At 68.7% G+C, this 55811-nt stretch carries 53 protein-coding genes; 27 read left to right on the forward strand and 26 right to left on the reverse strand.

Annotation, left to right across the window (positions count from 1 at the left end; genetic code table 11):
* Window positions 1–104 precede the first annotated feature (104 nt).
* The 6 genes from rpsD to cimA form a co-directional block, all read right to left on the reverse strand.
* The gene (gene rpsD / locus H0B54_RS14630; RefSeq protein ID WP_149468641.1) at window positions 105–719 is read right to left on the reverse strand and encodes a 30S ribosomal protein S4; all 615 of its coding nucleotides are present in this window, start codon (window positions 717–719) and stop codon (window positions 105–107) included.
* 184 nt (window positions 720–903) lie between these two features.
* Window positions 904–1200 (reverse strand): N(2)-fixation sustaining protein CowN, encoded by a 297-nt coding sequence (gene cowN, locus H0B54_RS14635; RefSeq protein ID WP_094303160.1) that lies wholly within the window; start codon window positions 1198–1200, stop codon window positions 904–906.
* 167 nt (window positions 1201–1367) lie between these two features.
* On the reverse strand, window positions 1368–1580 hold the full coding sequence (locus H0B54_RS14640; RefSeq protein WP_145625007.1) for a hypothetical protein: 213 nt from the start codon (window positions 1578–1580) through the stop codon (window positions 1368–1370).
* A 156-nt stretch (window positions 1581–1736) separates the two neighbouring features.
* Window positions 1737–2429, reverse strand: coding sequence for a PAS domain-containing transcriptional regulator (locus H0B54_RS14645; RefSeq protein WP_246472540.1), 693 nt, complete (start codon window positions 2427–2429; stop codon window positions 1737–1739).
* A gap of 73 nt (window positions 2430–2502) precedes the next feature.
* Window positions 2503–3273 (reverse strand): RNA methyltransferase, encoded by a 771-nt coding sequence (locus H0B54_RS14650; RefSeq protein WP_188260941.1) that lies wholly within the window; start codon window positions 3271–3273, stop codon window positions 2503–2505.
* A 16-nt stretch (window positions 3274–3289) separates the two neighbouring features.
* Window positions 3290–4894: a citramalate synthase gene (cimA, locus tag H0B54_RS14655; RefSeq protein WP_188260942.1), complete on the reverse strand. Its 1605-nt coding sequence runs from the start codon at window positions 4892–4894 to the stop codon at window positions 3290–3292.
* Between the two features lie 327 nt (window positions 4895–5221).
* Here cimA and H0B54_RS14660 point away from each other — a divergent pair, with 327 nt between their 5' ends.
* Both H0B54_RS14660 and H0B54_RS14665 read left to right on the forward strand, forming a co-directional pair.
* Window positions 5222–5635 (forward strand): response regulator, encoded by a 414-nt coding sequence (locus tag H0B54_RS14660; RefSeq protein ID WP_188260943.1) that lies wholly within the window; start codon window positions 5222–5224, stop codon window positions 5633–5635.
* Between the two features lie 14 nt (window positions 5636–5649).
* Window positions 5650–7506 (forward strand): CHASE domain-containing protein, encoded by a 1857-nt coding sequence (locus tag H0B54_RS14665; protein WP_188260944.1) that lies wholly within the window; start codon window positions 5650–5652, stop codon window positions 7504–7506.
* 114 nt (window positions 7507–7620) lie between these two features.
* Here H0B54_RS14665 and H0B54_RS14670 read toward each other — a convergent pair whose 3' ends face one another.
* A complete protein-coding gene (locus H0B54_RS14670; RefSeq protein WP_188260945.1) occupies window positions 7621–8085 on the reverse strand; it encodes a preQ0 transporter in 465 nt (154 codons plus the stop codon).
* A 300-nt stretch (window positions 8086–8385) separates the two neighbouring features.
* Here H0B54_RS14670 and H0B54_RS14675 point away from each other — a divergent pair, with 300 nt between their 5' ends.
* The 3 genes from H0B54_RS14675 to H0B54_RS29790 all read left to right on the forward strand — a co-directional run bounded on the left by H0B54_RS14675 (window position 8386) and on the right by H0B54_RS29790 (window position 13762).
* Window positions 8386–9594, forward strand: a complete 1209-nt coding sequence (locus H0B54_RS14675) for an acyltransferase family protein (RefSeq protein ID WP_188260946.1) — start codon at window positions 8386–8388, stop codon at window positions 9592–9594.
* 257 nt (window positions 9595–9851) lie between these two features.
* Window positions 9852–11021 (forward strand): nitric oxide-sensing protein NosP, encoded by a 1170-nt coding sequence (gene nosP / locus H0B54_RS14680; protein WP_343068945.1) that lies wholly within the window; start codon window positions 9852–9854, stop codon window positions 11019–11021.
* Entirely contained in the window at window positions 11018–13762 is a 2745-nt protein-coding gene (locus tag H0B54_RS29790) for a NahK/ErcS family hybrid sensor histidine kinase/response regulator (protein WP_188260948.1), read from the forward strand. The genes nosP and H0B54_RS29790 overlap by 4 nt, the downstream gene beginning before the upstream one ends.
* Before the next feature lie 78 nt (window positions 13763–13840).
* Here the strand turns inward: H0B54_RS29790 and H0B54_RS14690 are convergent, their stop codons facing one another.
* The 4 genes from H0B54_RS14690 to ipdC form a co-directional block, all read right to left on the reverse strand.
* A complete protein-coding gene (locus tag H0B54_RS14690; protein WP_146205863.1) occupies window positions 13841–14077 on the reverse strand; it encodes a hypothetical protein in 237 nt (78 codons plus the stop codon).
* A gap of 157 nt (window positions 14078–14234) precedes the next feature.
* Complete coding sequence (locus H0B54_RS14695; protein WP_094303149.1) at window positions 14235–14804, reverse strand: hypothetical protein; 570 nt, start codon at window positions 14802–14804, stop codon at window positions 14235–14237.
* A gap of 142 nt (window positions 14805–14946) precedes the next feature.
* Window positions 14947–15615, reverse strand: a complete 669-nt coding sequence (elbB, locus tag H0B54_RS14700) for an isoprenoid biosynthesis glyoxalase ElbB (RefSeq protein ID WP_188260949.1) — start codon at window positions 15613–15615, stop codon at window positions 14947–14949.
* A 95-nt stretch (window positions 15616–15710) separates the two neighbouring features.
* Entirely contained in the window at window positions 15711–17348 is a 1638-nt protein-coding gene (gene ipdC, locus H0B54_RS14705) for an indolepyruvate/phenylpyruvate decarboxylase (RefSeq protein ID WP_188260950.1), read from the reverse strand.
* A 261-nt stretch (window positions 17349–17609) separates the two neighbouring features.
* Between ipdC and gltX the strand changes: the two genes are divergently transcribed.
* Window positions 17610–18968, forward strand: coding sequence for a glutamate--tRNA ligase (gene gltX / locus H0B54_RS14710; RefSeq protein WP_188260951.1), 1359 nt, complete (start codon window positions 17610–17612; stop codon window positions 18966–18968).
* A gap of 184 nt (window positions 18969–19152) precedes the next feature.
* Window positions 19153–20526: a cysteine--tRNA ligase gene (gene cysS, locus H0B54_RS14715; RefSeq protein ID WP_188260952.1), complete on the forward strand. Its 1374-nt coding sequence runs from the start codon at window positions 19153–19155 to the stop codon at window positions 20524–20526.
* Between the two features lie 286 nt (window positions 20527–20812).
* Here the strand turns inward: cysS and H0B54_RS14720 are convergent, their stop codons facing one another.
* Together H0B54_RS14720 and adh are read right to left on the reverse strand one after the other, a co-directional pair.
* Window positions 20813–21190: a DUF779 domain-containing protein gene (locus tag H0B54_RS14720; RefSeq protein WP_188260953.1), complete on the reverse strand. Its 378-nt coding sequence runs from the start codon at window positions 21188–21190 to the stop codon at window positions 20813–20815.
* A 96-nt stretch (window positions 21191–21286) separates the two neighbouring features.
* Window positions 21287–22807 (reverse strand): aldehyde dehydrogenase, encoded by a 1521-nt coding sequence (adh, locus tag H0B54_RS14725; protein WP_094303143.1) that lies wholly within the window; start codon window positions 22805–22807, stop codon window positions 21287–21289.
* A 253-nt stretch (window positions 22808–23060) separates the two neighbouring features.
* Here adh and H0B54_RS14730 point away from each other — a divergent pair, with 253 nt between their 5' ends.
* From H0B54_RS14730 to H0B54_RS14755, 6 genes are all read left to right on the forward strand, one after another.
* Entirely contained in the window at window positions 23061–23468 is a 408-nt protein-coding gene (locus H0B54_RS14730; protein ID WP_188260954.1) for a winged helix-turn-helix domain-containing protein, read from the forward strand.
* A 57-nt stretch (window positions 23469–23525) separates the two neighbouring features.
* Window positions 23526–23909 (forward strand): c-type cytochrome, encoded by a 384-nt coding sequence (locus H0B54_RS14735; protein ID WP_094303141.1) that lies wholly within the window; start codon window positions 23526–23528, stop codon window positions 23907–23909.
* A 73-nt stretch (window positions 23910–23982) separates the two neighbouring features.
* Window positions 23983–24228 (forward strand): hypothetical protein, encoded by a 246-nt coding sequence (locus H0B54_RS14740; RefSeq protein WP_188260955.1) that lies wholly within the window; start codon window positions 23983–23985, stop codon window positions 24226–24228.
* Window positions 24229–24336: 108 nt separating this feature from the next.
* Window positions 24337–24915, forward strand: coding sequence for a YqaA family protein (locus tag H0B54_RS14745; RefSeq protein WP_094303139.1), 579 nt, complete (start codon window positions 24337–24339; stop codon window positions 24913–24915).
* A gap of 85 nt (window positions 24916–25000) precedes the next feature.
* Complete coding sequence (locus tag H0B54_RS14750; protein ID WP_188260956.1) at window positions 25001–25984, forward strand: SDR family oxidoreductase; 984 nt, start codon at window positions 25001–25003, stop codon at window positions 25982–25984.
* A gap of 66 nt (window positions 25985–26050) precedes the next feature.
* Complete coding sequence (locus H0B54_RS14755; RefSeq protein ID WP_246472532.1) at window positions 26051–26920, forward strand: TrmH family RNA methyltransferase; 870 nt, start codon at window positions 26051–26053, stop codon at window positions 26918–26920.
* 12 nt (window positions 26921–26932) lie between these two features.
* Here H0B54_RS14755 and H0B54_RS14760 read toward each other — a convergent pair whose 3' ends face one another.
* Window positions 26933–27382 (reverse strand): RNA polymerase sigma factor region1.1 domain-containing protein, encoded by a 450-nt coding sequence (locus H0B54_RS14760; RefSeq protein ID WP_188260957.1) that lies wholly within the window; start codon window positions 27380–27382, stop codon window positions 26933–26935.
* Between the two features lie 151 nt (window positions 27383–27533).
* On the opposite strand from H0B54_RS14760, the gene msrA reads away from it, so the two are divergent.
* A complete protein-coding gene (gene msrA / locus H0B54_RS14765; protein ID WP_172428392.1) occupies window positions 27534–28175 on the forward strand; it encodes a peptide-methionine (S)-S-oxide reductase MsrA in 642 nt (213 codons plus the stop codon).
* Between the two features lie 52 nt (window positions 28176–28227).
* On the opposite strand, the gene H0B54_RS14770 is transcribed toward msrA, so the two are convergent.
* Complete coding sequence (locus H0B54_RS14770) at window positions 28228–29448, reverse strand: hypothetical protein (RefSeq protein ID WP_188260958.1); 1221 nt, start codon at window positions 29446–29448, stop codon at window positions 28228–28230.
* 33 nt (window positions 29449–29481) lie between these two features.
* The gene (locus H0B54_RS14775) at window positions 29482–30672 is read right to left on the reverse strand and encodes a hypothetical protein (protein WP_143271887.1); all 1191 of its coding nucleotides are present in this window, start codon (window positions 30670–30672) and stop codon (window positions 29482–29484) included.
* A 442-nt stretch (window positions 30673–31114) separates the two neighbouring features.
* On the opposite strand from H0B54_RS14775, the gene H0B54_RS14780 reads away from it, so the two are divergent.
* Genes H0B54_RS14780 through H0B54_RS14790 form a run of 3 tightly spaced genes read left to right on the forward strand, consistent with a single transcriptional unit; the run spans window position 31115 to window position 34400 of the window.
* Complete coding sequence (locus H0B54_RS14780) at window positions 31115–31858, forward strand: PAS domain-containing protein (RefSeq protein ID WP_188260959.1); 744 nt, start codon at window positions 31115–31117, stop codon at window positions 31856–31858.
* The gene (locus H0B54_RS14785) at window positions 31855–33891 is read left to right on the forward strand and encodes a DNA translocase FtsK (protein WP_188260960.1); all 2037 of its coding nucleotides are present in this window, start codon (window positions 31855–31857) and stop codon (window positions 33889–33891) included. The genes H0B54_RS14780 and H0B54_RS14785 overlap by 4 nt, the downstream gene beginning before the upstream one ends.
* Window positions 33892–33908: 17 nt before the next feature.
* On the forward strand, window positions 33909–34400 hold the full coding sequence (locus H0B54_RS14790) for a DinB family protein (RefSeq protein ID WP_188260961.1): 492 nt from the start codon (window positions 33909–33911) through the stop codon (window positions 34398–34400).
* Window positions 34401–34414: 14 nt separating this feature from the next.
* Here the strand turns inward: H0B54_RS14790 and H0B54_RS14795 are convergent, their stop codons facing one another.
* The 3 genes from H0B54_RS14795 to H0B54_RS14805 form a co-directional block, all read right to left on the reverse strand.
* The gene (locus tag H0B54_RS14795; protein ID WP_188260962.1) at window positions 34415–35143 is read right to left on the reverse strand and encodes an MgtC/SapB family protein; all 729 of its coding nucleotides are present in this window, start codon (window positions 35141–35143) and stop codon (window positions 34415–34417) included.
* Window positions 35144–35214: 71 nt separating this feature from the next.
* Complete coding sequence (locus H0B54_RS14800; protein WP_188260963.1) at window positions 35215–35565, reverse strand: hypothetical protein; 351 nt, start codon at window positions 35563–35565, stop codon at window positions 35215–35217.
* Between the two features lie 59 nt (window positions 35566–35624).
* Window positions 35625–36443 (reverse strand): PAS domain-containing protein, encoded by an 819-nt coding sequence (locus H0B54_RS14805; protein WP_188260964.1) that lies wholly within the window; start codon window positions 36441–36443, stop codon window positions 35625–35627.
* 321 nt (window positions 36444–36764) lie between these two features.
* Here H0B54_RS14805 and carB point away from each other — a divergent pair, with 321 nt between their 5' ends.
* Together carB and greA are read left to right on the forward strand one after the other, a co-directional pair.
* On the forward strand, window positions 36765–40016 hold the full coding sequence (gene carB, locus H0B54_RS14810) for a carbamoyl-phosphate synthase large subunit (RefSeq protein WP_188260965.1): 3252 nt from the start codon (window positions 36765–36767) through the stop codon (window positions 40014–40016).
* A gap of 82 nt (window positions 40017–40098) precedes the next feature.
* Complete coding sequence (greA, locus tag H0B54_RS14815; protein WP_094303127.1) at window positions 40099–40572, forward strand: transcription elongation factor GreA; 474 nt, start codon at window positions 40099–40101, stop codon at window positions 40570–40572.
* Between the two features lie 143 nt (window positions 40573–40715).
* On the opposite strand, the gene H0B54_RS14820 is transcribed toward greA, so the two are convergent.
* Window positions 40716–41708: a dienelactone hydrolase family protein gene (locus H0B54_RS14820; protein WP_246472533.1), complete on the reverse strand. Its 993-nt coding sequence runs from the start codon at window positions 41706–41708 to the stop codon at window positions 40716–40718.
* A 171-nt stretch (window positions 41709–41879) separates the two neighbouring features.
* Window positions 41880–42434 (reverse strand): Lrp/AsnC family transcriptional regulator, encoded by a 555-nt coding sequence (locus tag H0B54_RS14825; RefSeq protein ID WP_137139969.1) that lies wholly within the window; start codon window positions 42432–42434, stop codon window positions 41880–41882.
* 235 nt (window positions 42435–42669) lie between these two features.
* Between H0B54_RS14825 and H0B54_RS14830 the strand changes: the two genes are divergently transcribed.
* The 4 genes from H0B54_RS14830 (at window position 42670) to trxB (ending at window position 46266) form a co-directional block, all read left to right on the forward strand.
* The gene (locus H0B54_RS14830; RefSeq protein ID WP_246472534.1) at window positions 42670–43599 is read left to right on the forward strand and encodes a mitochondrial fission ELM1 family protein; all 930 of its coding nucleotides are present in this window, start codon (window positions 42670–42672) and stop codon (window positions 43597–43599) included.
* Window positions 43600–43763: 164 nt separating this feature from the next.
* On the forward strand, window positions 43764–44420 hold the full coding sequence (locus tag H0B54_RS14835) for a 2OG-Fe(II) oxygenase (RefSeq protein ID WP_188260967.1): 657 nt from the start codon (window positions 43764–43766) through the stop codon (window positions 44418–44420).
* Window positions 44421–44487: 67 nt separating this feature from the next.
* Window positions 44488–45132 carry a 2OG-Fe(II) oxygenase gene (locus H0B54_RS14840; RefSeq protein WP_188260968.1) on the forward strand — a complete coding sequence of 215 codons (645 nt, stop codon included), beginning with the start codon at window positions 44488–44490 and terminating at the stop codon, window positions 45130–45132.
* A gap of 147 nt (window positions 45133–45279) precedes the next feature.
* Window positions 45280–46266: a thioredoxin-disulfide reductase gene (trxB, locus tag H0B54_RS14845; protein ID WP_035675595.1), complete on the forward strand. Its 987-nt coding sequence runs from the start codon at window positions 45280–45282 to the stop codon at window positions 46264–46266.
* 48 nt (window positions 46267–46314) lie between these two features.
* Here the strand turns inward: trxB and H0B54_RS14850 are convergent, their stop codons facing one another.
* The 3 genes from H0B54_RS14850 to H0B54_RS14860 all read right to left on the reverse strand — a co-directional run bounded on the left by H0B54_RS14850 (window position 46315) and on the right by H0B54_RS14860 (window position 48120).
* A complete protein-coding gene (locus H0B54_RS14850; RefSeq protein ID WP_246472535.1) occupies window positions 46315–46791 on the reverse strand; it encodes a DoxX family protein in 477 nt (158 codons plus the stop codon).
* Window positions 46792–46921: 130 nt separating this feature from the next.
* Window positions 46922–47389 (reverse strand): Dps family protein, encoded by a 468-nt coding sequence (locus tag H0B54_RS14855; RefSeq protein WP_035675596.1) that lies wholly within the window; start codon window positions 47387–47389, stop codon window positions 46922–46924.
* A 239-nt stretch (window positions 47390–47628) separates the two neighbouring features.
* Window positions 47629–48120 carry a cache domain-containing protein gene (locus tag H0B54_RS14860; RefSeq protein WP_188260969.1) on the reverse strand — a complete coding sequence of 164 codons (492 nt, stop codon included), beginning with the start codon at window positions 48118–48120 and terminating at the stop codon, window positions 47629–47631.
* 246 nt (window positions 48121–48366) lie between these two features.
* Here H0B54_RS14860 and H0B54_RS14865 point away from each other — a divergent pair, with 246 nt between their 5' ends.
* The 3 genes from H0B54_RS14865 to nhaA all read left to right on the forward strand — a co-directional run bounded on the left by H0B54_RS14865 (window position 48367) and on the right by nhaA (window position 52957).
* Window positions 48367–49290 (forward strand): ketopantoate reductase family protein, encoded by a 924-nt coding sequence (locus H0B54_RS14865; protein ID WP_188260970.1) that lies wholly within the window; start codon window positions 48367–48369, stop codon window positions 49288–49290.
* A 246-nt stretch (window positions 49291–49536) separates the two neighbouring features.
* Entirely contained in the window at window positions 49537–51576 is a 2040-nt protein-coding gene (locus H0B54_RS14870) for an elongation factor G (protein ID WP_188260971.1), read from the forward strand.
* A gap of 154 nt (window positions 51577–51730) precedes the next feature.
* The gene (nhaA, locus tag H0B54_RS14875; RefSeq protein WP_188260972.1) at window positions 51731–52957 is read left to right on the forward strand and encodes a Na+/H+ antiporter NhaA; all 1227 of its coding nucleotides are present in this window, start codon (window positions 51731–51733) and stop codon (window positions 52955–52957) included.
* A 75-nt stretch (window positions 52958–53032) separates the two neighbouring features.
* Here the strand turns inward: nhaA and H0B54_RS14880 are convergent, their stop codons facing one another.
* A complete protein-coding gene (locus tag H0B54_RS14880; RefSeq protein WP_094303117.1) occupies window positions 53033–54238 on the reverse strand; it encodes a pyridoxal phosphate-dependent aminotransferase in 1206 nt (401 codons plus the stop codon).
* Window positions 54239–54501: 263 nt separating this feature from the next.
* On the opposite strand from H0B54_RS14880, the gene H0B54_RS14885 reads away from it, so the two are divergent.
* Window positions 54502–54930 (forward strand): c-type cytochrome, encoded by a 429-nt coding sequence (locus H0B54_RS14885; RefSeq protein WP_137115668.1) that lies wholly within the window; start codon window positions 54502–54504, stop codon window positions 54928–54930.
* Window positions 54931–54992: 62 nt separating this feature from the next.
* Here the strand turns inward: H0B54_RS14885 and H0B54_RS14890 are convergent, their stop codons facing one another.
* Complete coding sequence (locus tag H0B54_RS14890) at window positions 54993–55700, reverse strand: cytochrome b/b6 domain-containing protein (RefSeq protein WP_188260973.1); 708 nt, start codon at window positions 55698–55700, stop codon at window positions 54993–54995.
* Window positions 55701–55811: the final 111 nt, after the last annotated feature.

The following is a 55811-nucleotide window of genomic DNA, read 5'->3' on the forward strand; positions in this document are numbered from 1 at the left end:
GGCCCCCCCCCGACCCCGCCCCCGCCGCCCCCCCCCCCCCACCCCAAAAAGAAAAAGGCCGCCCCGGGGGGCGCTCCCTTTCGCGTGTCGGCTGGGCCGCACGGTCAGCGCGAGTAGAACTCGACGACCAGGTTCGGTTCCATCTGGACCGGGTACGGAATGTCGGCCAGCAGCGGGACGCGGACGAAGCGGCCCTTCAGGGCGCCCGTGTCGACTTCCAGGTAGTCCGGGGTGTCGCGCTCACCCGAGGCGGCGGCCTCGAGGATGAGGGCCATCTGCTTGGACTTGGCGCGCACCTCGATGGTGTCGCCTTCCTTGATCTGGGCCGACGGGATGTTCAGGCGGCGGCCATTGACCAGGATGTGGCCATGGTTGATGATCTGGCGCGCGGCGAACGGGGTCGGCGCGAACTTCATGCGGTAGACCACCGCGTCCAGGCGGCGCTCCAGCAGGCCCACCAGGTTCTCGCCGGTGTCGCCCTTGCGGCGCACGGCCTCGGCGTAGATGCGGCGGAACTGCTTCTCGCCGATGTTGCCGTAATAGCCCTTCAGCTTCTGCTTCGCCATGAGCTGCAGGCCGTAGTCGGACGGCTTCTTGCGGCGCTGGCCGTGCTGGCCCGGGCCATACTCACGCTTGTTGATCGGCGACTTGCCGCGGCCCCAGAGGTTTACGCCGAGGCGGCGGTCGATCTTGTACTTGGACTGTTGACGCTTGGCCATTTTGGTCCTCGATGGAACACGAGTTGGTTTTGTCCCGGTAGTTCCGCGGAACAGGCCGCGGACGGGGCGCAAACAAGAGGCACGCCCGCTTTCCCAGGAGTGAAGGCGCGCACTATACGGATTCGGCGCGCCTTGTCAAACCATGAGTCGGGTCAAACCAAGAGTCGTGTCGGACCACGAAGCGTCAGCAGCACTCATCCTCCAACTGCCGCAGCATGGCCAGCCCTTCCTCGTCCTCGTGTTCCTCGAACAGATCGGAGATGTAATAGACGTTGGCGCAGAGCAGGCACAGCCCGTCCGCCTGACGCTTCAACGGGTCGTCGGCCACGGCCAGCTTCGCCCGGAAGCGCTCCCAGAAAGCGTTGGTCTTGGCCGGGTCGTCGATGTGCATGTACAGGCGCTCGATGATGCGGCGGGAGTTGCCCTCGCAGTCGATGCCCTTGAAGGAGACGTAGCGGTCGGGAGTGTCGGTTGCGTCCACGGTCGTGCTTCCCACGAAAGAGGCTTGTGTTGACCTCTCTCATCGCGGAAGGCGGGTCCAGGAACAAGACCCGCTGCACGAACGGCGGGCGGACGGCGTGAACGGCGGGAGTCCTGCGCGAACGGTTCGCGCTCTTACCATTCGGGCGGCCCATTCAGGCGCCCCATTCAGGCGGCGTGTGACAGCTCTTCCTCGGTGAAGTCCAGCAGCGTGTTCAGCCGCTGCGGGGTCAGCGCCTCAATCCCCTCATGCCACATCACCTCGCCGAACAGGGCGTGCAGAGCGGCGAGACGTTCCGGCGCCAGCCCGGTCAGGCGGTCGCCGTAATACTCCACCACGAGTTGGTCCACATAGGCGTGGTCGTCGTCCAGGAAAGCCATGGCCGTATCTCCTCGTCATCGTGGCGCCCACCCGATGCGGGCGCCGGCCATGGCTTTGTTCTACGCCTGCGGCGGCACCGGACGATTGAGGCGGATCAACCGCCGCCGGAAGTCACAGGGCGGCGAGAACAACCCTGATGCGCGTATGGGGAAAGGCTAGAGAGCCAGCAGCTTCTTCAACTGCTCGATCCGGCCGCGGCTGACCGGTACGCGGGGGGCGCCGGGGGCGGCCATGACGAAGGCGGCCCGCCCGTCGCTGCGGTCGATGGCCTGGGCGTGGCGCAGGTTGACCAGATAGCGGCGGTGCGCCCGCACGAACTGCCGCCCGTCAAGCCGCGCCTCCAACTCCGACAGGGAGAGCGAGCAGAAGAAAGCACCGTCCGCCGTGTGGACCCGCGTGTAATGGCCGTCGGCCTGCACATAGACCGCGTCGGCGGGATCGATCAGAACCACGCCCTGCCGCGTCGTGATCGGCAGCTTCACCAGCGGCGTGACCGGTTCGGCCACCGCGTCCGCGGGCGGCGGCGGAACCGGCTCGGGAAGCGCCTTCCCGTTGACCTCGAACAGCATCAGGGCCAGCGCGGCCCCGCCGCCCGCCGGTAGGGCGGTCGCCTTCACCACGATGGTCCGCCCCGGCAGGGCCACCATCATGGAACTGGCCGCCGCCGGGGAGTCCGGGTCGTGCGCCGCGGCCAGCAGCAGTTCCACCTTGGCCCGGCTGCCCGGCGGGTGCAGGTCGTGCAGGCTTGCCCCCAGCAGCGGACGGTCACGGCCCAGCATCCGCGCCACGGCGGCGTTGACCGACACCACGCGCCGGTCGCCGTCGAGCAGGACGAGGCCAACGTCCATATGCTGCAAGGTGTATTCCATGGGGCAGTATAGGCCGCGATTCGCCCCGGAAGGGAAGAGCTAAGGGAAGAGGTTACGCTTCGCCCTTGCGCCGTCCGGTCAGCGCAGCGACGACGCCGTGGAAGGTGCGGACCTCCTGCTCGGTCATCTGCATCCGCTCCAGGGCGTTGCGCAGGGTGCGGACCATGGAGGGGCGCTTCTCCGGCGTCGTGAAGAAGCCGGTGCGGTCGAGGTCGCCCTCCAGATGCTCGAAGAAGTTCAGAAGCTCCGCCTTGGTCGCCGGGCGGGTCTGGCCGGTGTGCAGCACGCGGTCGGGCGGGATCTCGCCGGTCTGGAACCACTCGTAGCCGATCAGCAGCACCGCCTGCGCCAGATTGAGCGAGGAGAAGGACGGGTTCAGCGGCACGGTGATCAGCGTTGAAGCCAGCGTCAGGTCGTCGTTGACCAGACCGGTGCGCTCCGGCCCGAACAGCACGCCGGTCTTGTGCCCGGCGTCGACATGGGCGCGCAGCTCCGTCGCGGCGACACGCGGGGTGACGAACTCCTGGATCATCCCGCGGGTGCGGACGGTGGTGGCGAAGACCACGTTCAGGTCGGCCACGGCCTCCGCGGTCGTGTCGTAGAGCTTCGCCCCGTCCAGCACCAGATCGGCGCCCGACGCCGCAGCCACCGCCTTCTCGTTCGGCCAGCCGTCGCGCGGCTTCACCAGACGCAGCTCGGTCAGGCCGCAGTTGAGCATGGCCCGCGCGCAGGCGCCGATGTTCTCGCCGAGCTGGGGCTGCACGAGGATGATGGTCGGGCCGCCCAGGACGGAGGGCCGGTTGGGGTCTTTGCCGGAGGTCATGATCTGAACTTTGGTCTCAGCTTCGCGGTGTTGCGCCGCCTTTAAACAGCTTGAATGTGTAACTGTCCACCAGCGCCTCCATCGACGCCTCGATGATGTTGGTGGAAACGCCCAGCGTCGACCATTCCTGCCCGTCGCCGTTGCGCGAGCGGATCAGCACGCGCGGCATGGCGCCGGTGCCGTCCTTGGCCGCCAGGATGCGCACGCGGTAGTCGGACAGCTTCACCCCGTCGAGCAGCGGGTACAGCGGCTCCAGCGCCTTGCGCATCGCCGTGTCCAGCGCGTTCACCGGGCCGTTGCCCGACGCCACCTCGTGATACTCCGTGCCGCCGATCTTCACCCGCACCACCGCCTCGGACTCGACCACCAGCTCGCCCTTGGCGTTGTAGCGGCGCTCGTCGGTCACGTGGAAGCGCTTCAGGGTGAAATAGTCGGGCACCTCGCCCAGCTCGCGGCGGACCAGAAGCTCGAAGCTGGCCTCGGCGGTGTCGTAGGCGTAGCCCTCGGTGTCGCGCTGCTTCACGAGGTCGAGCAGGCGGTTCAGCCGCTCGTCCTTCGAATCCACGGCCATGCCCATCTCCCGCAGCCGCGCGATGACGTTGGAGCGGCCCGCCTGGTCCGACATGACGATCTGGCGGCGGTTGCCGACCGCCTCCGGCTCGACATGCTCGTAGGAGGACGGGTCCTTCTCCACGGCGGAGACGTGCAGCCCGCCCTTGTGGGCGAAGGCGCTGGCGCCGACGTAGGGGGCGTGGCGGTTCGGCGCGCGGTTCAGCCGCTCGTCGAACTTGCGGCTGATCTCGGTCAGCAGCGGCAGGTCGGCGGGCCTGATGCCGACGTCGTAGCCCATCTTCAGCATCAGCGACGGGATCAGCGACACGAGGTTGGCGTTGCCGCAGCGCTCGCCCAGCCCGTTGATCGTCCCCTGCACCATCCGCACCCCGGCCCGCACCGCGGCCAGCGAGTTGGCGACGGCGTTCTCGGTGTCGTTGTGGCAGTGGATGCCCAGCCGCTCGCCGGGGATGCCATGCTCCTCGATCACTTGCCGGACGATCGCGTCGATCTCGTGGGGCAGCGTGCCGCCGTTGGTGTCGCACAGCACGACCCAGCGCGCCCCCGCCTCATAGGCGGCCTTGATGCAGGCGGCGGCGTAGGCGGGGTTGCGCTTGTAGCCGTCGAAGAAATGCTCGGCATCGAACAGCGCCTCGCCCTTGGCGGCCTTCAACGCGGCGATGCTGTCGGCGATCAGCTCGATGTTCTCGTCACGCGGGATCGCCAGCGCCACGTCGACATGGAAGTCCCAGGTTTTGCCGACGATGCAGACGGCGCGCGCCTTGGACTGGATCAGGGCGGCGAGCTGCGGGTCGTTCGCGGTGCTGCGGCCCGGACGGCGGGTCATGCCGAAGGCGGTGAAGGTCGAACGGGCGAGGTCCGGCGCCTCGGCAAAGAATTGGTCGTCGGTCGGGTTGGCGCCGGGCCAGCCGCCTTCCACATAGTCAATCCCCAGCCGGTCGAGGTCGCGGGCGATGGCGATCTTGTCGGCGACGGAGAAATCCACGTCCTGGGTCTGCGCCCCGTCGCGCAACGTGGTGTCGTACAGATGGATGCGTTCGCCCGTCATTGCCGCCGCCCGAAGATATTGGTCGCCCGAAGGAAGGTCATAGGACTGCCCGGAGGGCCGGAAGAATGGACGATGCGCTCCGCCATCTCAATGCTTTTGATCGCATCCGCCAGGAATGCGGGGCTTTGCCGCGCCGGACATAGGCACGCAATGGAGGTAATAGGACAAATGTACTGACCGAACAAACCATCGTCTGTGCTACACAGCCGCCCCTCTGCATGGCGCCTATCTCACGGGTGCGGTACTCTTTTCTGGCCGGACGCCTGTTGGTCTGGCCTGTTGGTCTGTATAATCACCGGCCCTTCTGAACGGATTGGATTGGACACAGTGACTTCCGCGGGTGACGACGACCAGGACAAGCTCGTCATGGTGATCGACGACGAGCGGACGGTTCTGCAGGCCCTCAATCTCCTTCTGGAGATGTGGGGGTACCGGGTCGTCACCGCCGAAAGCGAGGGCGAGGCCGTCGACCGCTTGTCCATCGCCGGGGAAACGCCGCACGCCATCCTGGCCGACTACCGCCTGCGCGAAGGGCGCACCGGCGTCCAGGCCATCGACCGCATCCGGGCGGAATCAGGGGCCGAGGTGCCGGGCGTCATCATCACCGGTGACACTTCCACCGAAGGGCTGCGCGACGCCCGCGCCCGTGGGCTGACCGTTCTGCAAAAGCCGGTGCTGCCACCCCATCTCCAGGCGGTGCTGACCAAGGTCCTGCGGGAACAGCCCGCCGGCACGGCGTGACGGGCCGGACCGGCATGGACGTTCCCTTACCGCCGGCGCCCGCCACGCCACCCAAGCCGAAGCGCAAGCGCACCGCCGCTCCCGACGGGCGGCTGTTCCGCTCATGGGAAAGCTGGGTGGTCTTCGGGCTGGGGCTGTTGTTGACCGGCCTCGGCTGGTGGCTGCTGACCGAGCAGAACCACCGGCTCGCCGAGGCGCGCTTCCGCGCGCTGGCCAGCGATCTGGCCGGTGACGTCACGGCGCGGCTCGACACCTATGAACAGATGCTCCAGGGCGCCGTGGCGATGGTGGACGCCGGCGGCGGGCAGGTCAGCCGCACGGAATGGCGGGCCTACGTCACCGGCCTCCATGTCGAGGACCGCTATCCCGGCATCCAGGGCATCGGCTACGCCAAGCGCGTGAAGGCCCACGACCGGGAGCAGCACGAGGCGTCGCTGCACGCCGCCGGCTTCTACAGCTACCGCGTGACGCCGGAGGGGGAACGGCCCGAGTATTTTCCGATCGTCTACATCGAGCCCTTCGCCAGCCGCAACCTGCGGGCCTTCGGCTTCGACATGCACGCCGAGCCGACCCGCCAAGCCGCCATGGAGCGCGCCCGCAGCACCGGCACCGCCGCAGCCACCGCCCGGCTGCGGCTGGTTCAGGAAACCGACCAAGACGTGCAGCCCGGCTTCCTCATCTATGTGCCCGTCTACGACCAGACCCTGCCCCTGACCACCGACGCCGACCGGCGCGAGTCGCTGCTGGGCTTCGTCTACAGCCCCTTCCGTGCGCACGATCTGATGCGCAGCATCATGGGCGGGGGCGCGTCGGAACTGCTGGACATCCGTGTCCATGACGGGACGGACGCCACGCCGGACTCGCTGATGTTCGACTCCGCGACCACCCGGGAGGCCGCCTTTCAGGAGGTTCTCCATGTGAAGGTGTTCGGCCGGCCGTGGACGCTGGTTCTGTCCGGCACCCACGCCTTCGAGGGGAGCGTGGCCAGCGCCACGCCGCGGGCGGTGCTGTTCGCCGGCCTGATCATCACGCTGCTTCTGGTCGCCACCGTCAATTCCGTGCTTCAGGACCGCGACCGCATGGCCGAGCTGCGCCGCAGCTACGACGCGCTGGCGCTGGCGCGCGCGGAGGCGGAGCAGGCCAACGCCGCCAAGTCGCGCTTCCTCGCCGCCGCCAGCCACGACCTGCGCCAGCCGCTCCAGACGCTGGGCATCTATCTGCACATGATCGGCGAACAGGCGGACAGCCCCCGGCTGCGCAAGCTGGTGGACGCCGCCCGCGATGGGTTCGAAGCGACCCAGCGCCTGCTGAATTCGTTGATGGACATCGCCACGCTGGAAACCGGCGTGATCAGCCCGCAGCTTGCCGAGCTGGATCTGCCCGTCTTCCTGGAGCGCATCTGCGAGGAGGGCCGGCTGGAGGCCGCGGGCAAGGGACTGGGCTTCCGAGTCACCTGCGGCGGCGCCCGCGTGACGACCGACCCGGCGATGCTGGAGCGGATCGTCCGCAACCTGCTGAGCAACGCGCTGAAATACACCCACAGCGGCACCATCCGGGTGACCTGCCGGCAGGCGCGCGGTTTCACCTCCATCAAGGTGCAGGACACCGGCCCCGGTATCCCGCAGGACCGGCTGCACCTGATCTTCGAGGACTTCTACCAGATCGGCAATCCGGAGCGCGACCGGCGCAAGGGCCTCGGCCTCGGCCTCGCCACCGTGGCGCGGCTCAGCCGGCTGCTCGGCTACCGGGTGCGGGTGCTGTCGCGTCCCGGCCGCGGCGCCATCTTTCTGGTCGAGATCCCCGACGAGGCGCCAAGCCCCCATCAGACCAGCGAGACCCGGACCACCAAGACGGCGACCTCGGCGGCGTGACGCCCTCGGGTGCTTTTGGCAATCGCCGACGCCGCAGACCTCCGGCAATGCTGGAAAAACCCGCGGCGGGATCGGTGGGTCACCGAGTCGGCGATTGCCAAATCCGGGGCCGGATCAGGCCGTCGCCGGCCGGGCCGACCGGGCGCGCATCAGCACCCACACCGCCGACACGCCGGCCAGCTTGGACGCGAGGCTGGCCGCCCAGACCGCCGGGTCCCAGATGCCGAGCATGCCGAAGAACAGCGCGGTGTCCACCGGCACCGACAGGGCGGCGCTGATCCACAGCCGGTCGCGCAGCGGGCGGCGGGTGACGGTGAAGACACCCCAGTCGATCAGCTCCGACACCGCGAAGGCGGTGACGCTGGCCGTCGCGACGAAGGGGTCGGCCAGCAGGAAGGACAGCAGCGTGGCGGTCAGCATGGCGGCCAGCGACCAGTGGCCGTAGCGGACCTGGACCATGTCGCGCAGGATGAAGATCAACCCGGCCCAGCAGGACCACACCAGATCCAGATGCGGCGCCAGGCTGAAGGCGTAGTTGATGGCGAGTACGCTGCCGATGTAGGCGGCGAGCCAGAGCATGATGGAATCCTCCAAAAGCCACCCGCGGAAATACGGGCGCGAACGACGGCGCCACCCGCGTGAATGCGAGCGCTCCGCAGCGGTCTTGTAACAGGTTCGAACCCCTGACGTGAACCCTCGGCGCGCGCCGGTGCGGCCGGGGCGCAACCGGTGGGGCAACCGGCGGGAACGACTTACCCCCATATCGGTTCCCCGAATGCGCCGCCGCGTCTAGCGCATCCGGACGATGCCCTGGCGCGTTCGTTCGGGGAGGCGAGACGAAAAAAAACCCGAAAGGTGTGGGCGATGGCGGCGGCGGGCGTGGCAAACGGATTGGGCGGCACACGGGATCACTCCCTGGATGCAGCGCGCAGCCTGCTGATGATCCTCGGCGTGCCCTACCACGCGGCGCTGATCTACACGCCGGGCTACGACTGGGTGATGAACTCTCCAGACGGGATCGCCTGGATCGGGCTGTTCGCGGATTTCATCCACAGCTTCCGCATGCCCGCCTTCTTCCTGATCTCCGGCCTGCTGATCACCCACAGCCTGCGCCGCCACGGGCCGCGGGCGACGCTCACCTCGCGCGCCTCGCGGCTGCTGGTGCCGCTCGTCGCCATGGCGGCGACGCTGAACGTCGCGCAGTTATGGATGGAAAGCCGCGCCATCGACCCCGGCCTGACCGCCGGCGAGTTCGTCACCCAGACCATCCCGGCTGCCTTCTGGAGCGGCGGGCTCGTCTATCACCTGTGGTTCCTGGTCGAGCTGTTCATCAGCGTGCTGGCGCTCTGCCTCGCCTACCCGCCGCTCGTCGCGCTGCACCGGAGGATGGCGGAGCGCGCGCCGGGGCTGGCCCGCTGGCTGGCCGACCCGCCGGACTGGCTGCCGCCGCTCCTGCTCAGCCTCGTCATGATGGGGGTGCTGGGGTTCGACAACATCTCCGACCTGCTGGTGACGCCGCTGGTGCCGACCAATTCCACCGCGGTCAGCATCGTCACCTCGGCGGGCTTCTTCACGGTCGGGGTGCTGATCGCCCATTGGCCGGGCGGGGCCAGGCGCTACGCCAAGGCGAGCTGGGGCGTGGCGCTGACCTATCTGGCCTGCTTCGCCATCCACATCGGCATGGTCGGCGTGGAGAAGCCCATGCCCGTGCGCTTCCTCGACGAGGCGTTGCGCGCCGTCGCCGCCTGGTCGGCCTTCCGCTTCGTCCTCGGCCTGACGCAGTCCTTCTTCTCGGCGGAGAGCCGCCGGGTGCGGGCGCTGTCGCAGGCCTCCTACACGATCTACCTGCTGCACCATCTGGTGGTCATGGCCCTGGGCTTCGCCCTGTTGGCCGTCACCGCGCCGCCGCTGCTGGAGTTCGCCGCGATCACCGCGGTGGGGCTGTTCATGCCGCTGGCGCTCCATCACGGGCTGGTGCGCCGTTCGCCGACGCTGCGCCTCCTGATGAATGGCGTCCCGCCGGGCGAAGCGAAGAAGCGAAGCAGCCCGGCGCGCGGCCGCGAGGCGATGGCGCGCCGGACCGGCTGAGCGCAGGCAAAGCCAAACGTTCTTAGACCATGGTCGCATGCCCACACCCCCGCGCCGGCTTTGCCCGGCGGGCGGCGCTGAAGTAACCTATAGGTCATCCGCCCACGTTCCCTGACCGCCCTTCCGGCATCGGGTGGCTGTTTGGGGTGTTGGATGCCATGCCGATGCTTTTCGGGACCCGCACTGTGACCAGTCATCCGGCCTCGGACGCTCTCCCCTCCGAGGCTCCGCCCGGCGCCTCTTTGCCAAGCCCATCCGTGCCCGGCCCGTCCCTGCCGCGGGCCGCCTCGATGGCGGAGGACGCCTGCGCCGCCGCGCGGGAGCTTTTCGAGGGCTTGTGCGGGCGGGACCCCGCCGCCGCCGCGGAGTTGGAGATGGTGCTGGTCTTCTGCTCCGCCCATTACGACCGGGTGGAGCTGGCGGCGGCCCTGGCCGAGCTGTTCGGGCCGGTGCCGGTGGTCGGCTGCACCACGGCGGGCGAGATCACGCCCTTCGGCTACGCCGCCGGGTCGCTGGTCGGGATCGGTTTCCCGCGCGCCGACTTCACCATCGCCACCCAGCGCATCGATGATCTCGACCGCTTCTCCATCGCCGAGGCGCCGCGCGTCCTGCGCAGCCTGATGGAGCAGCGCGACATCGCCCTGGCCGCCCGGACCGATGCCTTCCCCGACCATGGCAGCTTCGCCTTCCTGATGATCGACGGCATGTCGCGGGTGGAGGAGATGGTGGTCAGCGCGCTGCACAGCGTGCTGATGGACATTCCGCTGTTCGGCGGCTCCGCCGGGGACGAGCTGCGCTTCGAGCGCACCTTCGTCCTGCACGAGGGGCGGTTCCACACCAACGCCGCCGTGCTGATGCTGGTCACCACCGCACGCCGCTTCGTGGTCTTCCGGACCGAGCATTTCGTGGCGTCCGACGCCAAGATGGTGGTGACCGGGGCCGACCCGCAGCGCCGCATCGTCACCGAGATCAACGCCGAACCGGCGGGCCGCGAGTACGCCCGCATGGTCGGGCTGGAGGGGGAGCCGCTGACTCCCCTGATCTTCGCCGCCTATCCCGTCGTCGTGCGGGTGGGGGGCGAGTACCATGTCCGCTCCATCCAGAAGGTCAACGACGACGAGAGCCTGACCTTCTACTGCGCCATCGACGAGGGAATCGTGCTGACCGTCGCCCGCGGCGTCGACCCGGTGGAGAACCTGGAGGAGATGATGCGCAAGCTGGCGGCGGAAGTCGGCGGGCCGCCGGACCTCGTGCTCGGCTGCGACTGCATCCTGCGCCGGCTGGAGCTGGAGCAGCGGCAGCTCAAGCACGTCATGTCGGCGGCGCTGGCGCGGCACAACGTCATCGGCTTCTGCGCCTACGGCGAGCAGTACAACGCCATGCATGTCAACCAGACCTTCACCGGTGTCGCGATAGGTGCGCGATGACGCTCATCTTCGACTGGCGGGAACCATCCCGCCCCCCCGCCAACCAGCCGTCCGCCAACCCGCCGCCCGCCGCCCGCCCGTCCTCGACCGACGAGCAAAGCCGGCTGGAGGCGCTGGAGCGCGAGAACGCCAAGCTCCGCCGCATCAACCAGGTGCTGATGGACCGGGTGGAGCGGTCGATGGACGTGCAGGGGGGCGCCTTCTCCCTGTTCCAGACCGCCATCGTCCTGGAGCAGAAGGTGCGCGAGCGCACTCTGGAGCTGGAGCGCGCCCTGCGCGAGCTGGAGGACAGCCACCGCGCGCTGGCCCGCGCCAAGGAGTTGGCCGACACCATGCGCGGCCGCCTGTCGGAGGCCATCGAGTCGGTCAACGAGGGCTTCGCCATCTTCGACAGCGACGACCGGCTGGTGCTGTGCAACAGCAAGTACTTGGCCCTGTGGCCGGAAATCCGCGACCGCATCGTTCCGGGCATCCGCTTCCAGGAGATCGCCGAGCTGGCGGCCTCCTCGCGCACCATCGCCGACGCCTACCCGCGGCCCGACCGCTGGCTGTCGGAGCGGCTGGCCCAGCACCGGGCGCTGAAGGGCCCCTACGTCTACCGGCTGGCGGACGGGCGCTGGGTCCAGGTCAACGAGCGGCGGACCCGCGACGGCGGGGTGGTCGGCGTCTACACCGACATCACCGACATCAAGGAGCATGAGACCCGCCGCCGCGAACGCGAGCTGGCCGAGAAGTCGGCGCTCCTCCAGGCGACGCTGGACAACATCGCCCAGGGGGTCGGGGTGTACGACCGCGACCAGCGGCTGGTCGCCTGGAACGAGCGCTTCACCGGTCTGCTGCGCCTGCCCGCCAACGTGGCGGAGCGCGGGGCGGGCTTCGCCGACTTCGTGCTGCACCACGCCGCACTCGGCGACCGCGGCTTGTCGCTGAGTGCCCTGATGATGCCGAGCTGCCTCGTCGAGCAGCCCTGGCTGGACGACACGGTGCTGGAGATCAGCCGCAACCCCATGCCGGGCGGCGGCTTCGTCCTGACCTTCACCGACATCACCGAGCGCAAGCGGGCCGAGCAGGCGCTGCGCGACAGCGAGGAGCGCATCCGGCTGGTCACCGACGCGGTGCCGGCGCTGATCGCCTATGTCGACGCCGAGCAGCGCTTCCGCTTCGTCAACAAGGCCTACGAGGGCTGGTTCAACCGCAAGCGCGAGGAGATCGAGGGCCAGCCCATGTGGGCGGCGCTGGGCGACCTCTATTACGAGGTGCGGCGCTCCTACGTGCTGCGGGCGCTGGCCGGCGAGGAGGTCACCTTCGACCTGGAGCTGCCCGGCGAGAACGGCGCCCCGCGCTACGCCGTCGCCACCTACATCCCGCATTTCGGCGAGCGGCGGGGCAGCGGCAAGCCGGAAGTGCTGGGCTATTTCGGCCTGATCCACGACATCACCGAGCGGCGCATGGCGGCGGAGGCCCTGGCCGACGCCAAGGACAGCCTGGAGCGCCGCGTCGTCGAGCGCACCGCCGAGCTGACCCGGCTCAACGGCCAGCTCCAGCAGGAGATTGCCGAGCGCATCGCCGCGGAGGAGGCGCTGCGGCTGGCCAAGGCGGAGGCGGAGCAGGCCAACCTATCCAAGACGCGCTTCCTGGCGGCGGCCAGCCACGACCTGCTGCAACCGCTGAACGCGGCGCGGCTGTTCGTCTCGGCGCTGGGCGACCTGGAGCAGCCGGAGCCGAACCGCGGGCTGGTCGACAACATCGACGTCGCCCTGGCCTCGGTCGAGGACCTGCTGTCGGCGCTGCTGGACATCTCCAAGCTGGACGCCGGGGCGGTGCGGCCGGAGATCGCCGATTTCCCGATCAAGAGCCTGTTCGGCGCGCTGGCCACCGAATACGCGGCGGTGGCGAAGGAGCGCGGGCTGGACCTCTGCGTCGTTCCCAGCCACGCCGTGGTGCGCAGCGACATCCGGCTGCTGCGCCGGATCCTGCAGAACTTCCTGTCCAACGCCCTGCGCTACACCCAGGCAAAGAGGGCGGCGAAACGAGGGGCCGAGGGCGGAGCCGGGCGCGTGCTGGTCGGCTGCCGGCGGACGCCCGAGGGCTTGCGGATCGAGGTGTGGGACACCGGCCCCGGCGTGCCCGCCGACAAGCTGAGCGAGATCTTCCAGGAATTCCGCCGCCTCGACACGCCCTGCGCCAACGAGCGGGTGCGCGGCATGGGCCTCGGCCTCGCCATCGTGGAGCGGGTGGCGCGGATGCTCGACCATCCGATCACCGTGCGGTCGCAGCCGGGGCGGGGCTCGGTCTTCGCGGTGACGGTGCCCTTCGGGCGCTACGCCCGCCCGGTGCGCGCGCTGGAGGCGCCGGTGCAGACCGCCTCGAACCGGCTGGCCGGCACGCGGGTGCTGGTGATCGACAACGAGCCGGCGGTGCTGGCCGGGATGCGCGCGTTGCTCGAAGGCTGGGGGTGCAGCGTCGCCACCGCGGCGTCGGGCGACGAGGCGCTGGCCGGGCTGGGGGCGGTGGCGCCGGACGTTCTGTTCGCGGACTATCACCTGGACGACGGGGTGATCGGCTTCACCGAGATCGCGCGGGTGCGCGAGCGCTGCGGGGCGGACCTGCCGTCGGTCCTCATCACCGCCAACCGCACCGCCGAAGTGGTGGAGGAGGCGCAGGCCAGGGGCTGCCATGTGCTGAACAAGCCGGTGCGGCCGGCCCAGCTCCGCGCGGTGATGACGGGCCTGCTGGCGTAAGGGACGCGATGGGCTTCCACCCCGGCCGCTCCCTGGGAAGCGGGAGCGAAGGGCCGGGGTGGGGGAAGAGCCAGGGACTCAGCGCGTCAGGCGGATGATCGTCACCATCATGCCGACCGCGTACAGCTCGGCCAGCGGAACGATCCAGGACGGGTGGAAAATGATCGACAGCGGCATGATCAGCAGAAGGATCAGCGCCGGAAACACGAAGTAAGGCGAATTGCAGTAAGCCGGCAGGCCATGCACCCGGCCCGAAACATCGCGCGACTCTTCGCCAATCAAACGATCCGCGTCGCCAACAGTTTGGTCCACCATTCTCTAGCACCCACTGTATTTATGGTCTTTTTCTTCTCCATCTCTGGCGGACGGAGCGCCGTCCCTATAGCACAGTTTGCCGCGGTGCGGGCACGACTTCGCGCCGTCTTGCCGGATGGCGAAAACGGCGCGGGAAGTCCTGATTTTTATTGTGGCTTTACGCCGCTTCGGTCAGCGCCAGATGCGGGCGGCGGACCATCGACTGGATGGTGAAGGGCGCGCGCACGCCGCCGCTGAACAGCTCGGCGCATTCCAGCGCCTTCAGTACCCGCTCCTCCGCCGGCAGACCGGCCGTCGAGGCGAGCGAGCCCAGCGCGTAGTCGGACCCGCAGCCGATGGCGTGATAGCCGCGCACCGCCTCGCCCACCTGATAGTCGGACTGGACGGAGAAGAGGCGCCCCTCATAGCCCACCATGAAGGTGCCGCCGGTCTCCACGTCGTTGGAGCGGTGGGCGTAGCCGCCGTCCTTCAGGCAGCCGCGCACAGCGTCCACGAAATCGACGACCATATAGCGGAAGACGTCGGCCTCGGGGTCGCGGTGCGGCGGCTCCAGCCGGTAATGCAGAAGCTGGCCCATGCGGAAGCTGCTGGTGAAGCCGATCAGCATGTCGGCGTTGCGAAACACCTTGGTGTCCGCGCGCACGGTGATGTCCAGGCCGTTCACGCCCGCGCTGTCACCGCCCATCCACACACGATCGCCGTCCACCAAGCCAACAATGCAGGTCATCGCCGTCCTCGTCCCTGAATCAATTTCGCCCGAAAGCAGGGACAGGGTGGGCTTTTATGGTTAACGAATTGTTGCATCGCGGCGGTGCCGAAGGAGGTATCCCGCTTCGGCACCTTGGCCTTAGCGCAAGCGCAACAAGAGCTTAGCGGGCCAGCCCGATCAGGGCGCGGACGGTGTTCTCGGCACCCTCGGCGATCTGCGCGAGGCTGGCGTCCAGCATGTAGCAGGGCGAGGTCACGACCTTCAGACGCCGGTCGGTCACGATCTCGCCGTGTCCGGTGACGCTGTGCCTGGCCCCCAGGCTTTCCAGCGCCGCAGCGGTGCCGGCGTCGGAGCCGATGGTGAGTTCCACCCCCTCCGCGCCGAACAGCTTCGCCAGGATGGCCGGGGCGATGCACAGGGCGCCGATGGGCTTGCCGGCGTCGCGCATGGCGCGCACGGCCGTCTCGACGTCCGGGTTGACCGTGCAGTCCGGCCCCTTGGAGGCGAAATCGCACAGGTTCTTCGCCGCCCCGAAGCCGCCGGGGAAGATCAGCGCGTCCACCGCGGCGGCGTCGAAAGTCGCGAGGTCGGCGACCTTGCCGCGGGCGATGCGGGCGGACTCGGCCAGCACGTTGCGGGTCTCCGCCGCCTCCTCGCCGGTGAGGTGGTTGACGACATGGGCCTGCGGGACGTTGGGGGCGAAGCACACGGCCTCCGCCCCGGCGCGGCTGATCGCCAGCAGGGTGCACACCGCCTCGTGAATCTCCGCCCCGTCATAGACGCCGCAGCCCGAGAGCACGACCGCGATCCGCAACGGCGTGTCCGCCATGGGTGAGTCCTCCTTGGTTCCGATGTCCCGCCCCGCGGGGGAAGGGTTGCCGGGAACCCTACCCCACGGCCGCGCTCACGCCTACTCCCCCGTCCTTACTCCCGGGGCGCGGCGTGCAGGCGCTTCTGCCCCTGGACGAAGCGGGCCAGCGTGTCGGACAGCACGCCGCGGGGGATCATCGCCTCGATCAGCTGGAAACGCCCGCGCGTGGCGAAGGCCTTGTCCAGCGCCGCCTTCAGCTCCGCCCGCGTGCGCACGCGGACGCCATCGCCGCCCATGCCCGCCGCCATGTCGGCGAAGCGCCAGTCGTCCAGGTCGTTGAAGGCCGATTCGGGCTGGAAGGTGCGCAGCATCTCCCAACTGGCGTTGTTGAACAGGATCACGATGGGGTCGATGCCCAGCCGTCGGCAGTTGCCAAGCTCCCACCCGGTCATCTGGAAGGCGCCGTCGCCGACCACCGTCAGAATGCGCTTGCCGCCCGACACGCACTGCGCCCCGATGCCCGCCGGCACGCCGAAGCCCATGCCCGCGTAATAGCCCGGCGCCATCAGCCCGGCGTCGATCATGTCCATGGCGGTGAACAGGCAGTCGCCCATGTCCGCCGCGATCAGCAGCGGTTCCTGCCCGGCGCGGACACGGTCGTTGACGGCGCGGGCGATGTCCATCGGGGCGATCGGCTCGCCGTCCGCCTGAAGGCCGGTGGGGTAGGCGTGGGGCTCCTTGCCGCGGGTCGTCCGGTCGGACGGCGGCAGCCGCTCCAGCAGGGCGTCCACCAGCCCGTCCAGCGGGATGTCGGCGTAGGTGTGATAGCCCAGCGTCACCGCCCGGTCGAAGGCGTGGATGGTCTTGCGCAGGTCGATCTTGCGCTGGGACACCGCGAAGTTGGTGTCGCTGAGGATCGCGCCGAGCAGGAACAGCCCGTCCGAGTCCTCGACCAGCCGGGTGATCTCCGCGTCGCCGGCGACGCCGATGTAGGTGCCGAGCGGCGGGGTCGGCGCGTCGGCCAGCAGGCCGCGCCCCATGAAGGTGGTCACCACCGGCACGCCCAGCCGCTGCGCCAGTTCCGCCACCTTGGCCTCCAGCCCGTAGCGCCGAACCTCGACGCAGACCATCAGCACCGGCGACTTGGCCGAGCGCATCGCCGCCAGCACCTCGTCCGCGCAGGCGGCGAGCGCGTCGCGGTCCACCGGCCAGGCCGGGTCGTTGCCCACCGGCTCGACCTCGGCGTTGACCATGTTGCGGGGGATTTCCAGATAGACCGGGCGCGACAGGGCGCGGGCGGCCCCCAGCACGCGGGCGATCTCCGCCGGGGCCTTGGCCGGGTCGTCCAGCCGCGCCTGGGCGACGGTGATCTCCTTGAACACCTGGAACTGCGTGTCCAGCGTGCGGCCCTGGTGGTGCAGCAGCAGGCCGGCGTTGCCCTCCGTCGTGCCCGGCGCGCCGGAGATGACGACGACCGGCGACTTCTCGGCGTAGGCGCCGGCCACCGCGTTCACCATGTTGAAGGCGCCCGCGCCGTAGGTGACCGCCGCCACCCCCAGCGTCGAACTGTAGCGCGCCGCCGCGTCCGCCGCGAAGCCCACCGCCGGCTCGTGGCTCAGTGTGTGGAGCGGCAGGATTTGCGTCTCCTCCGCCACCTTGAAGAAGGGCAAGGCGAAATCGCCCGGAATCCCGAACATGGCCTGTGCGCCGCGATCCTTCAGCGCGCGCAGCAGGGCTTCGGCCAGCTTCATGGCCGCTCTCCCGTTCCAATTGGTTTCGCGGGCCGAAAACCCGCACAGGGGGACAGCATCGCCTCCGGCACCGCTCCGCGCAAGAATTGTTTCATTCGAAACAATCCATTCGCGCCGGAAATTGTGGAGGGGTGGGAGAAGGATCGGGCGCCGAAGGCGATAGGCCCCGCGGTGTCCCCTTGGCGCCCGATGGGCGTCTTTCGGAGCGGCGCGCGGCGTGCTACGACTGCCGACCTGTCCCGACTTTCGAATGATGCCCGCATGTCCGTCGCCGTCCGCTTCGCCCCCAGCCCGACCGGTCTCCTCCACGTCGGCAATGTGCGCCTCGCGCTCGTCAACTGGCTGTTCGCGCGCAAGGCGGGCGGCAATTTCCTGCTGCGCCTCGACGACACGGACGAGGAGCGCTCCAAGCCGGAATACGCGGAGGGGATCGAGCGGGACCTGACCTGGCTCGGCCTGACCTGGGACCGCTTCGCGCGGGAGAGCGACCGCTATGGCCGCTATGACGAGGTGGCGGCGGCACTGAAGGCGGCCGGGCGGCTCTACCCCTGCTACGAAACGCCGGAGGAGCTGAACCTCAAGCGCGCCAGCCTCGTCTCGCAGGGCCGTCCGCCGATCTACGATCGCGCGGCGCTGCGCCTGACCGACGCCGACCGCACCCGCCTCGAAGCGGAGGGGCGCAAGCCGCACTGGCGCTTCAAGCTGGAGCACACGCCGGTCGAATGGACCGACCTCGTGCGCGGGCCGGTGCATTTCGAAGGCTCCGCGCTCAGCGATCCCGTGCTGATCCGCGAGGACGGGCGACCGCTCTACACCCTGACCAGCGTGGTGGACGACGTCGACCTCGCCATCACCCACGTCATCCGGGGCGAGGACCACGTCGCCAACACGGCGGTGCAGATCCAGATCTTCGAGGCGCTCACGCATATCGAGGGTGGCGGGGCCGTCCCGGTCTTCGCCCACCTGCCGCTGCTGACCGACGCGACGGGACAGGGCCTGTCCAAGCGGCTGGGCAGCCTGTCGGTGGCGTCCTTGCGTGAGGAGGAGGGGATCGAGCCGATGGCGCTGGCCAGCCTGCTCGCCAAGCTCGGCACCTCCGACGCCATCGAGCCGCGGCTGACGCTGGACGAACTGGTGGCCGAGTTCGACATCGCCAAGGTGTCCCGCGCCACCCCGAAGTTCGACCCGGAGGAGCTGCTGCGGCTGAATGCCCGCATCCTCCACCTGCTGCCCTTCGAGCGGGTCGCCGGGGAGTTGGCCGCGCTGGGTCTGGATGATGCCGACGCCGCCTTCTGGGAGGCGGTGCGCCCCAACCTGTCGCGCGTCGCCGAGGCCCGCGACTGGTGGGCGGTGACCCACGCCCCGGTCGCCCCGGCGGCGGACGACCCCGCCTTCCTGGCCGAGGCGGCGGCCCTGCTGCCGGAGGAGCCGTGGGACCTCTCCACCTGGGGCACCTGGACGGGTGCGGTGAAGGCGAAGACGGGTCGGAAGGGCAAGGATTTGTTCCTCCCCCTGCGCCGCGCCCTCACCGGGCGGGACCATGGACCGGAATTGAAGAACCTGCTACCCCTGATCGGCCGAACCCGCGCGCAAAAGCGCCTCGCGGGAGAGACGGCCTAGAATCAATTCTCCCAAGTCCCTTCTCCCCCCTGGGGAGAAGGTTAGGATGAGGGGGCGGCCGAAAGGCCGGAGTGAACTCCGCGCCGGAAAAGCCCTGCAAGGGGCCGGCGTTTCCCCTCACCCCGACCCTCTCCCCGGAGGGGAGAGGGGGATTTGGAAGACCCCATACAGGAGATAGGGCGCCGTGCCGCTGGACCTCTACAACACGCTGACCCGCCGCAAGGAACGCTTCGAGCCGATGACTCCGGACCGGGTGGGCATGTATGTGTGTGGACCCACGGTCTACGACACCGCGCACATCGGCAATGCCCGCCCGGTGGTGGTGTTCGACCTTCTGTTCCGGCTGCTGCGGCGGCTGTACCCGGCGGTCACCTACGTCCGCAACATCACCGATGTGGACGACAAGATCATCGACCGCTCGCGCGACAGCGGGGAGCCGATCGAGGCGCTGACCAAGCGCACCGCGGACCTCTACCACGCCGACATGGACGCGCTGAACGCGCTGCGCCCGACCATCGAGCCGCGCGCCACGCACCACATCTCGCACATGGTCGCGCTGATCGGGCTGCTGATCGAGCGCGGCCACGCCTATGCCGCGGAAGGGCACGTGTTGTTCTCCGTGCCGTCGATGGCGGAGTACGGGCAGCTCTCCCGCCGCTCGCTGGATGAACTGATCGCCGGCGCCCGTGTGGAGGTCGCCCCCTACAAGCGCGACTCCTCCGACTTCGTGCTGTGGAAGCCGAGCGCCGACGACCAGCCGGGTTGGGACAGCCCGTGGGGCCGGGGGCGGCCGGGCTGGCACATCGAATGCTCGGCCATGGCCAAGGAGCATCTGGGCGTCACCTTCGACATCCATGGCGGCGGGCTGGACCTGATCTTCCCACACCATGAGAACGAGATCGCCCAGAGCCGCTGCGCCCACGACGGCGAGCCGCTGGCCCGCTACTGGGTCCACAACGGCTTCGTGACCGTCGAGGGCGAGAAGATGTCCAAGTCGCTGGGCAACTTCTTCACCGTGCACGAGCTGTTGGACGAGTTCCCCGGCGAGGCTATCCGCCTGACGCTGATGAGCGCCCATTACCGCCAGCCGCTGGACTTCACCCGCGAGGGGCTGAAGCAGTCCAAGGCGACGCTCGACCGCTGGTACCAAGCGCTGCGCGGCGACCCGGCTCCGGCGGACGCCGAGCTGCCCTTCGACGTGTTGGCCGCGCTGGAGGACGACCTCAACAGCCCGCTCGCCATCTCCCACCTGCACGAGCTGGCCTCGGCGGTGAACAAAGCGACGGGAGACGCCGGAAAGGCCGCCGCCAAGGGCGCGCTGCGCGCCGCCGGCGAGGCGCTGGGCCTGCTCCAGCAGGACCCGGAAGCGTGGTTCCGCTGGGCGCCGAAGGGGGCCGCCGCCCTGTCCGACGCGGACATCCAGCAGCGCATCGACGACCGTCTGGCCGCCCGCAAGGCCAAGAACTACGCGGAGGCCGACCGCATCCGCAAGGAGTTGGCCGACCTCGGCATCGTCCTGGAGGACGGCCCGCAGGGCACGACCTGGAAGCGCGCCTGAACGCCGCGCCGGCGTTCTTTGGATGAATAATGGTTCGTCGGATGAAGGGAGGCCGCGCATGGAGCCGCGGCCTCCGCTCATCCAAAGGTCCAATGGACCGCTTCTTTCCCACGCAACGAAAATGGCGCCTTCCGCCGTCGCGGGAGGCGCCTGAGTTCGGTTCCATATGCACCACCACATGGGGGGGCCGGTCTGGACACGGATCAGACCGCCCGAAGGCTGTGCCGACTGGGGAAAATCCCAAAGTCGAATTCTGGATACCGCATTCCACGAAAAATCGCTATGATCATTTCGTCATATCGCGCGGATCGGAACGCAGCGCCTCCACCTCGCCATCGGAGAACAGGCGGGAGCGGGTGAGGAAGCGCACGCCCTCCGGCGCTTCCAGCGAGAAGCTGGCGCCGCGGCCCGGCACCACGTCGATGATGAGCTGGGTGTGCGACCAGTATTCGAACTGCGCCGCCCCCATGTAGAAGGGACAGCCCCCGATCTCCCCCAGCCGGACGTCCTGCCCGCCGGGGCGGAACTCCCCGTCCATGAAGCACATCGGCGCGCTGCCGTCGCAGCAGCCCCCGGACTGGTGAAAGAACAGCGGCCCGTAGAGCCCGCGCAGCTTTTCGATCAGCGCCAGGGCCGCCGGTGTGGCGACGACTCGTTCGACCATGGGCGGATGCTCCCAAATAGAATCCAAGCTGGACGAGAAAAGGGCCGGAGGCCGAATGGCCGCCGGCCCAAGGTCGTCAGGGAGGAGACAGGATGGTTAGAAGAAGCCGAGGGCCTTCGGGCTGTAGCTGACCAGCAGATTCTTGGTCTGCTGGTAGTGGTCGAGCATCATCTTGTGCGTCTCGCGGCCGATGCCCGACTGCTTGTAGCCGCCGAAGGCCGCGTGGGCCGGGTAGAGGTGGTAGCAGTTGGTCCACACGCGGCCCGCCTGGATGGCGCGGCCCATGCGGAAGGCGCGGTTGCCGTCGCGGCTCCACACGCCGGCGCCCAGGCCGTAGAGCGTGTCGTTGGCGATGGCGAGGGCCTCTTCCTCGGTCTTGAAGGTGGTCACGGACACGACCGGCCCGAAGATCTCCTCCTGGAAGATGCGCATCTTGTTGTGGCCTTCGAACACCGTCGGCTGGACGTAGTAGCCGCTCTCCAGCTCGCCGCCCAGATGGGCGCGCTCGCCGCCGATCAGCACCTTGGCGCCCTCGGCCTTGCCGATGTCGATGTAGGACAGGATCTTCTCGAGCTGGTCGATGGACGCCTGGGCGCCGATCATCGTCGCGGGGTCGAGCGGGCTGCCCTGCTTCACCGCGCCGACGCGGGCGACGGCCCGCTCCATGAACTTGTCGTAGATCTTCTCCTGCACCAGGACGCGCGACGGGCAGGTGCAGACCTCGCCCTGGTTCAGCGCGAACATGGCGAAGCCTTCCAGCGCCTTGTCCAGGAACTCGTCGTCGTCGGCCATCACGTCGTTGAAGAAGATGTTCGGCGACTTGCCGCCCAACTCCAGCGTGACCGGGATGATGTTCTCCGCCGCGTACTGCATGATCAGGCGGCCGGTCGTCGTCTCGCCGGTGAAGGCGATCTTGGCGATGCGCGGGCTCTGGGCCAGCGGCTTGCCCGCCTCGATGCCGAAGCCGTTGACGACGTTGAGGACGCCGTCGGGCAGCAGGTCGCCGATGATCTCCATCAGCACCATGATGGCCATCGGGGTCTGCTCGGCGGGCTTCAGCACGACGCAATTGCCGGCGGCCAGCGCCGGGGCGAGCTTCCACACGGCCATCAGCAGCGGGAAGTTCCAGGGGATGATCTGGCCGACGACGCCCAGCGGCTCATGGAAGTGGTAGGCGTAGGTGGTGTGGTCGATTTCCGCGATGGTGCCTTCCTGGGCGCGGACGCAGCCGGCGAAGTAGCGGAAATGGTCGATGGCGAGCGGCAGGTCGGCGTGGGTCGTCTCGCGGATCGGCTTGCCGTTGTCCAGCGTCTCGGCCAGCGCCAGGACGTCCAGACGCTCTTCCATGCGGTCGGCGATCTTGTTCAGGATGCGCGCGCGCTCCGCCGGGGAGGTGCGGCCCCAGGCGTCCTTGGCCTTGTGGGCGGCGTCCAGCGCCTTCTCGATGTCTTCCGCGGTGGAGCGGGCGACCTCGCACAGCGGCTTGCCGGTGATCGGGGTCAGGTTGGTGAAATACTGGCCCTTCGTCGGCGCCACCCACTGGCCGCCGATGAAGTTGTCGTAGCGCGGCCGGATGGCGACCTGCTTGCTGAGCGTTTCCAGGGCCTGATGGATCACGGCGGTTTCCTCCCGAAGCGGATTGCCCGAACTGAATGTCGTGGAATGACGTTTGGCGGGTTGTGCGCCCTGTGTCCGTTCGTCCGATGATCGGTATCCGTCACAGCGCCCCGCCGTTATCGCGGTTTCGGGGAAGGCCGGTAAATTCGACTTTGGTTGCAGAAGCGCAGCCCCCCAGATTCGGAAACGACCGCGGGGCGGCAGATGCTACCTTGGGCGGAGACCCTTCCGTTTCCCGGCGAGATCCCAGGACATGACGACCGACATCCGGCTGCGCTTCCTCCACCCCTCCGGCGCCATCGGCCCCGGCAAGGTGTCCCTGCTGGAGGAAATCGACCGCACCGGCTCGATCTCCGCGGCGGCGCGGGCGCTCGGCATGTCCTTCCGCCGCGCGTGGTTCCTGGTGGAAACCATGAATTCCGCCTTCCGCGAGCCGGTGGTTCGCACCAGCGTCGGCGGGCGGGAGGGCGGCGGAACCGGCCTGACCGCCTTCGGACAGGAGGTGATCGCCCGCTACCGCCGCATGGAGGAGGAGGCCCGCCGCGCCGCGGCGCCGCACCTCGCCTGGCTGGACGAGGCGCTGAAACCGGAGGCGGCGTCTGAGAAAGGCGCGGAATCCGATGATCCAAAGTCCAATGGTCCGGAAGCCGACGATCCGTAAAGTCTCCCTCGACGCCGCGACCTTCCGCCGCGGCGAAACGAAGGAGGCCCCCGATCCATGCGCACCGCCGCCCGCACCGCTCTCGCCACCTTGGTCCTTCTCGCCGCGGCGCCGCTTCCAGCCCTGGCCGACGGCGACCCGGCGAACGGCGAGAAGCTGTTCCGCCAGTGCAAAGCCTGCCACACGGTGGAGGCGGGCAAGAACCGCGTCGGCCCCACGCTGCACGGGCTGTTCGGGCGCAAGGCCGGCACGGCGGAGAATTACGCCAACTACTCCGAGGGGCTGAAGGCGTCCGGCATCCAATGGGACGCCAAGACGCTCGACCCCTATCTCGCCAACCCGAAGGCGGTTATTTCCGACAGCCGCATGGCCTTCGCCGGGGTGGTGAAGCCGGAGGACCGGGCCGACCTGATCGCCTATCTGGAAGCCGCGACGAAGTGAGCGTCAGCGGGGCGGGAACCGCGGCGGCGCTGGCCTGTTGCCCGGTTTCCACTCCCGCAGCCGGAGAACGGCCATGGCCGACGACATCGCAGGACAAAAAGGCGCCGAGCCCAAGGACATTCACAAGACCGACATTGAGCCGCTCTGCGACGAGCAGAGCGGCGGCGGCGGGTCCAACCCGGACACGCGCTACCGCGGCATGCCGGGCGGTCATCCCGGCGGTTCCCGCGACGGCGACTGCGATCCGGTGTCGCGCGCCGACCCTGAAAAGGCGGAACCCGACACCGCCGAATCCGGGAGCAAGCCCGCGTCCCGCTAGGCCGATGGCGTAGCCTTTCCGGGGCCGCCCCGAATTGGTCGTAGCCGCTGGCCCGGTCCCCCGCTAAAACAGGGGCTCCTCACCGGCACAACACGGGCTGCGACCGGCATGCTGAAGCGCCTTTACGATTGGACGATGGCCAAGGCGGCCTCGAAGAACGCCACCACCTGGCTGGCGGGGGTTTCCTTCGCGGAAAGTTCCTTCTTTCCGATCCCGCCGGACATCCTGATGGTGCCGATGGTGCTCGCGAACCGGCAGGCCGCCTGGCGGATCGCGACGATCTGCACGCTGGCCTCGGTGGTGGGCGGCGTCGCCGGCTACATGATCGGCTTCTTCCTGTATGAGGCGATCGGCAAGGTGGTCATCGATTTCTACCACCTGGAAGCCCAGTTCGAGACGCTGCGCCATACCTTCGTCGAATACGGGGCGGAGATTCTCATCATCAAGGGCATGACGCCCATCCCCTACAAGCTGCTGACCATCACCGCGGGTGTGGCGAAGCTGAACATCTGGGTGTTCATCGGCGCCTCGATCCTGTCGCGGGCGATCCGCTTCTATCTGGTCGCCGCCCTGCTCTACTGGTTCGGGGAGCCGGTGCGCGCCTTCATCGAGAAGCGGCTGACGCTGGTCACCACCGCCTTCGCCGTCGCGCTGATCGGCGGCTTCCTGGCGATCAAGCTGATCTGATCCACGGCAACCCAACCGGAGCACCGCGACGCCGGACCGTCCTGTCCTGTTGATGCCGCAGTGAGGCATTGACGGGAGAGGATGGATGGACAGCGTGCGCGGGGCCGTGGTGGTCATAACCGGCGCGTCGAGCGGGATCGGGCGGGCCACCGCCCTGACCTTCGCGCGGGAGGGCGCCCGGCTGGTGCTGGCCGCAAGGCGGGAGGCCCTGCTCGGCGAGGTGGCCGAGGAATGCCGGGAATTGGGCGGCGAGGCCGAGGTGGTGCCCACCGACGTCACCGACCCGGAGGCGGTCCGGCGGTTGACCAACCGCGCGGTGCAGCTGTTCGGCGGCATCGACGTCTGGGTGAGCAACGCCGGGGTCGGCGCTGTCGGACGGTTCGAGGACACCCCGCTGGAGGCGCACCGCCGCGTCGTCGAAACCAACCTGTTCGGCCCGCTGCACGCCGCCCACGCCGTGCTGCCGCTGTTCCGCCGGCAGGGCCACGGGGTGCTCATCAACACGGTGTCGGTCGGGGCCTGGGCGCCCGCCCCCTATGCCGCCGCCTACGCGGCCAGCAAGTTCGGGCTGGAAGGGCTTCTGGAAAGCCTGCGGGCGGAGCTGGTCGACGCGCCGGGCGTCCATGTCTGCGGCGTCTACCCCTTCTTCACCGACACGCCGGGCATATCCCACGGCGCCAACTACACCGGCCATCAGCTGGACGCGGAAAGCCCCTTCTACGATGATCCGCAGGACGTGGCGGACACCGTGCTGGCCGTCGCCCTGCGCCCGCGCGCCCAGGCCATGGTCGGGGCGATGACCCCGCTGACCCGGCTGGGGCACGCGGTGGCACCCCGCCTGATGGAGAAGATCGCCGGCCACGGCGCCCACCGCCATTTCAGCCGGACCCCGCCCGCCGCGGCGAGCGACGGCAACCTGTTCCGTCCTGTGGAGCGCGGCCGCGGCGTCACCGGCGGCTTCCGCACCCCGCCGCCCGCCTGGGTGTCGCCGCTGCTCGTCGCCGGGATCGCGGCCGCCGCGGCGGCCGCTTATGCCGGCTACGCGCGGAGCAAAAACGGAAACCACTGAGGGCTTTGAGTTCGGGAACGGGTTGGTCCAGAATGCCGGCCCGTTCCCGCAAGCCCAGAGCCCATCATGCCGAAGCCGACGACCCCGCGCGGCCGTCCGCCCGTTCCTTCCCTTGCCCGCCCGTCCCCTGCCCGCCCCGGTCCGGCCCGCGCCGGCAAGGACATGCGCCGGGAGGAGGTGCGGGAGGAGCCGGGCAAGCTGTTCCGCGTCGCCGGCCTCTCCGCCGTCTCCGCCCTGTTCGCCCATGACGCGGCGCGCGTGGAGCGGCTGTTCTTCGAAGAGCGGCTGAAGGCGAAGACCGGCGACTTCTGCAAGGCGATGGCCGCGGCGCGCAAGCCCTACCGCATGGTGGAGGCCGACGAGCTGGCGAAGGTCGCCGGGACGGTTCTGCACGGCGGCGTCGTCGCGCTGATCGCGCCGCGCCCGGTGCCCGCCTTCGACAGCGAGGCGGCGAAGCGCTGGGCGTTGGACGGCCAGCCGCTGCTGATCCTGGACGGGGTCGGCAACCCGCACAATCTGGGCGCCATCCTGCGCACCGCCGCCTTCTTCGGCCTGCGGCGCGTCGTGGTGTCGGACCATCCCGGACAGGCCCTGCCGTCGGAGTCCGCCTACCGCGTCGCCGAGGGCGGGTTCGAATGGGTGGAGCTGTACCGGGCGGCCAACCTGCCGATGGTTCTGAAGCGACTGCGCGACTCCTACCGGGTGGCCGGAACGGCGCTGGGCCGAGGCCGGGCGGTGGTCACCGACCCGGCGGTCCTCACCAAGGGCGAGCGGCCCGCCGCCGTGGTTCTGGGCAACGAGGAGGACGGGCTTCCCCCCGCCACCCTCGCCGCCTGCGAGGACATCCTGACCCTGCCCGGCACCGGCCGCGTCCAGTCGCTGAACGTCGCGGCGACCGCGGCCATCCTCATCCACGCGCTGGCGAAGCCGGGCTGACGGCCTGACCGCTCAGCCGCCCAGGGCGATGATCAGCACCAGCGCCACGACCAGGACCGAGACGACGGGCAGCATGTCCACCCCGCCGCGATCCCAGGTCGGCGCCCGGCGGGAGCCGTGATGCGCGCCGTGGGCGTGGCCCAGACCCTCGTCGGCCCAGCCATGTTCGGACGGGCGGGCGCCGGGAGCGGAGACGGCGGGGGCCGCCGGGCTGGCGATGTCGACCACCCCGGCCCCGCGCTGGTAATCGCCACCGCCGCCGCTCCGCGGACGCTTCAGCCGCTCGTCGGTCAGCTCCACGTCGATGCCCGCGGCTTCCAGCCGCTCCACCACCACGGCGACCTCCTCCGGGGTCATCGTCTCCACCGGCACGTCCTGGCCGAGCTGCTCGACGCTGAGCCGGTTGCCGTGCTGGCGTCCCTTGGCAATCAGGCGCTGGAGGGTGTCGTCGTCGATCGTCATGGTTCTCTCCCCGCGGTTCCACCTTGGACTGAACATTCCCAAGGATAAACAGGCGGGGCCGCGGAAGGCTCCCGTGCAAAGGCGCCGACTTGCCTCCGGGGCGGTGCCACCCGACATAATCCCCAAATCCTACGCCATCGGAGAGGCCGAGATGCTCGGAATGTTCATGCGCAAGCCCCTGGCCCTGCCCAGCGCGGAGGAGGCGCTGCCCGGACGCGACACGCCGGTTCCCGTGCCGCCGCGCCATCACGTCAACGGCAACCCGCTGACCCCGCCCTATCCGGAGGGGCTGGAGGTCGCCGACTTCGGGTTGGGCTGCTTCTGGGGGGCCGAGCGCAAGTTCTGGAAGGTGCCGGGCGTCTGGGTGACCATGGTCGGCTATCAGGGCGGCCACACCCCCAACCCGACCTATGAGGAGGTCTGCTCGGGCCGTACCGGCCACACCGAGGCGGTGCGCGTCGTCTACGATCCGGCCAAGGTCGGGTTCGAGGAGCTGCTGCGCGTCTTCTGGGAGGCGCACGACCCGACCCAGGGCATGCGCCAGGGCAACGACGTGGGCACACAGTACCGCTCGGCCATCTACACCCACAGCGAGGCCCAGCGCGCCGCCGCCGAGGCCAGCCGCGAGTCCTATCAGGCCCGCCTGCAGCAGGCCGGCTTCGGCCCGGTGACGACGGAGCTTCGCGAGGCCCCGCCCTTCTACTACGCCGAGGACTATCACCAGCAGTATCTGTCCAAGAATCCCGCAGGTTATTGCGGACTGGGCGGGACCGGGGTGACCTGCGCGGGGTGAGGGGAAGAGAGAGGGTGGATCGCGTCGCGGCGAGGCGCCCATTGTTGGGCGCCTACCCCGCCCCGGCCCCCAGGAAGGCGCGGATGGGCTGGACGTTGCCGCCCAGAACGACCGGGACGCCCGGCGTCGAGACGGTCCGGATGGTCATGCCCGAGGTCTCGCCGAAGCTGACGGTGGTCTGCGCCATGCCGCTCGGCAGGTAGAACGGCCACAGGCCGAGCGGGGCGAAGGTTTCGATGATGGCTTGGTCCAGGGGCGAATAGACCGCGTCCGAAGTGACCGTAATGTCGATACCCTTCGCCGCCGCCAGCGATGCCATGACCCGCGGCAGGCTTCCGTCGGCGCCGAAGACCGCGTCCCAGGCGGGTTGCGCCGGATCGGGCCAGGGCGGCGTGCAGGGATTGGCATAGGCCGTCGCGATCATCGAGGAGTTGTACCAGGGCCCCGGCGTGAGCGGCCACGTGATCAGTCCCGACACGGTGACCGACGCCTGCACGTGGCTGCGCGAGAAAAGCAGGCTTTGGCGGTTGCCTGGAACGGCGCCGCTCCAAAGCCCGTTGTCGATGGTGTCGACCCCCCCGGTCCAGGACCCGGACACATCCCCGCTGGCCGTCTTGCTGTCGAAGCGGAAGGATTTGGCGATGCCATGGGCAAGGCTTTGGACCAGTTGCGCGTAGCTTCCCCCGAAATCCGCAGGCTGCCCGTTCGGGCCGACATACGGCTCCAGCGCCGTCTGGGCCGAGCCGATCAGAACCATCACCGCAAGATCCTGCTGCCCGACATTGGCGACCGTCGGCGCGTTGGTCATCGCCCAGATCAGGAACAGCGACGGCAACTGCTGGGCCGACGGCTGGGGGTGGAGCGTCGCAAGATAAGCGGTCCACGCCTCATACGTGTCGTCGCCGATGTCCTCCTTGAAGGAGGATTCGGGAAAGCTCAGCTGGCCGATGACGGATGCATAAATGTCGAAAAAGCGTTCCAGGCTCATATCGTAGGCGTTTGCCGTCAGGGAACGCTGCGGAATTTCCTGACCGTAACGCCACAGCCCCAGATTCGTCAGAGGAACGACAAAGGATGGCTGAAGGATTTGGAACGCGGCGGACGTGAGATTGAGCGATTGGACGACGGAATTGTACCAGCGGTTCTGAAGCCCTTCCATGCCGGCTGGCGTGTCCGCAGCGGCTTCGTGTTGGCGTAACATCGCGTTCTCCCGAGTTCCATCCGGAGCGTCATGAAGCGAAGGGAACCGGCCGCAGGCACGGCCGGTCCCCACTCGCCGCGGTCTCAACGGGCTGCGCCCGTGCCCTCAGGCCAGGGCCAGCGTCTTGTCCGACACAGCCTTCAGAGCGGCGGTCGAATGGCCCAGATAGGTCTGGACCGGCAGAACGTTGCCGCCCAGGACGATCGGAACCCCGGGGTCGCTGGTGATGGTGACGGTCATGTTGCCGTTCTGGTTGAAGGACACCGACGTCGAGGAGCCGCTGCCCGAACCGCTGGTGTAGAACGGCCACAAGCCGGCCGACTTGTTGCTGTTGATGACGCTCTGGTCATTGGAGTCGAACTTGGCGTCCGACGTGACCTCGATGTACATCGTGTCGGCCACGATCAGGTTGACCATGAAACGGGTGGTCGTGCCCGTGGCCGGATCGAACACCGTCTTCCAGCTGGGAAGCGCGCCCTGCTTCCACGGCGGCGAATCGGAACTGGAGTAGGCGAGTCCCATCGCCGAAGAGCTGTACCAGTTGCCCGGCGACGCGGCGAAGGTCAAGACGTGCCGGAAGGTCGCCTTGGTGATCTGCACGTTGCTGGAGGCGAATTTCGTGCTTTGGGAAGACGACGAGCTGCTGCCGCCCCAGAGTCCGAAGAAACCCGAATTGCCTCCCTTCGACCAGCTGCTCGACACATTGCTGTTCATCGTCGAGCTGGAGAAGGTGAACGAGCGGGACGGGGCCTGCGACAGCTGCTGGACAAGCACCGAATACCCCGCATTCCAATCCGGCGGCGGAGCCGGCGGCGTCTGGAAGGGCACGCTGGTGTAGGGCATCAGCGCCAGGCTGGCGGCGCTGACGGGGTTGAGCAGCATCGCCGACAGATCCTGCGCACCGACATTCGCCACCGCCGGAGCGTTGATCATGGCCCACTGGAAGAAGGTGCTGGGGAGCTGGTTGGCCGCCGGCGTGGGCACGATGCTCGCGATGTAGCTCTTCCAGGCCTTGTAGTTGTCCGGCCCGATGTCCGGCTCGAAGGTGTTCGTCGGCGCGATCAGCGAACCGATGATGCCCTTGTAATTGGAGAAAAACTGGTTGCCGCCGCTCGCGATGTAATTCTGCGTCAGCGACAGCGGCGGGATGTTGTTGAAGTAGTCCCACAGCAAAGTGTTGTTGTTGGCCACAAGCGGCGGCGATGGCTGCAGAATTTGAAACGTGTCCTGCGACAGTCCGAGGCCCTGGCACAGCCCGTTATAGAAGCCATTTTGAAGATCGAGAAAAGATGACACCGTTTCCTCCTTTGTTTTGTGGTCCGATTTCAGCAAAATAATCGCGACAGGATTTTTATAGCACCAAGACAGAAAGCAATCAACTGCCAAGATCCATTTTTATAAAGAGTACAACCGCATGATATTCTGTTATCTAACATGATCATATGTTTCCGTTGTTTTGTCATATTAACGTATGGTGTCTGAGAAAGTCCTTTACATGCAAATTATCAATTGTCTTCAAAAAGCCTTTTTACTGCAACGCCTTGCCGCCCGACGCCTGCGCACAGGATGGATCGGGACGCACGGACACACCCACTCGGGAATCCTTGTCCGGCCCTTGAGCAACGTCGCCCTTGCGGTTGCGCCTGCCCGCCCCTTCCGGGTATGGTTCCGGCGGTCCATGAAAGCTCCAGGGGGGTAGCCCCGCGGGGCGCCGCCCGAGACATTCCGCGCCCAATCCATGATCAAGGAAAGAACCGAGCTGGCGACGCCGCACCTGAGCGGCCTGCTTGACTTCTGGCTCACCAAATGCATCGGCGGGAAGCCGCCGGTGTCCAGCACCATCGCCCCGGCCGACCTGCGGCCGTGGAAGGATAATATTGTGATTTTCGAGGTCATCGGCGACGACGACTTCGTTTATTCCTATTATGGCCAGTCGCTCGCCGCGGCCTTCGGGCACTCGCGCCTGGGCGCCACGCTGGACGATCTGCCGGAGGAGCAGCGGGCCATCCTGCGCCCCGAATACGCCTCGCTCCTGCGTGAACGGCTGCCGGTCGCCCGTGTCTACACCGCCGATTTCAGCGGCGTCATGCGCAGCTGGGAACGGCTGGCGCTGCCGATGTCCAGCGATGGCGAGACCATCGACAAGATCCTGGTCGCCGCCTACGAACTGCCGCCGGACGAGCCGCCCTGCGCCGCGCTCACCCCCGACGCGGCGGATGAGGAGGCGGAGCTGGAAGCCGACGTGCCGGTCGACGACGGACCGGACGAAGACGGATTGGACGCGGACGGACCGGACGCGGACGACACGGCGGACCCCGAACCCGAGGCTCTTGCGGACGAGGACGCCGACATCGACGGCGACACGGACGGGATCGCGGATGCCGAGACCGAAACCCAGATCGACGACGACACCCCTGCCGACGACGACGCCGACGACGGCGAGTCCTTCTCCACCGAACAGAAACCGGGAGCCCCGGCATGACGCCGCGCACGCCCCACCTGACCGCGCCCGCGACCCAGTCGGGAGTCGTCACCGCCGACGAGTTCAATCTGTGGTGCGCGCTGAACGGCCGCCCCTTCAACCTGATCCCCAACGCGCGCCCGGACGGGCGGCGGCTGTGGGATGTGGAGGTGCTCCCCGGCACCCCGCGCGCCGGCACGGTCTATTCGACCAACCTCGCCGACGAGGCGCTGGCGGTGGTCGCTGGATTCGCCTTCCTGTCCGGCGTCGAATGGGCCTATGAGGCGCGCCCCGCGGAAACCGTTTCGGCCCTGGCGTCGGATGCGGCCGTGGAAGCGCCTGAGGACGTGGAGGACGTCCTCATTCCCGACGCCGAGGACCTGCCCGAGGACGTGGAGGCCGAAGACGGGGCGGACGATGCCCTCGCCTATGAGGACGAGGAGGCGGAGTACGCCGACGACCCCGTCGCGTTGGACGACGTGGACGAGGATGTCGCGGACGAGGATGGTGCGGCGTACGGCGAACCGGTTGGCGAGGACGATCCCTACGCCCTGCCCGGCACCACGCTTCTCCAGAACCCGCCGCCGCGCCCGCCGCAGCAGCATGACGAGACCGTCCTGGCCCGCAACGCGCGGATGCTGGAGACGGTGCTGCGGAACTTCCGCGTCCGCGGCGAGATCATGGACGTGCGCCCCGGCCCCGTCGTCACGCTCTACGAGTTCGAGCCGGCGCCGGGCACCAAGTCGGCCACGGTCATCAACCTGACCGACGACATCGCCCGATCCATGAGCGTGGTCACCGCCCGCATCGCCATCGTGCCGGGCCGCAGCGTGATCGGCGTGGAACTGCCGAACCCGGTGCGCGAGATGGTCTATCTGCGCGAAATGTTCGACCACGCGGCCTTCGCCGAGTCGCAGGCCCATCTCGCCATCGCGCTCGGCAAGGACATCAGCGGGGAGCCGGTGGTCGCCGACCTCGCCCGGATGCCGCACCTGCTGGTCGCCGGCACCACCGGTTCGGGCAAGTCGGTCGCCATCAACACGATGATCCTGTCGCTGCTCTACCGGCTGCCGCCGGAGCGCTGCCGCTTCATCATGGTGGACCCGAAGATGCTGGAGCTGTCCGTCTATGACGGCATCCCGCATCTGCTGACCCCGGTGGTGACCGACCCGAAGAAGGCGGTGATCGCGCTGCGCTGGGCCGTCCGCGAGATGGAGAGCCGTTACGAGGCGATGTCCAAGCTCGGCGTGCGCAACATCGAGGGCTACAACGCCCGCATCGCCGAGATGATCGCCAACGGCGAACCGATGCCCCGCCGCCATGTCCCCGGCGAGGCCGAGACCGTCTTCGACCTGACCCCGCAGGAGCCGACGCCGCTCCCCTACATCGTGGTCATCGTGGACGAGATGGCCGACCTGATGCTGGTCGCCGGCAAGGAGATCGAAGCGGCGATCCAGCGGCTGGCCCAGATGGCGCGGGCCGCCGGCATCCACCTGATCATGGCGACGCAGCGCCCGTCGGTGGACGTCATCACCGGCACCATCAAGGCCAACTTCCCGACCCGCATCAGCTTCCAGGTCACCTCCAAGATCGACAGCCGCACCATCCTCGGCGAGGCCGGGGCGGAGCAGTTGCTCGGCCAGGGCGACATGCTCTACATGGCCGGCGGCGGCCGCATCACCCGCGTCCACGGCCCCTTCGTCTCCGATTCGGAGGTCGAGGAGATCGTGCAGTTCATCAAGTCGCAGGGGGCCCCCAACTACGTCACCGCCATCACCGAGGAAGAGGAGGAGGCGATCGCCGACGACGACGACGAGAGCGGCGGCGGCAACTCCGGCGACGATCTCTACATGCAGGCCGTCAACCTTGTGGTGCGCGAGGGCAAGGTGTCGGTCAGCTTCATCCAGCGCCAGCTCCAGATCGGCTACAACCGCGCCGCCCGTCTGGTCGAGCGGATGGAGACGGAGCGCGTGGTCGGCCAAGCCAACCACCAGGGCAAGCGCGAGGTGCTGCTGTCCCCCGCCGGCCTGTCGGCCAAGCGCGCCGGGGTCTAGGAACGGGAGAGAGGGCGATGAAGGCGCATTTCGAACGGTTCGCGCGCTACAACCGCTGGGCCAACCGCCGCCTCTACGCGGTGGCGGCCGAGCTGTCGGACGCGCAGTACCGCGAGGATCGCAGCGCCTTCTTCCGCTCGGTGCGGGGCACGCTGAACCACATCCTGGTGGCCGACCGGGTGTGGCTGCGCCGCATCGAGGGGGAGGGGCCGATGCCCCTCGCCCTGGACGAGATCCTCCATGACGGCTTCGACGACCTGCGCGCCGCCCGCGAGGCGGAGGACGAGCGCCTCATCCGCGTCGTGGCGGAGCAGGAGGAGGCGCGCTTCGCCGCGGACCTCCACTATCACTCGCTGGCCGGGCAGGCCTTCGCCATGCCCTTCTCCGCGGTGCTGGCCCATGTGTTCAACCACCAGACCCACCACCGCGGGCAGGCGCACACCCTGCTGACGCAGTTCGGGCTGGCCGCGCCCAGCATCGACTTCGCCTATTTCCTGTTGGAAAAGTAAGAAGCGCAGGGTTCTCACATCCGCGACGGGGACAGGCGGAACTCCACCACCCGGCTGGTGTGGGCGAGCTTGTCGATCAGCTCCATCGGGTCCGGCGTGCCGTTGGCCTGGAGCGTGAGCTGATACTCCAGGTGGCCGCTGCCGTTGCGCAGGTGAAAGGCCCAGGACACGATTTCGTAGCCGTGCTCCAGCGCCTTGACGCGGAGCACCTCCGCCGGGGGCGCCTGATCGCGCTCGAACACCAGCATCACCTGGACCACCGTGTGGTGGGGCAGCACCGCCTCCAGCCTTTGGAAGGCGCTCATCACCAGGATGACCAGGAAGGTGGCGCCGATGGCCGCGGCGTAGAAGCCCAGCCCGATGGTCACCCCGATCGCCGCCGCCGTCCAGATCGACGCCGCGGTGGACAGGCCGCGGATGGAAAAGCCTTCCCGCATGATGACCCCGGCGCCGAGAAAGCCGATGCCGGTCACGATGCCCTGGATGACCCGCGTCGGGTCGCCGCCCCCGCCGGTTCCGCTCCCGACTCCGCCGTACCACAGGCCGGGATAGGCGTTGACGACAGTCAGCGCCGTCGAGGCGAGGCAGACCAGCGCGTAGGTCCGCATCCCCGCCGCCCGTCCGTGGAAGGAGCGCTCGTACCCCATCAGGATGCCGAGCCCCAGCGCCCCGACCAGATGCAGCAGGATGACGCCGTTGACGGCCAGTTCGGCCGGCGACCAGTAGGCGGACAGGTTCAGCATGACGCTCCTCCCCCGGGACGACTGGCCCCAGGAAGCACAGTGTAGCGCCAATTGCTTCGCGAAGGATCACCCTACCCCAGCGCGCCCAGAGTCCAGCGGGCGAGCAGGGCCACCAGCATGCCCTCCGCCGTGGCCAGCATCAGCCGCAGCATCAGGCTCACGAGGTCGGTGAAGCGGTCGCGGTGGGGAAACACCTCGGCCAGCATGTCGGCGACGGCGCGGCGCAGGTTCAGGCTGACGAGGCCGATCACCAGCGCCACGGCGGCGGTGCCGACCACATAATAGAGCGCGCCCTTCCAGCCGGCGAAGTTCTGCGGGTGTTCCAGATAGAAGAGCGTGCCGACGACGATCCAGACGGCGGACGGCCAGATCCCCACCATGTCGGCCCCGCCGGCCGGCCTGGCACCGCCGGGCGCCGGCATCGGAGGCTCCGGCGGGGGCTCCGGCGGGGGTTGCGCGCTCCAGGGCACCGCCGCCTCCGTCAGCCCCCCGGCACGTGCCGGAAGGCCAGCACGCAGGCCGGGCGGCCGTCCTCGTCGGCCAGCGGCAGCAGCAGTTCGACGAAGCGCGCGCCCGGCAGCATCGGGTCGTCGCGCACCAGAAGGCCGCGCGGTTCCCCCGTCTCCAGACAGGCGCGCAGGTCGGCGTTGAAACGCGCCGCCGCCTCGGCGGGGTGGCAGTCGCTGACCGGGCGCGGCACCGCGCGCTGACCGATCCGGCGCTGCACCGCCCGCCCGCAGGCGCGGTAAAGGAAATCCTCGCCGCCGCGCAGCGGCTCCATCAGGCACAGACGCGGCACGCATTCGCGGATCTGCGCGGTGTCGATGTCGCGCGCCTCCGGCATCGGGCGCCCGCGGCGGACGCGCCGCCAATGAACGTAGAGCAGGCTGGCGATTTGCGGGATCTGCTCGAGATCCAGCGGCTCCGACCGGCAGACCGGCGGCGCGGGCGGCGGCGGCGGAACGGCGGGCGCCGCCTCCGGGACCGCGCGCACCGGCGCGGCCGCCACGGCCTCCGGGGCCGGCTTGGCGGCGGTGGGGGCCGGGCGACTGGCGAAGACCGGCTGACGCTCCGGGCGCCCGCCATGCTTCTTCAGCATCGGCAGCGGCGCCCAGGTCGGGCAGGTGTGGTAGGAGCGCGTGACCTTCCGGTAATCCTGGCTGGTCGCCGTCCGGCACTCCCCCTCCGCGCTGTAGCGGTCGACGTGGACGAGCGTGTTGTCGTCCGACAGGGCGCGGTCGCCCCCCCACGAAACGCAGGCGGCGCAGGCGCGGCTGTCCTTGGCGAAAGCGTGGGTCATCGTGGGGTGCGAACTCCGGAGGCGGTCAGAACGGGTGTGCGGGCTTCTCCCGCTGGCGAGGATCGGGAAACGCCGGGTTTCCGGCGCACCCCGATTGATGACGCCCTTTCGACGCAGGTTCAAGCCTTGCCTCGCCGCCCGCTGGCGATGTTTCAGACATGTGGCCCGCGCATCATCCCACCCCTTCCCCCGCGCCGCCTTGTTCCCTATAAAGGGGCCTCGCAACGACATATTGATCCGTGCCCCCTCACACCCGCGCCCCTGCCAAGGGGCCAATGGCGCGAGGGGGCTTTTGCTGCACGAACGTCGAGAAGCGGACCCATGCCCAAGCGCACTGATATCAAATCCATCTGCATCATCGGCGCGGGGCCGATCGTCATCGGCCAGGCTTGCGAGTTCGATTACTCCGGCGTCCAGGCGTGCAAGGCGCTGCGCGAGGAAGGCTTCCGCGTCATCCTGGTCAACTCCAACCCGGCCACCATCATGACCGATCCGGGTCTGGCCGACGCCACCTACATCGAGCCGATCACCCCGGCCGTGGTGGCGAAGATCCTGGAGAAGGAGCGTCCCGACGCCCTGCTGCCGACCATGGGCGGCCAGACCGCGCTGAACACCGCCATGGCCCTGTCCGACGACGGCACGCTGGAGCGGCTGGGCGTGGAGATGATCGGCGCCAAGCGCGACGTCATCGCCAAGGCCGAGGACCGCATCCTGTTCCGCGACGCCATGGACAAGCTGGGTCTGGAATCGCCGCGCTCGCGCCTCGTGCGCAACATGCAGGAGGCGACCGAGGCGCTGGAGTTCGTCGGCCTGCCCGCGATCATCCGCCCCAGCTTCACGCTGGCCGGCACCGGCGGCGGCATCGCCTACAACCGCGCCGAGTTCGAGGACATCGTGCGCGGCGGCCTGCGCGCCAGCCCGGTCGGCGAGGTGCTGATCGAGGAATCGGTGCTGGGCTGGAAGGAGTATGAGATGGAGGTCGTCCGCGACAAGGCGGACAACTGCATCATCGTCTGCGCCATCGAGAACATCGACCCGATGGGCGTGCACACCGGCGATTCGATCACCGTCGCCCCGTCGCTGACGCTGACGGACAAGGAATACCAGATCATGCGCAACGCCTCGATCGCGGTGCTGCGCGAGATCGGGGTGGAGACCGGCGGTTCTAACGTCCAGTTCGCGGTGAACCCGGCGAACGGCCGCCTGATCGTCATCGAGATGAACCCGCGCGTGTCGCGCTCCTCCGCGCTGGCCTCCAAGGCCACCGGCTTCCCGATCGCCAAGATCGCCGCGAAGCTGGCCATCGGCTACACGCTGGACGAGCTGACCAACGACATCACCGGCACCACCCCGGCCAGCTTCGAGCCGACGATCGACTACGTCGTCACCAAGATGCCGCGCTTCACCTTCGAGAAGTTCGCCGGCACCGAGCCGCTGCTGACCACCTCGATGAAGTCGGTGGGCGAGGCGATGTCGATCGGCCGCACCTTCCAGGAGTCGGTGCAGAAGGCGCTGCGCTCCATGGAGACCGGCCTGACCGGCTTCAACGAGGTGCGCATCGGCGACAGCGACACGCCGGACGCCGCCGCCATCCGCGGCGCGCTGGCCCGTCCGACGCCGGACCGCCTGCTGGTCATCGCCCAGGCCTTCCGCCACGGCTTCACCGTTGCCGAGGTCCAGCAGGTCTCCAAGTACGACCCGTGGTTCCTGGAGCAGATCAAGGCCATCGTGGACCGCGAGCAGGCGATCCGCAGCGGCGGCCTGCCGACCGACAAGGCCGGCTGGCAGTCGCTGAAGCAGATGGGCTTCTCCGACGCGCGCCTGGCCGAATTGGCCGGCAAGAGCGAGAGCGAGGTCGCCGAGGCCCGCCGCGCCGCCGGGGTCACGCCGGTCTTCAAGCGCATCGACACCTGCGCCGCCGAGTTCGCCTCGCGCACGCCCTACATGTACTCGACCTACGAGACGGACGGCACGGGTGCCGCCGAGTGCGAATCGGACCCGACCGAGAAGAAGAAGGTCGTCATCCTGGGCGGCGGGCCGAACCGCATCGGCCAGGGCATCGAGTTCGACTATTGCTGCGTCCACGCCGTCTACGCCCTGCGCGAGGCCGGCATCGAGACCATCATGGTCAACTGCAACCCGGAGACGGTGTCCACCGACTACGACACCGCCGACCGCCTGTATTTCGAGCCGCTGACCGCCGAGGACGTGATCGAACTGGTCCGCGTCGAGCAGCGCAAGGGCACGGTTCTGGGCTGCATCGTGCAGTTCGGCGGCCAGACCCCGCTGAAGCTCGCCGACGCGCTGGAGAAGGCCGGCATCCCGATCCTCGGCACCTCGCCGGACGCCATCGACCTCGCCGAGGACCGTGAGCGCTTCCAGAAGCTGCTGCACCAGCTCAACCTGCTCCAGCCGGCCAACGGTCTCGCCCGGTCGCTGGAGGAGGCGGAGACGGTCGCCGCCCGGATCGGCTTCCCCGTGGTCATCCGCCCGTCCTACGTGCTGGGCGGCCGCGCCATGGAGATCGTCCACGACATGGCCGGGCTCCAGCGCTACATGGGCACCGCCGTGAAGGTGTCGGGCAAGAACCCGGTGCTGATCGACAGCTACCTGCAGGACGCCATCGAGGTGGACGTGGACGTGGTGGCCGACGCCGCCGGCCAAGTCTACATCGCCGGCATCATGGAGCACATCGAGGAGGCCGGCATCCATTCCGGCGACTCGGCCTGCGCCCTGCCGCCCTACTCGCTGCCCGCCGAGACGATCGCCGAGATCGGCCGCCAGGGCGAGGCGCTGGCCCGCGCCCTGCATGTCGTCGGCCTGATGAACGTCCAGTTCGCGGTCAAGGACGGCACGGTCTACATCCTGGAGGTCAACCCGCGCGCCAGCCGCACGGTGCCCTTCGTCGCCAAGGCCACCGGCACCGCCATCGCCAAGATCGCCGCCCGCGTCATGGCCGGGGAAAAGCTGGCCGACTTCACGCTGAACGGCCCGACCCCGCCGCACACCGCCGTCAAGGAGGCCGTGTTCCCCTTCGCCCGCTTCCCCGGCGTCGACATCGTGCTCGGCCCGGAGATGAAGTCGACGGGTGAGGTGATGGGCCTCGACCACAACTTCGCGCTGGCCTTCGCCAAGTCGCAGCTCGGCGCCGGCGTCACCCTGCCGGTCCAGGGCACCGTCTTCATCTCGGTGAAGGAGCGGGACAAGCCGTCGGCCGTGCAGATCGGGCAGAAGCTGCACGGCATGGGCTTCCGCCTGCTGGCCACCACCGGCACCGCGGCGGCGCTGCGCCAGGCCGGCGTCCCGGCGGAGTCGATCAACAAGGTGGTGGAAGGCCAGCCGCACATCGTCGACGCGATGATCAACGGCGAGGTGCATCTGGTCATCAACACCACGGAAGGCGCGCAGGCCCTGTCCGACAGCTTCAGCCTGCGGCGCACGGCGCTGACCTACAACCTGCCTTACTACACCACCATGGCCGGTGCACGCGCGGCGGTGGAAGCGATTGCCGCACTCCGGAACGGCAGCCTTGAAGTCGCGCCGTTGCAGTCGTACCTTAGCGGTTCCTATTAGGACGGTTTACGGCGCGGCGGACCTCCTCCGCCGCGCCGTAGCTTTCCCAGGGCGCTGCGTCGGCATGGTGATGGATTGAACGATGGAAAAAGTTCCAATGACTGCGGCGGGATACAACCGCCTGCAAGAGGAGTTGAAGCACCTCAAGGCTGTCGAACGGCCCAACGTCATCAAGGCGATCGCCGAGGCGCGTGAGCACGGGGACCTGTCGGAAAACGCCGAATACACCGCCGCGCGTGAACGTCAGAGCTTCATCGAGGGCCGCGTCGCGGAGCTGGAGGACAAGATCAGCCGCGCCGAGGTCATCGACCCGACGAAGCTGTCGGGCAATTCGGTGAAGTTCGGCGCCACCGTCACCCTGGCGGACGAGGACACCGACGAAGAGATCACCTACCAGATCGTCGGACAGGACGAGAGCGACATCAAGAACGGCATGCTATCCATCCAGGCGCCCTTGGCCCGCGCGCTGATCAACAAGTCGGTCGGCGACAGCGTGGAGGTCTCCACCCCCGGCGGCTCCAAGGTCTACGAGATCGTCACCGTCGCCTTCAAGTAAGCGCGGGTTCAAGTTCAGGGGCCGGTTCGGAAGACACGGCCCCGCCACCGACCGCGAGCCGAAACGAAACGCCCCGCACCGCCATCCCGTGCGGGGGGTGTCGTTTCTTCCCTCGGCCGCTTTTCACCCCCGGTCCTGCGCCCTTATCCCCGCAACCGCTCCGCCAGGAAGGCGCTGACCCGTTCGATGGCGTCCTTGCGGGCGGACTCGTCGGTGCCGACCGTCGCCTCGCCCGCCGGGGCGGTCGCGAGATTGCGGCGCTTGCGCAGCGGCGAATGAGGGGAATCGAAGCCGTGATGGGCGTCGGGGTAGACCACCACCTCGGTGCGCTCCTTCACCGGCTCACGGCTCGCCAGCTCCAGGCAGCGCTCCGCCGGGGCCCATTCGTCCTTGCCGCCCAGCAGCATCAGCAGCGGGCCTTCCGGTTGCCAGTCGGCGTCCATCAGCGGAGTCCGGCAGCCGGGATAGAAGGCGATGGCGGCACGGAACCCGTTCCCCTGCCCGCCCGGCCCATAGGCGGCCAGCACTGTGCCCGCCCCTTGCGACCAACCCATCAGGGCGATCCGGTCGCTGTCCACGTCGCTGCGCGCGCGCAGATAGGCCAGCGCCGCCCAGGCATCGCGCTTGCGCTCCTCCGTCGCCCGGACGGGGCGATCCTTGACCGTGCAGACCTCCGCCACGCCGCGCGGGCCGAAGCTGTCCACCATCAGCACCGCATAACCCTGCTCGCGCAACGTCAGCGCCCAGTCGATGTGCCGGGCCGACACGCGCCCGGTCTTCGCGTAGAGGCCGCTGCAGCCATGCAGAAGGACGACCGTGGGATAGGGGCCGTCGGCTCTGGGGCGCAGGAAACGCCCGGTCAGTGGCGTCGGCGCGCCGCTGGTCAGGTCGGCGTCGAGCGAGGGGAAGCGGACGATCTCCTCCGCATGGACCCCCGGCGTGGCCGCCAGCACCGGTGGGGAGCCGAGCAGAGGCGGCATGGCCAGCGCGGCGGCGAGCGCCAGCGCGGGCAAGCCGGCACGAAGGCGTGCGGCGCGCGGCGGAAGGATACGGCGGCGGGGTGAGGCCATCATCGTCTCCCGGTCACGGACAAGATCGGCGGAATCGGTGTCGCACGAGTTTAGCAGCTTCGCCATGGAAAGCATCGCACGTGCGAAGACGGGCAGAAATCCATTTTCGGAAAGGCTTGGCGTCACAAGATTGCGCGAGGGCCGCATGTCCGAAACGCAAACAGCCGGCGCCACAACCCACGCGCTGGGTGCGGTGCCGGCTGTCCGGGAAAGGCTTTCGTCGGGTGCGGAGCCGCGTCAGCGGCGCGCCACACGGGTCGAGGACTCGTCCTCGTCCTCCTCGTCGTCATCCTCCAGCGAGTCGGGGATGTCCGGCGAATCGACGTCGATCGGCACACCGGGCGTGTGCTTCGACGTGCGGATCGACAGCGCCGACTTGACGTGCGACACGTTGGGCGCCGCCGTCAGCTTCGTGGTCAGGAAGCGCTGGTAGTCATCCCAGTCCTCCGCCACGATCTTCAGCAGGAAATCGTACTCGCCGGCCAGCATGTTGCACTCACGCACCATGGGCCAGGAGTTGACGAGTTCCTCGAATTTCTTTAGGTCCACTTCAGCTTGGCTGGACAGGCCGACCTGGGCGAACACGGTGACACCGAACCCGAGCGCGTCGGGATTGATGTCGGCGTGATAGCCGCGGATGAAGCCCGCCTCTTCCAAGGCGCGGACACGCCGCAAACACGGAGGGGCAGAGATGCCGGCGCGCCTCGCGAGTTCTACGTTGGTCATCCGGCCGTCATTTTGCAGGTCGCGCAAAATCCGCCGGTCAATTCGGTCGAGTTTGACCCGCCGCATGGTTTACTCGGTAGCTCCGGGGGTGATCTGAAGAAAGGATATTACACGGCGAAGCCATCCACGCCAAGCAAGAAACCCATACCGGCATCGGTGGAAAAACTTTCCATCGATGCATCCAGCCCCGACGCTCACCCAGGCGCGACAACCAGCCGCACCCCAAACCATTCGTGTGACGATGCAGTCCTCCCTTTCCGGTTCCCTTAGCTGTTGGGTCGTGTCGGACGGCAAGCCCGGCATGGAAAACCAGTGCATCGGCCTTGCCGAAGCGCTGGGCCTCACCCCCGTCGTGAAACGCGTGCGGCTGCGCAGCCCCTGGAGGCAGCTCAGCCCGTTCCTGCGGCTGGGCAACCGCTTCGCCGCCGGGCCGGAGGGCGATCCCATCCGCGCGCCCTGGCCCGACCTGATGATCGGGTCGGGTCGCCAAGCCATCGCGCCGCTGCTGGCCGCCCGCAAGCAGTCGCGCGGTCGGACCTTCACCGTCTACATCCAGGACCCGCAGATCAACCCGCGTCATTTCGGCCTCGTCGTGGTGCCCCGCCACGACCGGCTGCGCGGCCCCAACGTCATGGCCACCCGCGGCGCCCTGCACCGCGTGACGCCCAAGCTGCTGGCGGAGGCCGCGCAACGCCACGCTCCCCGGCTCGCCGACCTGCCGCACCCGCGCGTCGCCGTTCTGATCGGCGGCACCAACGGCGTCTACGCCCTGACCCCGACCATCATGGGCGATGTCGCGGAAAAGCTGTCGGAACTGGCCCGCGGCAACGGCGCCGGGCTGATGGTCACCCCGTCGCGCCGCACCGGCGCCGACAACGAGGCGATCCTGCGCGCCCGCCTGAACGGCCTGCCGGCGGAGGTGTGGGACGGCACGGGGGAAAACCCCTATTTCGCCTATCTCGGCTTGGCCGATGCGGTGGTGGTGACCTGCGACAGCGTGTCCATGACCTCGGAAGCCTGCTCCACCGGCAAGCCGGTCTATGTGATCGAGCTGGAGGGCGGCTCGCCCAAGTTCCGCAGCTTCCACGAAGAACTTTACAAGGAAGGCATCACCCGGCCCTTCACCGGCGCTTTGGAACACTGGACTTACCAGACGTTGGACGACACCCGGCAAGTCGCCGAGGAGTTGCGCCATCGTCTTCTGGCTCACCGCGCCAAGCACGGCGCCTGAGGTTCAGAGAACGCCGCGCTCCGCGATGCTGCGACGCATCGTCGTTTGCTTGCGCTGACTGGGGGAGAATCCCGCCAAGGGGTTCATGAACGCCAATTCATTTAGCGCGTGTCCCGGCGCATGGTAATTCGCCTTATCGCCGGGACGCATTTGGATCCTTTCGCATGGTTTCGCCTGACGCGGTCCAGGATGCCTTCATCCGCTGCCTGGACGACGCCCCGATCAAGGATGCCCCCTATCGCCATTGGCTGTTGTCGCGCGCGCTTCCAGACGAGGCCGCGGACGGCATCGCCGCCCTGCCCTGGGCGCCGCCGCCGGGCGGCGACACCATGGGCAAGCGCGACACCAACAACGCCACCCGCAGCCACTTCTGTGCCCGTAGCCGCGCCGAGCACGCGGTCTGCGGCGCGGTCGCCACGGCCTTCCAAGGGCGGGCGGTGACAAAGGCGATCCAGCGGACCTGCGGCGTCGATCTGGCCGGCACCTCGCTGCGCATCGAATATTGCCAGGACACCGACGGCTTCTGGCTGGAGCCGCACACGGACATCGGCGTCAAGAAGTTCACGATGCTGATCTATCTCTCCAAGGGGCCGGACTGCGCCGACTGGGGCACCGACGTGCTGGACGCCACCCGCACCGTCGTCACCCGCGCGCCCTACGCCTTCAACGGGGGATTGGTCTTCGTTCCCGCGACGAACACTTGGCACGGCTTCGCGCCTCGCCCGATCCGCGGCGTGCGCAAATCGATCATCGTGAACTATGTCGGCCCGGAATGGCGCGCCCGCCACGAGCTGGCCTTCCCCGACACGCCCGTGGCCTGAGTTGCTGCCGTCTGAGTTGCTGCCGTCTGAGTTGCCGCCATCTGAGTTGCCGTCTGGAGACCGCCTCATGTCCATGCCCACCTCCATGCTGGATCTGGACCGTTTCCACGCCACCCCGCTGCGGCACGACCCGTTTGACTTCCTCTGCGTTCCCGGCTTCGTGAAGCGGGAGCATCTGGAGGCGCTGCACCGCGACTACCCCAAGGTGGACAAGCCCGGCTCCATCCCCCTGGGCGTCTTTCCGCAGGGCCCGGCCTTCGACGCCCTGATCGAGGAGTTGCGCGGTGAGGCGGTCTGCCGTGCCTTTTCGGAGAAGTTCGGGCTGGACCTGTCGCGCTACCCCACCATGTTCACCGCCCGCGGCATGTGCCGGGCGACCGACGGCAAGATCCACCCCGATTCGGCCAGCAAGATCGTCACCGTCCTGATCTACATGAACCCGCCCTGGGAGGCCGCGAGCGGGCGCCTGCGCGTGCTGCGCAGCCCGAACCTGGAGGATTACGCCGCCGAGGTGCCGCCGGACGAGGGCACGCTGCTGTGCTTCCGCCGCTCCGACACCTCCTGGCATGGCCACCATTCCTTCGAGGGCCGGCGCCGCGCGGTTCAGATGAATTGGGTCCGCAACAGCGTCTACATCTGGCACGAGCAGTGGCGCCACCGCGTCGGCGCCTGGCTGAAGAACCGCAAGGTCGCGGCGCCGGCCCGCTGGTGAGGGGCATTCCTCGGGCGGTCGGGGTGAAACATCGTCCCCATGATGGGCCGGCATGGCAGGCTTTCCGATGACAGCGCGCCGGAACTGGACCATATGTTCGGCGCGGCCCTATGGTCCGCGTCAGACCAGATCGTGACGGACAGAGCGATGCCCAGCACCCACCACACCAAGGTTCTCATCATCGGCGCCGGCCCTGCCGGCTACACCGCGGCCATCTACGCGGCGCGCGCCAACCTGCAGCCGCTGATGGTGCAGGGCATGCAGCCGGGCGGCCAGCTCATGATCACCACCGACGTCGAGAATTATCCCGGCTTCGCCGACCCCATCCAGGGGCCGTGGCTGATGGAGCAGATGCAGAAGCAGGCGGAGCATGTCGGGACCAAGATGGTCTTCGACCTGATCACCGACGTCGACTTCAGCCAGCGCCCCTTCGTCTGCAAGGGCGACTCGGGTGATACCTACACCGCCGACAGCGTCATCATCGCGACCGGCGCGCAGGCGCGCTGGCTGGGCATCTCCAGCGAGGAGATCTACCGCGGCTTCGGCGTGTCGGCCTGCGCCACCTGCGACGGCTTCTTCTTCCGCGGCAAGGAGATCGCGGTGATCGGCGGCGGCAACTCCGCGGTGGAGGAGGCGCTGTACCTCACCAACCACGCCTCCAAGGTGACGGTCATCCACCGCCGCGACAGCTTCCGCGCCGAGCGGATCATGCAGGACCGGCTGTTCCGCAACCCCAAGATCGAGGTGGTCTGGGACAGCGTCGTCGAGGAGATCGTCGGCGAGGGCGACGGCTCCCTGGGCAACCCACGCGGCGTCACCGGCGTGCGCGTGAAGAACGTGAAGTCGGGCGAGGAGCGGGTGATCCCGGTGGCCGGCGTCTTCGTCGCCATCGGCCATGTGCCCGCCACCGCCGTCTTCCAGGGCAAGGTGGAGACCGACTCCGAGGGCTACATCGTCACCGCCCCCGATTCGACGGCCACCAACGTGCCGGGCGTCTTCGCCGCGGGCGACGTGAAGGACAAGATCTACCGGCAGGCCGTCACCGCCGCCGGCATGGGCTGCATGGCCGCCCTGGAGGCCGAGCGCTGGCTGGCCCACCACGAGGGCGAGCCGAGCCCGGCGGGCAACTGGTAAGCCGTTGGCGGGGGCCGGGCGACCGGCCCCCCATCCCGCCCCGGTTGGTCAGCGTCGGTTCATCATCCCATCGACGCTGAACCGCCCGGCCCCGGCGGCGATCAACGCAAGGAAGCCGCCGATGATGGCGAGGTTCTTCATGAACTGGATGCGCTGCATCCCCTGCGCCTCCGGCGGGTAGGCCCAGTAGCGGTGGGCGATCAGCGTCGCCATGATGGTGAAGAGGACCACCGCCGCCGCGGCCAGCCGCGTCCAGGCCCCCAGCACCACGGCCAGACCCCCGAAGCACTCCACCGCACCGCCCAGCGCGGCCAGCAGCATCGGCATGGGCAGCCCCTGTCCAGCCAGATTCCCGGCGAATCCGCCGAGGTTCATCAGCTTGCCGAAGCCGCTCTCCACGAAGATCGCCCCGATCAGCAGCCTTGCGGCCAGCAGCAGGAGATCCTGCCCGCCCGTCGCCGCCCGGTCCGCTCCCCGCGCTCTGTCGTAATTGTAGGAGGCCATGGCGCCCTCTCCCGCGTCCATCGGACATCCCTGGAGAACGCGCGCCGCCACCCGGTTGTTTCCCCTTGTTGTTTTGTTTGGCCCAAAAAGGACGGGGCGCCGCCCCGAAGGACGGCGCCCCATCGAATCGCGGGCCGCTGGACGGTGCCGACTACTCCAGCATGGAGCGCAGCATCCAGGCGGTCTTCTCGTGGATCTGCAGGCGCTGGGTCAGCAGGTCGGCGGTCGGCTGGTCGTTGGCCTCCTCGGCGGTCGGGAAGACCTTCCGGGCGGTGCGGGCGACGGCCTCGTGCCCCTCGACGAGCTGGCGCAGCATCTCCTGCGCGTTCGGAACGCCCTGCTCCTCCTTGATCGAGGCGAGCTTGGTGAACTGAGAGAAGCTGCCCGGCGCCGGATAGCCGAGCGCGCGGATGCGCTCCGCCACCTCGTCCAGGGCGGTCCACAGCTCCGTGTACTGGGTCATGAACATGGTGTGGAGCGTGTTGAACATCGGCCCCGTGACGTTCCAGTGGAAGGAATGCGTCTTCAGATACAGGGCGAAGGTGTCGGCGAGCACGTTGTTCAGGCCTTCGGCAATGGCCTTGCGGTCGGCTTCCGCGATCCCGATGTCGATCTGCATGGTTTCTCAATCCTCCGAGGGGTTGTCTTCCATTCTGGGCTGCAATCGAGGCTACGCCCCGCCGTATCCCAGGTAAAGTCCCTACTTTAGAAAGTTTCTAAAAAGCAGCCCTGCGCAACCCGCATGCCCCGGCATGCCGTGAAGGCCACTCCGACAAGCTTGGGCGCGCCCGGCACGGGTCAAGATGTGCGCCGCAACAGCATCCGTATCAAGCGTCCCGAAGGTCCGGCGCCGCGGCGTCAATGGTACACACCGACGTAGGCGACCAGATCCTGGCCCGGCACGCGCTTCACGAAGGTCGTTTTCGGCTCGATCCGGTTGCTGGCCGGGTTCAGCCAGCGATACTCCACCCAGCCTTCGCCCGAGTCCCGCGCCACCGACAGGATGTCGCGGACGATGTCGTGCCCGTCCGGGTCCTTCACGTTGATCACGCTCATCCCGACCCCGGCGGGCCGGGGCGGATAGACCTTCCACACGCCGGCGAAGTCGATGACGGTGACGTAGAGCGCGCCGTGCCGGAACTCGCCATCGCGGTTGAACGCCGCCGCCGCCGCCTCCAGCCCCTGGGCGGCGACCAGATCCGCCGCCTTCAGCGCGATGGCGCGGACCTGCTCCCGCTCCGGGTCGCCGGGCTGGGCGCGGACGCCCGCGGGATGGACCGTCGCGACCAGAAGGGCCGTCAGCAAAACCCATAAGACGCGGAGCGGCGGCGTTCGGACGAAGGTGCTCATGGCAAATCCCCCGGACCGGCCAATGCGGGAACGTCATGCGGAACAGGGCGCCGATCGGTTCGCCCACTGTCGAAAGAAAGTCGGCCTCCGGCAATCCGCAATCCTGCGGCCTATTGCCGCAAAGTTCCGCGCGCGCCACACTGTCCTAAACGTCCGGAACCACGAAGGCCCGCCCAGCCTCCGCCGATCGATCGGCCCCATCCAACGGAGCGCGCCGGCCCGGACTGCAATTGGGAGGAGCATCGCATGCGCATCGCAATCATGGGGGCGGGCGCGGTCGGCGGCTATTTCGGCGCGCGCCTCGCCGCCGTCCGCGGAGCCGAGGTGCATTTCATCGCCCGCGGCCGGCATCTGGAGGCCATCCGCCGCGGCGGCCTGCGGATCGAGAGCGAGGCCGCCCCCCTGCATTTGACCGACGTCCGCGCGACCGACGACCCGGCGGAGGTCGGGCCGGTGGACCTCGTGCTGTTCGCCGTCAAGCTGTGGGACACCGACCGCGCGGCGGAGGCCTGCCGGCCCCTGGTGAAGCCGGGCACCGTGGTCGTCACCGTGCAGAACGGCGTCACCGGCATGGACACGCTGTGCCAGATCCTGGGGCGGGAGCATGTGGCGGGTGGAGTCGCCCACATCGGCGCCACCATCGCCGCCCCCGGCGTGATCCGCCACACCGGGACGCTGGCCCGCCTGACCTACGGGGAGCTGGACGGGCGCCCCTCCCCCCGGCTGACCGCCTTCCACGCGCTGGCCGAGGCGGCCGGGTTCGAGGCGGTGCTGTCCGCGGCGATCCTGCGCGCGCAGTGGGAGAAGTTCGCCTTCCTGGCGCCCTTCAGCGGGGTCACCGCCCTGACCCGCCAGCCCGCCGGGGTGATCCGCCGCGTTCCGGAAAGCCGCGCCCTGTTCCTGGACGCGGTGGCCGAGGTCGCGCGGCTCGCCCGCGCCCGCGACATCGATCTGGGCACCGGCATCGTCGCCCGCGTCGAGGCGCTGCTGGACGGCCTGCCGCCCGCCATGACCTCCTCCATGCTGAACGACCTGACGCGCGGCGGACGGCTGGAACTGCCCTGGCTGTCCGGGGCGGTGGTGCAGCTGGGGTCGGAGCTGGGGGTGCCGACGCCCGTCCACCGGGTGATCGCGGCGGCCCTGGCGCCCTACGCCGACGGACCGCCCTAAGGAATGACACCCCAGCGGGGGCGGCGTGACGTCATGCCGCCCCTTTTTTCCATCGACAGGTCCCCCGCCACGGGTGGACCATAACCTTGAAAAGGCACTGTTTTTAAAGCACCGGACCAGTCCGGCACCCTGTCAGGGCCATGCGCGCCGCCGGTGCTTCCGGCCACAGCGTCCCACCCGGCCCACCCAGGCCACCCGGCGTTCCGGCCGATGCCCACACGGGAAGACGCCATACGGGAGGTGTGCATGCCCCATACACAGATCCAGACGGCCCGCTGCGCTGCGCTGGTCGGCCCTTATCTCAGCGGCAAGACATCGCTTCTGGAAAGCCTGCTGTCCGCCGCCGGGGCGACCACGCGCAAGGGCAGCGTCCGCGACGGCAACGCGGTCGGCGACAGCTCCCCCGAGGCCAAGGCCCGGCAGATGAGCGTCGAGGTCAACGTCGCCTCCTTCGAGTTCCTGGGCGAGCGCTGGAGCGTGCTCGACTGCCCCGGCTCGGTGGAGCTGGCCTGCGAGACGCAGAGCGCCCTGATGGTGGCGGACGTCGCGGTGATCGTGGCGGAGGCGGCGCCGGAAAAGGCCGTGCTGCTCGCCCCCCTGTTCAAGTTCCTCGACGACAACCGCATCCCCCACCTGCTGTTCATCAACAAGGTGGACAGTCTGGGCGACCTGCGGGTGCGCGACGTGGTGCAGGCCTATCAGGCGGTGTCGGCGCGCAAGCTGGTGCTGCGCGAGGTGCCGATCCGCGAGGGCGGGAAGATCACCGGCTTCGTCGATCTGGTCAGCGAGCGCGCCTGGCACTTCAACCCGCACAAGCCGTCCAACCTCGTCCAGATCCCCGACAGCCTGAAGGACCGCGAGCACGAGGCGCGGCAGGAGATGCTGGAGGCGGTGGCCGACTATGACGACGCGCTTCTGGAAAAGCTGCTGGAGGACGTCGCCCCCGACACGCAGGAGGTCTACGACCGGCTGGCCAGCGAGCTGGCCGACGACCTGATCGTTCCGGTCTTCTTCGGCTCGGCGGAGAACGACAACGGCATCCGCCGCCTGCTGAAGGCGCTGCGCCACGAGGGACCCGACGTCGCCACCACGGCGGAGCGCGCCGGCATCCCCGCCGAAGCCACGGTGGCCGCCCAGGTCTTCAAGACGCTGAACGGCTCCCACGCCGGCAAGATCAGCCTCGCGCGGGTCTGGCGCGGCACGGTCAACGACGGCATGACGCTCGGCGGGGAACGGGTGTCCGGCGTCTTCCGCATGATGGGCCACAACCAGGAGAAGCTGTCGCAGGCGGTGGCGGGCGAGGTGGTGGCGCTCGGCCGGCTCGACAAGGCGGCGACCGGCGACCTGCTGACCGACAAGGGCAACGCCGGCCGGTCGGCGCCGTGGCCGGAGCTGCCGCCCCCCGTCTTCGGCCTCGCCCTGCACGCCCAGAACCGCAACGACGAGGTGAAGCTGACCGCGGCAATCCAGAAGCTGGTCGAGGAGGACCCGTCGCTGAAGCTGGAGCAGTCCACCGACACCGGCGAGCTGGTGCTGTGGGGCCAGGGCGACATCCATCTCCAGATCGCCATGGACCGGCTGCGCAACAAGTTCAACGTCACGGTCAAGGGCGTGCCGCCGCAGGTGCCCTACCGCGAGTCGATCCGCAAGGGCACCTCCCACCACGCCCGCTACAAGCGGCAGACCGGTGGCCACGGCCAGTTCGCCGACATCCATGTGGAGGTCAAGCCGCTGCCCCGCGGCGCCGGCTTCCAGTTCGAGGACGGCATCGTCGGCGGCGTCGTGCCGCGCCAGTTCATCCCGGCGGTGGAAACCGGTGTCCGCGACTATGCGGTGCGCGGGCCGCTGGGCTTCCCCGTGGTGGATTTCGCGGTGAGGCTGACCGGCGGCCAGTTCCACGCGGTGGACAGCTCCGAAATGGCCTTCAAGACGGTGGCGCGGCAGGCGATGACCGAGGCGCTTCCGGCCTGCGAGCCGGTGCTGCTGGAGCCGATCCTGACCGTCTCCATCGCCGTGCCCAGCGACTTCACCTCGAAGGTGCAGCGGCTGGTCAGCGGGCGGCGCGGGCAGATCCTCGGCTACGACGCGCGCCCCGGCTGGCAGGGCTGGGACGAGGTGAAGGCCTATCTGCCGCAGGCCGAGATGCACGACCTGATCGTCGAGCTGCGCTCGCTGTCGCTCGGCGTCGGCACCTTCACCTGGAGCTTCGAACGGCTGCAGGAATTGACCGGCAAGGCCGCCGACAAGGCGGTGGAGATCCGCAAGGAGACGCTGGCCGCGCAGTAGATCCTCGAATTCCCTCTCCCGCCCCTGTCCGGGAGCGGGAGAGGGGGCTCGTTTCCGGTCCAAATCGGTCGATTCACCCTGTCCATGGCCCTTCTGCATCCCCACGTGTCGTCCGATTCATTCAATCGACCGCACACGAAAGGAACAGCGCGCCATGGATGCTCACAGGCAACCCGCCGGCCGGCGCCCGGCAGCCTTCATCCCGAATTTCACGAGCAACGAGGCGCCGGGCGGCATCCTGCTGATGGTCGCCGCGGCGCTGGCTCTGGTGGTCGCGAACTCCCCCCTGTCCACCGCCTATTTCGACACGCTGCACACCCACGTCCTGGGACTCAGCATCGGCCATTGGATCAACGACGGGCTGATGGCGATCTTCTTCCTGCTGGTCGGGCTGGAGATCAAGCGGGAGATGCTGGACGGCCAGCTGTCCACATGGTCGTGCCGGATCCTGCCGGGCGTCGCGGCGGCGGGCGGCATGCTGGTGCCGGCGCTGGTCTATCTCGCCTTCAACAGCGGCAATCCGGCCACGGTCAACGGCTGGGCGATCCCGGCGGCGACCGACATAGCTTTCGCGCTCGGCGTGCTGTCGCTGCTTGGGCCGCGCGTTCCCGTCTCGCTCAAGATTTTCCTGACGGCTCTGGCGATCATCGACGATCTCGGTGCGGTCATCATCATCGCCCTGTTCTACACCGCCGACCTGTCCCTGCCCGCGCTCGGCGTGGCGGCGCTGATCCTGGCGGCGCTGATCGGCCTGAACCGGTTCGGCGTGCGCAGCCTCCTTCCCTATCTCGTCCTCGGCGTGGGCTTGTGGGGCGCGGTTCTGCTGTCGGGCGTGCACGCGACGCTGGCCGGCGTGACCCTGGCTCTGGCCATCCCGCTGCGCCCCGCCTCCGGCGAGGCGGCGGATCCGCATGCGCCGCTGCTCCGGCTGGAGCACGGCATCCACCCCTGGGTCGCCTTCCTGATCGTGCCGGTCTTCGGCTTTGCCAACGCGGGCGTGTCCTTCGCCGGGATGGACGCCTCGATCCTCACCGGCTCGCTGCCGCTGGGCATCGCGCTCGGCCTGTTCCTCGGCAAGATGGTCGGCGTGTTCGGGACCGCCTGGCTGACCATCCGGCTCGGCTTCGCCGTCATGCCGGCCGGCGCCAGCACCGCGCAGCTCTACGGCGTCGCCCTGCTGTGCGGCATCGGCTTCACCATGAGCCTGTTCATCGGCGCGCTGGCCTTCCCGACCTCGCCGGAGTTGGGCGACGCGGTGAAGGTGGGCGTCTTCGCCGGGTCGATCCTGTCCGCGACGGCGGGCGCCCTGGTTCTGCGGCTGGTGTCGGCCAAGGACGCCGCGCCCGCCCTGCACGCCGCGGGAGCCGACCGCGGCGCGTAAGACAGCGGCGCACACACGAAAAGAGGGGGCCTTCCGGCCCCCTCTTCTGTTTCCACCGGTCGCAGCCGCCGAGGGTCAGTCCCTCAGATTGCCGCAGGCGCGCTGGATGCGCTTGCAGGCCTCTTCCAGGGCCTCGGTGCTGGTGGCGTAGGAGATGCGGAAGTGCGGGGCGAGGCCGAAGGCCGAACCCTGGACGACCGCCACACCTTCCGACTCCAGCAGGTAGGTGACGAAATCCTCGTCGGTCTCGATCACCTTGCCGTCCGGCGTCGTCTTGCCGATGGTGCCGGCGCAGGACGGGTAGACGTAGAAGGCGCCTTCCGGCTTCGGGCAGGAGATGCCCTTGGCCTGGTTCAGCATCGACACCACCAGATCGCGGCGCTGGGCGAACACCGCCGCGCGTTCCGCGATGAAGTCCTGCGGGCCGTTCAGCGCCTCGACGGCGGCGGCCTGGGCGATCGATGTCGGGTTGGAGGTCGACTGGCTCTGGATCACGCCCATCGCCTTGATCAGCGCCTTCGGGCCGCCGGCGTAGCCGATGCGCCAGCCGGTCATGGCGTAGGACTTCGACACGCCGTTGACGGTCAGCGTGCGGTCGTACAGCGCCGGCTCGACCTGGGCGGGGGTCACGAACTCGATGCCGTCGTAGAGCAGATGCTCATACATGTCGTCGGTCATCACCCAGACCTGCGGGTGCTTCACCAGCACATCGGTCAGGGCCTTCATCTCGTCGCGCGTGTAGGCGGCACCCGACGGGTTGGACGGGGAATTCAGGATCAGCCACTTGGTCTTCGGCGTGATCGCCTTCTCCAGGTCGGCGGGCTGCAGCTTGAAGCCCTGCTCGGCCGGGCAGGAGACGAAGACCGGCGTGCCTTCCGCCAGTTCCACCATGTCCGGGTAGGACACCCAGTAGGGGGCCGGGATGATGACCTCGTCGCCGGGGTTCAGCGTCGCCATCAGGGCGTTGTACAGCACCTGCTTGCCGCCGACGCCGACCGTGATCTGGTCGGGCGCGTAGGTCAGGCCGTTCTCGCGCTCGAACTTGGCGCAGATGGCCTTCTTCAGCGCGGGCGTGCCGTCCACGGCGGTGTACTTGGTGTCGCCGGCCTGGATGGCCTTGATGGCGGCGTCCTTGATGTTGTCGGGGGTGTCGAAGTCCGGCTCGCCGGCGCCGAGGCCGATGACGTCGCGACCGGCCGCCGCAAGCTCGCGGGCTTTCTGGGTGACGGCGATGGTCGGCGAGGGCTTGATGCGCGACAGACGGGACGCGATGATCGACATGGCGTACTGGCCCCTATGACGAAGGTGGCGGAAGGTTGGGGTGAGAACTTGGTATGACCGCGCGAACGCGACGCGGGACCTTACTTCCGCCTTATTGCTCTTGCAAGCCGATCACTCCCCGAGCGGGGCGGTTTCCCGGCAGACGGACGCACCGTTCGGCGCAGAAGCCGGATGCTGCACCGCACAGGCCCGGCTTGACAGCCCGCGCCGCGGACGGGGTATCGTACCTCTTTCTAATCAAACCCATCATCCGGAGGATCTGCATGCTCACCCGCGTCACGCTGGCCGCCACGGCCGCCCTGCTCCTCGTCGGCGGCACGGCGGTGGCCCAGGATTCGATCAAGGCGCGCAAGGACGGTTTCCAGACCAGCAAGAACGCGATGGCCGAGATCAAGGACCTGCTGGGGAGCGACAAGGTCGCCCAGGTCGGCCCGGCGGCCCAGCGCATGAGCGCCTTCGCCGCCCAGATCCCCACCCTCTTCCCGGCGGGCAGCGACAAGGGCGACACCAAGGCCAAGGCCGACATCTGGGCGAACAACGCCGACTTCACCGCCAAGGCCCAGGCCTACGAGGCGGCCGCCAAGGGGCTGGAAGCCGCCGCGGCGTCCGGCGACAAGGCCGCCACCGCCAAGCAGTTCGCCGCCGTGGGCGGCGCCTGCAAGGCCTGCCACGAGCGCTACCGCGCCGACTGATCCGGCCGGTTCGCCAACGCGTCCTTCCCCGCCGGCTGCGGGGAAGGACCTTGCGGCGAGCCTCAGCCCGCCTGCACCACCGCCGCCACCAGCCCGGCCGCCGCGGCCAGCACCGCCAGGGCCAGAGTGGCCGGACGGCGCTTCGGCGATTCGACCGGCGCATCCGCCGGGATCGCCTTCCGCCCCGTGACCATCGGGCGGATCAGATTGTCCCGCTTGACCAGCAGATAGGCCAGCACGGCCAGCACATGCACGCCGATCAGGATCAGGATTCCGTCGGCCAGGACGCGGTGCAGCGTGCTGAAGCCGGCCACCACACCCCCCGACGCCAGCGCCACCAGCGGCCCGTCCACCAGGATGTCGTCGGAAGTGAAGAGGCCGGCCACCGCCTGGAGCGTCAGTGCCCCCAGCAGCGCCAACACCATCAGCCCGCCCATCGGGTTGTGCCCGACGACCGGCGCGGGCTCCTTGCCGCCACGCCCGGCGCGGAGCATCCCGCAGGCGTAGGCGAGAATGGCCCGCGGCCCCTTCACGAAATGGCTGAAGCGCGCCGTCTGGCTGCCGATCAGCCCCCAGACGAACCGGAACAGCAGGAGCGCCAGGATCGCCTCCCCCGCCAGCATGTGGATGGTCATGCGATCGGTCTTGGCGGAGACGACCGCGACCGTCACCAGAAGGACCAAGCCCCAATGAAACAGGCGTGTCGGCAAGTCCCAGACCGCCACCTCGCGCCGGGCCTTCGTCCGATTTGTGGTATTACCAGCAACCATGAATCACCCCTCGCTTCGTCTGTTCTTCCTTAGACTATGCCCCAAGGCGGTGCCTTTTGCCCGCCTTTCGGAAAAAAAGCGACAATCAGGGGGAAGAGCGGCGTGACAGCA

Origin of the sequence: Azospirillum tabaci, assembly GCF_014596085.1 — a bacterium.
GTDB lineage: Bacteria > Pseudomonadota > Alphaproteobacteria > Azospirillales > Azospirillaceae > Azospirillum > Azospirillum tabaci.

Bases quoted from the DNA above. Each gene is read 5' to 3' on its own strand.
- elbB (WP_188260949.1), bottom strand. From the start codon at position 15,615: ATGGCGGACACGCCGTTGCGGATCGCGGTCGTGCTCTCGGGCTGCGGC.
- H0B54_RS14850 (WP_246472535.1), bottom strand. From the start codon at position 46,791: ATGGACGCGGGAGAGGGCGCCATGGCCTCCTACAATTACGACAGAGCG.
- gltX (WP_188260951.1), top strand. From the start codon at position 17,610: ATGTCCGTCGCCGTCCGCTTCGCCCCCAGCCCGACCGGTCTCCTCCAC.
- H0B54_RS14870 (WP_188260971.1), top strand. From the start codon at position 49,537: ATGCCCCATACACAGATCCAGACGGCCCGCTGCGCTGCGCTGGTCGGC.
- H0B54_RS14650 (WP_188260941.1), bottom strand. From the start codon at position 3,273: ATGACCTCCGGCAAAGACCCCAACCGGCCCTCCGTCCTGGGCGGCCCG.
- H0B54_RS14855 (WP_035675596.1), bottom strand. From the start codon at position 47,389: ATGCAGATCGACATCGGGATCGCGGAAGCCGACCGCAAGGCCATTGCC.
- H0B54_RS14825 (WP_137139969.1), bottom strand. From the start codon at position 42,434: ATGCGGCGGGTCAAACTCGACCGAATTGACCGGCGGATTTTGCGCGAC.
- H0B54_RS14735 (WP_094303141.1), top strand. From the start codon at position 23,526: ATGCGCACCGCCGCCCGCACCGCTCTCGCCACCTTGGTCCTTCTCGCC.
- carB (WP_188260965.1), top strand. From the start codon at position 36,765: ATGCCCAAGCGCACTGATATCAAATCCATCTGCATCATCGGCGCGGGG.
- H0B54_RS14645 (WP_246472540.1), bottom strand. From the start codon at position 2,429: ATGGACGTTGGCCTCGTCCTGCTCGACGGCGACCGGCGCGTGGTGTCG.
- H0B54_RS14740 (WP_188260955.1), top strand. From the start codon at position 23,983: ATGGCCGACGACATCGCAGGACAAAAAGGCGCCGAGCCCAAGGACATT.
- nhaA (WP_188260972.1), top strand. From the start codon at position 51,731: ATGGATGCTCACAGGCAACCCGCCGGCCGGCGCCCGGCAGCCTTCATC.
- H0B54_RS14695 (WP_094303149.1), bottom strand. From the start codon at position 14,804: ATGACCTGCATTGTTGGCTTGGTGGACGGCGATCGTGTGTGGATGGGC.
- H0B54_RS14880 (WP_094303117.1), bottom strand. From the start codon at position 54,238: ATGTCGATCATCGCGTCCCGTCTGTCGCGCATCAAGCCCTCGCCGACC.
- H0B54_RS14665 (WP_188260944.1), top strand. From the start codon at position 5,650: ATGGACGTTCCCTTACCGCCGGCGCCCGCCACGCCACCCAAGCCGAAG.
- H0B54_RS14820 (WP_246472533.1), bottom strand. From the start codon at position 41,708: ATGGCGAAGCTGCTAAACTCGTGCGACACCGATTCCGCCGATCTTGTC.
- H0B54_RS14795 (WP_188260962.1), bottom strand. From the start codon at position 35,143: ATGCTGAACCTGTCCGCCTACTGGTCGCCGGCCGAACTGGCCGTCAAC.
- H0B54_RS14785 (WP_188260960.1), top strand. From the start codon at position 31,855: ATGACGCCGCGCACGCCCCACCTGACCGCGCCCGCGACCCAGTCGGGA.
- H0B54_RS14840 (WP_188260968.1), top strand. From the start codon at position 44,488: ATGTCCATGCCCACCTCCATGCTGGATCTGGACCGTTTCCACGCCACC.
- H0B54_RS14805 (WP_188260964.1), bottom strand. From the start codon at position 36,443: ATGACCCACGCTTTCGCCAAGGACAGCCGCGCCTGCGCCGCCTGCGTT.
- H0B54_RS14885 (WP_137115668.1), top strand. From the start codon at position 54,502: ATGCTCACCCGCGTCACGCTGGCCGCCACGGCCGCCCTGCTCCTCGTC.
- rpsD (WP_149468641.1), bottom strand. From the start codon at position 719: ATGGCCAAGCGTCAACAGTCCAAGTACAAGATCGACCGCCGCCTCGGC.
- H0B54_RS29790 (WP_188260948.1), top strand. From the start codon at position 11,018: ATGACGCTCATCTTCGACTGGCGGGAACCATCCCGCCCCCCCGCCAAC.
- cimA (WP_188260942.1), bottom strand. From the start codon at position 4,894: ATGACGGGCGAACGCATCCATCTGTACGACACCACGTTGCGCGACGGG.
- msrA (WP_172428392.1), top strand. From the start codon at position 27,534: ATGCTCGGAATGTTCATGCGCAAGCCCCTGGCCCTGCCCAGCGCGGAG.
- H0B54_RS14865 (WP_188260970.1), top strand. From the start codon at position 48,367: ATGCGCATCGCAATCATGGGGGCGGGCGCGGTCGGCGGCTATTTCGGC.
- H0B54_RS14750 (WP_188260956.1), top strand. From the start codon at position 25,001: ATGGACAGCGTGCGCGGGGCCGTGGTGGTCATAACCGGCGCGTCGAGC.
- ipdC (WP_188260950.1), bottom strand. From the start codon at position 17,348: ATGAAGCTGGCCGAAGCCCTGCTGCGCGCGCTGAAGGATCGCGGCGCA.
- H0B54_RS14720 (WP_188260953.1), bottom strand. From the start codon at position 21,190: ATGGTCGAACGAGTCGTCGCCACACCGGCGGCCCTGGCGCTGATCGAA.
- H0B54_RS14745 (WP_094303139.1), top strand. From the start codon at position 24,337: ATGCTGAAGCGCCTTTACGATTGGACGATGGCCAAGGCGGCCTCGAAG.
- H0B54_RS14830 (WP_246472534.1), top strand. From the start codon at position 42,670: ATGGAAAACCAGTGCATCGGCCTTGCCGAAGCGCTGGGCCTCACCCCC.
- H0B54_RS14800 (WP_188260963.1), bottom strand. From the start codon at position 35,565: ATGCCGGCGCCCGGCGGTGCCAGGCCGGCCGGCGGGGCCGACATGGTG.
- trxB (WP_035675595.1), top strand. From the start codon at position 45,280: ATGCCCAGCACCCACCACACCAAGGTTCTCATCATCGGCGCCGGCCCT.
- H0B54_RS14835 (WP_188260967.1), top strand. From the start codon at position 43,764: ATGGTTTCGCCTGACGCGGTCCAGGATGCCTTCATCCGCTGCCTGGAC.
- H0B54_RS14860 (WP_188260969.1), bottom strand. From the start codon at position 48,120: ATGAGCACCTTCGTCCGAACGCCGCCGCTCCGCGTCTTATGGGTTTTG.
- H0B54_RS14755 (WP_246472532.1), top strand. From the start codon at position 26,051: ATGCCGAAGCCGACGACCCCGCGCGGCCGTCCGCCCGTTCCTTCCCTT.
- H0B54_RS14780 (WP_188260959.1), top strand. From the start codon at position 31,115: ATGATCAAGGAAAGAACCGAGCTGGCGACGCCGCACCTGAGCGGCCTG.
- H0B54_RS14790 (WP_188260961.1), top strand. From the start codon at position 33,909: ATGAAGGCGCATTTCGAACGGTTCGCGCGCTACAACCGCTGGGCCAAC.
- H0B54_RS14760 (WP_188260957.1), bottom strand. From the start codon at position 27,382: ATGACGATCGACGACGACACCCTCCAGCGCCTGATTGCCAAGGGACGC.
- H0B54_RS14890 (WP_188260973.1), bottom strand. From the start codon at position 55,700: ATGGTTGCTGGTAATACCACAAATCGGACGAAGGCCCGGCGCGAGGTG.
- H0B54_RS14640 (WP_145625007.1), bottom strand. From the start codon at position 1,580: ATGGCTTTCCTGGACGACGACCACGCCTATGTGGACCAACTCGTGGTG.
- H0B54_RS14730 (WP_188260954.1), top strand. From the start codon at position 23,061: ATGACGACCGACATCCGGCTGCGCTTCCTCCACCCCTCCGGCGCCATC.
- H0B54_RS14670 (WP_188260945.1), bottom strand. From the start codon at position 8,085: ATGCTCTGGCTCGCCGCCTACATCGGCAGCGTACTCGCCATCAACTAC.
- H0B54_RS14690 (WP_146205863.1), bottom strand. From the start codon at position 14,077: ATGGTGGACCAAACTGTTGGCGACGCGGATCGTTTGATTGGCGAAGAG.
- greA (WP_094303127.1), top strand. From the start codon at position 40,099: ATGGAAAAAGTTCCAATGACTGCGGCGGGATACAACCGCCTGCAAGAG.